This is a genomic window from Bacillus sp. SD088, assembly GCF_017355205.1.
Lineage (GTDB): Bacteria > Bacillota > Bacilli > Bacillales > Bacillaceae_C > Lederbergia.
The window spans coordinates 1-57671 of the sequence record NZ_JADIJK010000029.1 but is presented as its reverse complement, the minus strand read 5'-3'; the positions used below and the strand labels follow the sequence as shown (position 1 = coordinate 57671).

General features: G+C 38.4%; 47 protein-coding genes, 1 pseudogene and 1 other annotated feature (1 of these 49 running past the window's edge). Of the genes and pseudogenes, 10 read left to right on the top strand and 38 right to left on the bottom strand.

Features of this window, described 5'->3' with window-relative positions; all coding sequences use genetic code 11:
- Window positions 1–823 carry the 3' portion of a CynX/NimT family MFS transporter gene (locus IPU53_RS20695; protein ID WP_207452902.1) on the top strand. The gene continues 410 nt to the left of window position 1, outside the view, so 823 of the gene's 1233 nt are visible here — the last part of the coding sequence; its start codon lies off the left edge, out of view; the stop codon is at window positions 821–823.
- A 110-nt stretch (window positions 824–933) separates the two neighbouring features.
- Here IPU53_RS20695 and IPU53_RS20690 read toward each other — a convergent pair whose 3' ends face one another.
- Both IPU53_RS20690 and IPU53_RS20685 read right to left on the bottom strand, forming a co-directional pair.
- Complete coding sequence (locus tag IPU53_RS20690; protein WP_207452901.1) at window positions 934–2172, bottom strand: MFS transporter; 1239 nt, start codon at window positions 2170–2172, stop codon at window positions 934–936.
- Between the two features lie 185 nt (window positions 2173–2357).
- Complete coding sequence (locus IPU53_RS20685; protein ID WP_207452900.1) at window positions 2358–2813, bottom strand: CBS domain-containing protein; 456 nt, start codon at window positions 2811–2813, stop codon at window positions 2358–2360.
- A 136-nt stretch (window positions 2814–2949) separates the two neighbouring features.
- Here IPU53_RS20685 and IPU53_RS20680 point away from each other — a divergent pair, with 136 nt between their 5' ends.
- From IPU53_RS20680 to IPU53_RS20660, 5 genes are all read left to right on the top strand, one after another.
- Window positions 2950–3381, top strand: a complete 432-nt coding sequence (locus IPU53_RS20680; protein WP_207452899.1) for a MarR family winged helix-turn-helix transcriptional regulator — start codon at window positions 2950–2952, stop codon at window positions 3379–3381.
- 502 nt (window positions 3382–3883) lie between these two features.
- Window positions 3884–4645, top strand: coding sequence for a polyphosphate polymerase domain-containing protein (locus IPU53_RS20675; RefSeq protein ID WP_207452898.1), 762 nt, complete (start codon window positions 3884–3886; stop codon window positions 4643–4645).
- Window positions 4646–4675: 30 nt separating this feature from the next.
- Window positions 4676–5356, top strand: a complete 681-nt coding sequence (locus tag IPU53_RS20670; protein ID WP_207452897.1) for a DUF4956 domain-containing protein — start codon at window positions 4676–4678, stop codon at window positions 5354–5356.
- A 357-nt stretch (window positions 5357–5713) separates the two neighbouring features.
- Window positions 5714–7174 (top strand): sulfatase family protein, encoded by a 1461-nt coding sequence (locus tag IPU53_RS20665; RefSeq protein ID WP_207452896.1) that lies wholly within the window; start codon window positions 5714–5716, stop codon window positions 7172–7174.
- A 493-nt stretch (window positions 7175–7667) separates the two neighbouring features.
- Entirely contained in the window at window positions 7668–9398 is a 1731-nt protein-coding gene (locus tag IPU53_RS20660) for a methyl-accepting chemotaxis protein (RefSeq protein ID WP_207452895.1), read from the top strand.
- 110 nt (window positions 9399–9508) lie between these two features.
- On the opposite strand, the gene proS is transcribed toward IPU53_RS20660, so the two are convergent.
- The 6 genes from proS to IPU53_RS20630 form a co-directional block, all read right to left on the bottom strand.
- Window positions 9509–10948 (bottom strand): proline--tRNA ligase, encoded by a 1440-nt coding sequence (gene proS, locus IPU53_RS20655; RefSeq protein WP_207452894.1) that lies wholly within the window; start codon window positions 10946–10948, stop codon window positions 9509–9511.
- Window positions 10949–10996: 48 nt separating this feature from the next.
- Window positions 10997–11194 (bottom strand) — a binding site (T-box leader).
- Window positions 11195–11524: 330 nt separating this feature from the next.
- Entirely contained in the window at window positions 11525–12895 is a 1371-nt protein-coding gene (locus IPU53_RS20650; RefSeq protein ID WP_207452893.1) for an extracellular solute-binding protein, read from the bottom strand.
- 56 nt (window positions 12896–12951) lie between these two features.
- Window positions 12952–13830, bottom strand: coding sequence for a carbohydrate ABC transporter permease (locus IPU53_RS20645; protein ID WP_207452909.1), 879 nt, complete (start codon window positions 13828–13830; stop codon window positions 12952–12954).
- 33 nt (window positions 13831–13863) lie between these two features.
- On the bottom strand, window positions 13864–14808 hold the full coding sequence (locus tag IPU53_RS20640; RefSeq protein WP_242698471.1) for a carbohydrate ABC transporter permease: 945 nt from the start codon (window positions 14806–14808) through the stop codon (window positions 13864–13866).
- Between the two features lie 167 nt (window positions 14809–14975).
- Window positions 14976–16001, bottom strand: coding sequence for a Gfo/Idh/MocA family protein (locus IPU53_RS20635; RefSeq protein ID WP_207452892.1), 1026 nt, complete (start codon window positions 15999–16001; stop codon window positions 14976–14978).
- Window positions 16002–16013: 12 nt separating this feature from the next.
- Complete coding sequence (locus IPU53_RS20630) at window positions 16014–16835, bottom strand: sugar phosphate isomerase/epimerase family protein (RefSeq protein WP_207452891.1); 822 nt, start codon at window positions 16833–16835, stop codon at window positions 16014–16016.
- Window positions 16836–17197: 362 nt separating this feature from the next.
- Here IPU53_RS20630 and IPU53_RS20625 point away from each other — a divergent pair, with 362 nt between their 5' ends.
- Window positions 17198–17506: a helix-turn-helix domain-containing protein gene (locus IPU53_RS20625; RefSeq protein ID WP_207452890.1), complete on the top strand. Its 309-nt coding sequence runs from the start codon at window positions 17198–17200 to the stop codon at window positions 17504–17506.
- 675 nt (window positions 17507–18181) lie between these two features.
- Here the strand turns inward: IPU53_RS20625 and IPU53_RS20620 are convergent.
- The 26 genes from IPU53_RS20620 to IPU53_RS20495 form a co-directional block, all read right to left on the bottom strand.
- Entirely contained in the window at window positions 18182–18721 is a 540-nt protein-coding gene (locus tag IPU53_RS20620; protein ID WP_207452889.1) for a chromate transporter, read from the bottom strand.
- Between the two features lie 13 nt (window positions 18722–18734).
- Window positions 18735–19346 (bottom strand): chromate transporter, encoded by a 612-nt coding sequence (locus IPU53_RS20615; RefSeq protein WP_207452888.1) that lies wholly within the window; start codon window positions 19344–19346, stop codon window positions 18735–18737.
- Window positions 19347–19481: 135 nt separating this feature from the next.
- Entirely contained in the window at window positions 19482–20621 is a 1140-nt protein-coding gene (locus IPU53_RS20610) for an ROK family transcriptional regulator (protein ID WP_207452887.1), read from the bottom strand.
- A gap of 229 nt (window positions 20622–20850) precedes the next feature.
- On the bottom strand, window positions 20851–21795 hold the full coding sequence (locus IPU53_RS20605; RefSeq protein WP_207452886.1) for a formylglycine-generating enzyme family protein: 945 nt from the start codon (window positions 21793–21795) through the stop codon (window positions 20851–20853).
- 417 nt (window positions 21796–22212) lie between these two features.
- The gene (locus IPU53_RS20600) at window positions 22213–22938 is read right to left on the bottom strand and encodes a GntR family transcriptional regulator (RefSeq protein WP_207452885.1); all 726 of its coding nucleotides are present in this window, start codon (window positions 22936–22938) and stop codon (window positions 22213–22215) included.
- Between the two features lie 15 nt (window positions 22939–22953).
- Window positions 22954–23709 (bottom strand): 2-dehydro-3-deoxy-phosphogluconate aldolase, encoded by a 756-nt coding sequence (dagF, locus tag IPU53_RS20595; RefSeq protein WP_207452884.1) that lies wholly within the window; start codon window positions 23707–23709, stop codon window positions 22954–22956.
- A 1-nt stretch (window position 23710) separates the two neighbouring features.
- Window positions 23711–24814 (bottom strand): DgaE family pyridoxal phosphate-dependent ammonia lyase, encoded by a 1104-nt coding sequence (locus IPU53_RS20590; RefSeq protein WP_207452883.1) that lies wholly within the window; start codon window positions 24812–24814, stop codon window positions 23711–23713.
- Window positions 24792–25922: an amidohydrolase/deacetylase family metallohydrolase gene (locus tag IPU53_RS20585; RefSeq protein WP_396019968.1), complete on the bottom strand. Its 1131-nt coding sequence runs from the start codon at window positions 25920–25922 to the stop codon at window positions 24792–24794. The genes IPU53_RS20590 and IPU53_RS20585 overlap by 23 nt, the downstream gene beginning before the upstream one ends.
- Window positions 25923–26001: 79 nt before the next feature.
- Window positions 26002–27003: a zinc-dependent alcohol dehydrogenase family protein gene (locus tag IPU53_RS20580; RefSeq protein WP_207452881.1), complete on the bottom strand. Its 1002-nt coding sequence runs from the start codon at window positions 27001–27003 to the stop codon at window positions 26002–26004.
- Window positions 27004–27182: 179 nt separating this feature from the next.
- Window positions 27183–28328 (bottom strand): oligogalacturonate lyase family protein, encoded by a 1146-nt coding sequence (locus IPU53_RS20575; protein ID WP_207452880.1) that lies wholly within the window; start codon window positions 28326–28328, stop codon window positions 27183–27185.
- A gap of 51 nt (window positions 28329–28379) precedes the next feature.
- Window positions 28380–29744 carry a sulfatase-like hydrolase/transferase gene (locus IPU53_RS20570; protein ID WP_396019967.1) on the bottom strand — a complete coding sequence of 455 codons (1365 nt, stop codon included), beginning with the start codon at window positions 29742–29744 and terminating at the stop codon, window positions 28380–28382.
- Complete coding sequence (locus IPU53_RS20565) at window positions 29716–32979, bottom strand: glycosyl hydrolase (RefSeq protein WP_207452878.1); 3264 nt, start codon at window positions 32977–32979, stop codon at window positions 29716–29718. The genes IPU53_RS20570 and IPU53_RS20565 overlap by 29 nt, the downstream gene beginning before the upstream one ends.
- A gap of 86 nt (window positions 32980–33065) precedes the next feature.
- The gene (locus tag IPU53_RS20560; protein ID WP_207452877.1) at window positions 33066–35414 is read right to left on the bottom strand and encodes a helix-turn-helix transcriptional regulator; all 2349 of its coding nucleotides are present in this window, start codon (window positions 35412–35414) and stop codon (window positions 33066–33068) included.
- Between the two features lie 243 nt (window positions 35415–35657).
- Window positions 35658–37184 carry an extracellular solute-binding protein gene (locus tag IPU53_RS20555; protein ID WP_242698469.1) on the bottom strand — a complete coding sequence of 509 codons (1527 nt, stop codon included), beginning with the start codon at window positions 37182–37184 and terminating at the stop codon, window positions 35658–35660.
- 74 nt (window positions 37185–37258) lie between these two features.
- Entirely contained in the window at window positions 37259–38128 is an 870-nt protein-coding gene (locus IPU53_RS20550) for a carbohydrate ABC transporter permease (protein WP_207452875.1), read from the bottom strand.
- A 16-nt stretch (window positions 38129–38144) separates the two neighbouring features.
- Window positions 38145–39125 (bottom strand): ABC transporter permease, encoded by a 981-nt coding sequence (locus IPU53_RS20545; protein ID WP_242698468.1) that lies wholly within the window; start codon window positions 39123–39125, stop codon window positions 38145–38147.
- A 318-nt stretch (window positions 39126–39443) separates the two neighbouring features.
- Window positions 39444–40457: a sugar kinase gene (locus IPU53_RS20540; RefSeq protein ID WP_207452873.1), complete on the bottom strand. Its 1014-nt coding sequence runs from the start codon at window positions 40455–40457 to the stop codon at window positions 39444–39446.
- Window positions 40454–41107, bottom strand: a complete 654-nt coding sequence (locus IPU53_RS20535; protein ID WP_207452872.1) for a bifunctional 4-hydroxy-2-oxoglutarate aldolase/2-dehydro-3-deoxy-phosphogluconate aldolase — start codon at window positions 41105–41107, stop codon at window positions 40454–40456. Before IPU53_RS20535 ends, IPU53_RS20540 begins: the two co-directional genes overlap by 4 nt.
- Window positions 41108–41286: 179 nt before the next feature.
- Entirely contained in the window at window positions 41287–41925 is a 639-nt protein-coding gene (locus tag IPU53_RS20530) for a YesL family protein (RefSeq protein WP_207452871.1), read from the bottom strand.
- A gap of 67 nt (window positions 41926–41992) precedes the next feature.
- Entirely contained in the window at window positions 41993–42865 is an 873-nt protein-coding gene (locus tag IPU53_RS20525) for a carbohydrate ABC transporter permease (RefSeq protein WP_207452870.1), read from the bottom strand.
- Between the two features lie 3 nt (window positions 42866–42868).
- Window positions 42869–43780, bottom strand: coding sequence for a carbohydrate ABC transporter permease (locus IPU53_RS20520; protein ID WP_207452869.1), 912 nt, complete (start codon window positions 43778–43780; stop codon window positions 42869–42871).
- A 42-nt stretch (window positions 43781–43822) separates the two neighbouring features.
- On the bottom strand, window positions 43823–45085 hold the full coding sequence (locus IPU53_RS20515) for an ABC transporter substrate-binding protein (RefSeq protein WP_207452868.1): 1263 nt from the start codon (window positions 45083–45085) through the stop codon (window positions 43823–43825).
- Window positions 45086–45817: 732 nt separating this feature from the next.
- Window positions 45818–46972: a Gfo/Idh/MocA family protein gene (locus IPU53_RS20510; protein ID WP_207452867.1), complete on the bottom strand. Its 1155-nt coding sequence runs from the start codon at window positions 46970–46972 to the stop codon at window positions 45818–45820.
- A gap of 50 nt (window positions 46973–47022) precedes the next feature.
- Entirely contained in the window at window positions 47023–47868 is an 846-nt protein-coding gene (locus IPU53_RS20505; protein ID WP_207452866.1) for an SDR family oxidoreductase, read from the bottom strand.
- Window positions 47869–47924: 56 nt separating this feature from the next.
- The gene (gene uxuA / locus IPU53_RS20500) at window positions 47925–49019 is read right to left on the bottom strand and encodes a mannonate dehydratase (RefSeq protein WP_207452865.1); all 1095 of its coding nucleotides are present in this window, start codon (window positions 49017–49019) and stop codon (window positions 47925–47927) included.
- Between the two features lie 76 nt (window positions 49020–49095).
- Entirely contained in the window at window positions 49096–49782 is a 687-nt protein-coding gene (locus IPU53_RS20495) for a GntR family transcriptional regulator (protein WP_313886541.1), read from the bottom strand.
- A 671-nt stretch (window positions 49783–50453) separates the two neighbouring features.
- Between IPU53_RS20495 and IPU53_RS25695 the strand changes: the two are divergent.
- Together IPU53_RS25695 and IPU53_RS25690 are read left to right on the top strand one after the other, a co-directional pair.
- Window positions 50454–51299 (top strand): annotated as a pseudogene (locus IPU53_RS25695) (sensor histidine kinase); the annotation flags it as partial.
- Entirely contained in the window at window positions 51294–52241 is a 948-nt protein-coding gene (locus IPU53_RS25690; RefSeq protein WP_396019969.1) for a methyl-accepting chemotaxis protein, read from the top strand. The pseudogene IPU53_RS25695 and the gene IPU53_RS25690, both read left to right, overlap by 6 nt.
- A 204-nt stretch (window positions 52242–52445) precedes the next feature.
- Here the strand turns inward: IPU53_RS25690 and IPU53_RS20485 are convergent, their stop codons facing one another.
- Window positions 52446–52904 carry an OsmC family protein gene (locus IPU53_RS20485; protein WP_207452863.1) on the bottom strand — a complete coding sequence of 153 codons (459 nt, stop codon included), beginning with the start codon at window positions 52902–52904 and terminating at the stop codon, window positions 52446–52448.
- Between the two features lie 485 nt (window positions 52905–53389).
- On the opposite strand from IPU53_RS20485, the gene IPU53_RS20480 reads away from it, so the two are divergent.
- Complete coding sequence (locus IPU53_RS20480; RefSeq protein WP_207452862.1) at window positions 53390–53692, top strand: hypothetical protein; 303 nt, start codon at window positions 53390–53392, stop codon at window positions 53690–53692.
- Window positions 53693–53825: 133 nt separating this feature from the next.
- Here IPU53_RS20480 and mgrA read toward each other — a convergent pair whose 3' ends face one another.
- The 3 genes from mgrA to IPU53_RS20465 all read right to left on the bottom strand — a co-directional run bounded on the left by mgrA (window position 53826) and on the right by IPU53_RS20465 (window position 56942).
- Window positions 53826–54818, bottom strand: a complete 993-nt coding sequence (gene mgrA / locus IPU53_RS20475) for an L-glyceraldehyde 3-phosphate reductase (protein WP_207452861.1) — start codon at window positions 54816–54818, stop codon at window positions 53826–53828.
- Between the two features lie 117 nt (window positions 54819–54935).
- Entirely contained in the window at window positions 54936–55811 is an 876-nt protein-coding gene (locus tag IPU53_RS20470; protein WP_207452860.1) for an SMP-30/gluconolactonase/LRE family protein, read from the bottom strand.
- Window positions 55812–55928: 117 nt separating this feature from the next.
- On the bottom strand, window positions 55929–56942 hold the full coding sequence (locus tag IPU53_RS20465) for a zinc-binding alcohol dehydrogenase family protein (protein WP_207452859.1): 1014 nt from the start codon (window positions 56940–56942) through the stop codon (window positions 55929–55931).
- Window positions 56943–57671: the final 729 nt, after the last annotated feature.

Here is a 57671-nt window from a genome sequence, read left to right as displayed (position 1 = left end):
AAAAATTGGCTTTGTCACTGGTATATATGCCGTTTTCATGAACTTATTTGGTGCCTTCGGTTCAGGTTTAAGTGTACCGATTGCTTCCATTAAAGGAGTGGGTTGGAAAGGATCACTGGCTTTTTGGACCATCCTTGCGATTATTGCCCTACTCTTTTGGATTCCACAACTCCGAAAACCTAGTGAATCCGTAAAAGTCGTCAAGGCCTCTGAACAAAAAGGCAAAAGCATTTGGCACTCTCCATTAGCTTGGCATATTACCATCTTTATGGGATTACAGTCATTGATTTTTTATACATTTATTACATGGTTGCCTGAAATCCTTCAAACACATGGATATAGTTCAAGTGCGTCTGGTTGGATGCTCTTCCTTATGCAATTCGCGCTTATTCCTGTTACCTTTATTATTCCGGTCGTAGCCGAAAAAATGAAAGACCAAAAAGTCATATCCGGAATCACTGCGTTTTTCTTTATGGCTGGCATCGTCGGTTTATTCCTGGGTAGCAAGCTACTCATCCCCCTATCGGTTATCCTGATCGGGATTGCAGCCGGAAGCGCCTTTAGTCTAGCAATGATGTTTTTCAGCTTACGTACTTCGAGTGGACAAGAAGCTGCCGAAATGTCGGGAATGGCGCAGTCTCTCGGCTATCTTTTGGCTGCTGTTGGCCCGATGTTATTTGGTGGTTTACATGATTTATTTCATAGTTGGAAAATCCCCCTACTTTTGCTATTTTTGCTAGCAATGGTCATCTTTATTACCGGAGTAAATGCTGGGAAAAGCAAAGTCATCTCAGATTCCACTACACCAAGGAAATTAGCTTGATAAGAAAAACCGAAGTCAGATCCTGTCTGACTTCGGTTTTTCAACTTTCTTTATTGGTATCCCCTTGATAAAACTTTAACACTTTAACAAAGCGGGGGACTGTCCCCGAATTAGTGTCCTGTTTCTACATCATCAACATGTTTTACATGGATGTGGTTGGCCCATACGACTAATACTGAGATGAAGACGAAGATGGCGCCGACGATGAAGGGGGTGCTAGGGTTAAAGATTTCCGATAATTTTCCTGCCAAGAATGGAGCGATCGCGGCTCCGATGAATCGAAGAAAGCTATATGCGGCAGAGGCAGTGGAGCGTTCGACTGTTGTGGCGTTCATAACTGCTGTTGTAATTAGTGTATTATTATTTCCAAGTAGTGCGCCTGAGATTACAACGGCTGAGATTACTAGCCATTGGTGGGAAGTCCAAAGTCCCATGGCTAGAAGGACGATTCCAAATAAGCCTAGCATTAAACACATGGATTTAATTGTGCCAAACCATTGCTGGATTTTTGGTGCCATAAAGACTGACGTAATAGCTAGTAGTAGTCCCCAACCTAGAAAGACAAAACCTAAGCCATGTTCATCTAATCCTAATACAAATGGGGCATACGCTAGTAAGGTAAAAAAGCCAAAGTTATATAGGGCTGCTGTAATCCCAAAGACTAATAAAGAACGATGTTTCAACGCCCGAAATGGATCCAATATAGAAGTCTTTGGTTTAGCACCCTTCGTTGTCCCACTTGCTTTAGGCATTAAAATCGATAATCCTATAAAAGCGATGACCATTAAAACAGCTACCCCAAGAAAGGGACCTCTCCATGACATCGCCCCTAGCCATCCTCCTAGTAATGGACCAACAGAAATTCCTAATCCAATTGCGGCTTCATATAATATAATTGCTTTTGCATTTCCACCTGTAGCTAATGTGACAATCGCCGTTAATGCCGTAGCGACAAATAAGGCATTCCCAAGTCCCCAGCCACCTCTTAAGGCTACAAGTGACCAAATATCGTTCGATACTCCACATAATCCAGCAAATAAAGCAATGATGACAATCCCACTAAGTAGTGTGCCTTTCATCCCTAGCTTTGAAGATATAGTGCCTGTTACAAGCATAGCAACCGCCATGACCGCATTATAGCTTGTAAAAAGCAGCGTTGTCTCACTTTGTGATGCATCCAATTGGTTTGCAATGGCCGGTAATATTGGATCAACCAAACCTAATCCCATAAAAGCAATAATACTCGCAAAAAAGACAGCCCATACTGCTTTCGGCTGCTTCAAGATACTTCCCTCTTCCTGTATCGACTGATTCACTACTTTCGCAGCAGTTGTAACATCTTGTGACATACATCTTCTCCATTCTATTTTTTTAATACTCTAAGATCATTTAGATATCTTTATGACCGCTAATGATTCTTCTTATGATCGTGCAGATTTTGAAATTTCCATTCCGCTTGCGGAAGTTCACCACCCCAATTCTCGATGCATGTGCTCAAACTTTTGCACATTACCCAAGTACGGTGATATTCAAATCAGAGAAAATTTTTAAATGTATGGCGAATTACATCTCCACGGCTGACGATCCCAACCAATTTTCCATCTTTTTCGACGGGGAGCTTTTTTATTTTTCTTTTCCCTAGAATAGTGGCTATATTTTCGACTTCTTCATCCCATGCTACTTTAATTACCTTTTTCTTCGCAATATTGAGAACCGGTAAATCCAGTACCTGTTCCGCTTTTTCCAAAAATCCTTCTTTGTCGCCTTCCACAACATTCACGAAATATAAGGAATCAACGACAATGTCCTTATGTTTTCCAATATATCGCATAATATCGCCGTCGCTTATATAGGCAATTAATTCTTTCTGATCATTTACTACAGGTAACCCACTAATTTCATGGGTAATAAATTGTTGAATCACTGTACGAATAGAATCCGTTTCTGTCACATGATAAACATCGTGTATCATGACGTCTTGAGCTTTCATTTCTCATTCCCACCCATCATTGATAAATTTAAAAACAATTTAGTTGATTGTACCATACAACTAAATATTTGTCTAAAAAATTTCGGAACTTGCACAAGCTTGAGTTTGTCGCTAGGATAATAGTGAGGTGTCAAAAATGGATAAAGATGCGATCAAAATAATAGAAGAAGAAGTCAGTTTATTTATTCGCCGCATTGTCATAACCGAAAAGCGCAATGGCATGCTTGAGCGCTCTGCCTATGTCTTATTAAGGCAATTATCTGTCGCTGGTCCGGTTGGAGTAAAATCTTTATCAGAACAGCTAAAGTTAGATATTTCCACCATTAGCAGACAGGCAGCAGCCCTTGAACAAAAAGAATATATCGAGAAAATGCCAAACCCTAAAGATGGGCGCTCCTACTTTTACGGGATTACCAATCTAGGCATTAAGGAATTAGATGATAATAAAGAAAGAAGATATGATCGACTATCTGAGGTGTTATCGGATTGGTCAGAAGAGGACAAACTAACTTTTGGCCATTTATTGAAAAAGTATAATCAAACGATCATTGAAAAAGACAAACCATAAAACGATAACCTATTTTTGCATAAAGCAGGTGTTAGTGTCCGTTATCCCCTACTTAGTTATTGTTGTGAATCAGGGCCTTACGGATCGGATCAAAAATCGTCACATCAAGTAATCGATGTGGCGATTTTTTTACGGTTTGGAAATCATAAAATCGTAGCTTAAGAATCATTCGCATGATTGGGTGCCATATCTAGCTCCAGGCGCCATCGACTTGAGGCTCGCTGAAGCGGTTGCTACAGAATTACTCGCGCAGTCGAAGATAGGACACGAGGGTTGAGTCTGCCGCCAGGATGGCGCGAACATAGCCGATGTTCTGCATAATAAGCTGATCCAAAGAACGCCCTTCTTTGGATCAGCTTATTTACTTGTCGAAGGTAGCGGACACCTTGCGCTTTTCTTATTGAGACTATTTTTTCTTTCTCATACAATTCTAATCTAGCTTCAATTATATTTTAAGATTCATTGAGTACTATACAAGTATTGACATGAAGGAGATGACAACATGGCCATTGAAATTTTTAGAAGGAGAGAACAGAAATATTTGATCACTCACGATCAATATCAGGAATTGGTGAAACGAATGATGCCTTTTATGCGACCAGATCGGAATGGTAGTGCAGGCCAATATACGATTACTACATTATATTTCGAAAGCCCTGATAACAGGATTTATTTTGAGACAAAAAACAAATTAAGATTTCGCCAAAAGCTTCGGTTACGGATTTATGATGATACTAATTTAGATGGAAATGCTTTTTTTGAGATTAAACAAAAACATAAAAAGGTAGTAAATAAACGAAGAATGGTCCTGCCTTTATCAGAAGCTTATCGATATTTATCTGGAGAAACACCCGAGTCCTTAGAAGATTACATGACATCAAACTTACAAGTTTTTCGAGAAATTGATCATTATCGAACATTATACGAACTCCGCCCAGAAATGGTTGTAAGCTATGACCGGCATGCTTTACATCATATCGAGGATCCCGATTTACGCGTGACGTTTGATTTAAATTTACGTTGTCGTAATCATGATTTACAGATTGAACATGGCCCCTTTGGAGAACATTTTATTGCTCAAAACTTAGTAGTCCTAGAGGTAAAGGTAAGCCACAGTATTCCTCTATGGCTTACGCGTATTTTGCAAGATTTAAAATGTGAACAGCGCAGTGCTTCCAAGTTTTGCACAAGCTTAGAATGTTTAAAAGGTGAAGAGTTACCAAATGGGATTGAACAGGAGAAAATTCTCGTTGGTGCAATATAAAGAAAAAGGAAAAAAGTGGAGGAATATACAATGGATTTTATAGAGAATTTATTTACGTTGGAAAATTTAGGAGAAACAAATATTTGGATGAGTTTGGTTGCAATGGCACTTGCCCTTATACTCAGTTTATTAATTACCAAGGTTTATCAAATCACCTTTACAGGTGAAAGGTATTCGCAATCATTCGTTCATACAATTATCATGATGAGTGTTGTCGTGTCTGTCGTCATGAATGTTGTGAGTGGAAATGCTGGTGTTGCCTTTGGCCTATTTGCGGTCTTTTCATTGATACGCTTCCGTAGTGCTGTAACAGATGCAAAGGATATCGCTTATATCTTTTTTGGCCTTTGTGTCGGCATGACAGCAGGTCTCTTCCAATTCGGTTTAGCAATTATGCTTACCCTTTTTGCTAGTTTCATCTTTTACTTGCTTTATAAAATGCAATATGGAAAAGGAAAAGATACACAGATTTTAAAAGTCACCGTCCCGGAAAACTTAAATCATGAAAACTTACTCGTTGATATTTTTCAACAATATACACTGAGTCATACACTCAGACAAGTAGAAACAACCAATCTCGGAACCATGATTTTATACACCTACGCTATTCGCAGCAAAGACACAACCAATGACAAAGAGCTCCTTGACCGAATTCGCGAAAAAAATGCTAACCTGAAAGTTTCGATCACTTATTTAGAAAGTGCAAATTAATAAAGCGGAGTGTTAGCGTCCGTTACCTCCACTTAGACTTCTTTGCAATCTCTTAGTGGCTTACGGACGGTTGCACCGGGATAAAAGTGCCTGGTACCGCTTGAATAATGTCGAATTAAAAGCTTCTCGTGAGCTAATTCAGTAAGATTTGGATGGGGCCTAGCAGGCCCTCCCCCATATAAATTCACAAAAAAACCCTCGTAAACAGTCCAATATTCTACTATAAATCAGAGAATTATACATGGACCCCCTTCCGTTGATCATCCTATAATACATAGAAAGAGGTGAAGTGTAATCGCCTTCTTTTACAAGCAGTATGTAGCTTTTTTTAATATTAAATAGTAAGGAGAGTCTTTCATGAAAGTATTATTATTAGATTTAGATTCTACTAATCCAGCACATTTAGGTTGTTATGGCTATCACCGTCATACTTCACCAAACATTGATAAGATTGCAGCTGAAGGAGTTCGATTTACCAATTATTATACATCTGATGCTCCTTGTTTTCCTTCACGAACCGCTTTGATGACTGGCCGTTTTGGAATTCATAATGGTGTCGTAAACCATGGGGGTGCAGCTGCAGATGTGCGTCATGATGGAGAGGAACGCGGATTTCGTGATAAACTCTCTTTCGAAAATTTCCCTAATGTGTTTCGACGCAAAGGGATGAAAACATCGTTAATTAGCCCCTTTGCGGAAAGACATTCTTCCTATACTTTCTATGCTGGCTTTAATGAGATGTATAATACGGGAAAAGGTGGAATGGAATCAGCTGAAGAAGTGACACCTGTTGTATTGGATTGGTTGGAGCGAAATGGAGAAAATGAAGACTGGTTTTTATACGTTAATTATTGGGATCCTCACACTCCATATAGAGCACCTGAATCATTTGGAAATCCGTTCAAGGATGAGCCACTTCCTGCCTGGATTACCGATGAAGTTTTAGAAAAGCAAAAGGAAAAAATTGGGCCTCATAGTGTTCATGAAATCAATATGTTCAACAATAACACAGATCCAGAATATCCTCGTTATCCTGGTGAAATAAAAAATATGGATGATATGCGGAAAATGATTGATGGTTATGATTGCGGAGTAAAGTATCTCGATGACCATGTCGGGATGATTTTTGAACAATTAGAGAAACAAGGTGTTATGGAAGAAGTGATTATAATCATCACAGCGGATCATGGCGAAAATATGGGAGAATTGGGCATCTATGGGGAACATGGAACAGCTGATCAAGGCACATGCCGTATTCCTATGATCATTCGTTGGCCAGGTCTAAAAGCGGGGCATGTGGATAATGATTTCCATTACCATCTTGATCTTCCGCCAACGATTGCAGAATTAATTGATGTCGAGCCTGCTGAAAGATGGGATGGACAAAGCTATGCTGCTGCTCTAAAAAATGGAGAATCAGCTGGTCGCGATTATTTAGTAGTGTCGCAATGTGCACATGTATGTCAGAGGTCTGTTAGATTCGGAGACTGGTTATACATTCGCTCCTATCATGACGGGTATCATCTATTCCCTAAAGAAATGCTATACAACCTGAAAGAAGATCCTTTCGAACAGCATGATGTAGCATCTGAAAATCCTGATCTTTGTCGAGAAGCTGTTTACTATCTAAACGAATGGCATGATGACATGATGAGTACAATGGATCATGATGTTGACCCACTATGGACAGTCATGAAGGAAGGCGGACCCCTTCATGCAAAAGGCAATCTGAAACATTACGTAAAGAGATTAGAAGCAACCGGAAGAGGACATGCAATTCCAGAACTAAAAAAACGCCATCCACATGAATTCGAATAAAAAGGAGTGCCTGGTACGACCCTGAACATATCATGTTTCGCCGAATAAACCATTCGGCATAAACAGACAAGAATCGGGTGGTGCCAGGCACCTTCCTATTGTCCTAGACACCCATAGGTTAAAAGTATATAATTAACAAGACCTATAATTAAATATTATTGACTGCAATATCCTAATGGAAGCTAGTAGTACACCGACCTATTCAATCTAGCGTCGGTATTTTTGGCCTATACGGATATTTTTTAAAATTGAAGATAAGAGAAGCCTTTTCATAATGACTTATTCTGCAAAAACGAGCTTTCATAAAAAATAGATTTACTGATCAGTTCATGATAGGAGCTAATTTTACGGGCTGAAGTAGAGGCGGCATCTCCTGCTATATCTATACTTAGCAAGGAAAAAGATTGAGATCTGCTAATAGTACCTATTGTTTTGAAAGCTCAAACTTAAAGCTCTAAATAAAAAAATGCACATAGTGGAGGAAGAGCAAACAATGAAGCTTTTCACAAAAAAAACAAAAACATGGGAAGAATATCTCAATCATTCTAATCAAACTGATATTGCCGGCGTAGGGAAGCGAATAAAGGAGCGACTGACTTTTATGAATATCAAACAAGAAAATTTAGTCGCTATTCGTGAGGCGTCTTCCGTCCTTTCTCCCTATAAAAACGAAATAGTTAATCAATTTTACGACCGGATTACGTCTGTTGATCATTTGCAAGGCATCATTATCCAACATTCAACCGTTGAGCGTTTAAGAAAAACGATGGGGAAATATTTAGATCAATTTTTAGATGCAGAGGTAAATAAAGAGTATATCGAGACAAGAATTGTAATTGGTCAAGTACATAGTCGCATTCATTTGACTGCTGAGCATTTTATTTCTGCCCACCATCTGTTAATACAAATTATGACTTCTATTCTGATGGAAAAATTGTACAGTCAGCCAAATCAGATGATGAATACTGTCCTTTCCATTCAAAAATTAGCAGCATTTGATCAGCAACTCATCGTGGAAGTTTATATGGAAGAAACGTTTAAATCCTTTTTGTTTGGCATTTCCGATACATTAAACTACACCACGCAGCTAGATACTTCAAAACAATTAATCGCAGAGATGGATAATATGAATGAGGAAAGCTATAGTGTTTCAAGTGCAACAGAAGAAGTCAGTGCTTCTATTCTAGAAGTCGCCAATCATTCAACCAAGGTGGCGGAAGGAACAGATGAAGCCGTTCAATTTGCAGAACAAGGCAAACAAAATGTTCATGAAACGATGGTAGATATTGAACAAGTGGGGCACGTCTATAATCAGGTTGTACATCAAGTCGATCAGCTTAACCACGAGATTGAGAAAACTCATGAAATTGTTGAAGTTATCAAGCAAATCACAGATCAAACCAACTTGCTTGCCTTAAATGCAAGTATCGAGGCTGCACGGGCAGGAGAACATGGAAAAGGATTTGCTGTAGTAGCGAATGAAGTAAGGAAGTTAGCAGAGCATACAAAGGAACAAACATTACAAATAGCGGAGCATATGCAATCATTACAACATGTCTCAATCCTCGTAACAAAACAAATGAACAATACAGAAGCATTGATCAAGAAAAGCGTAACGGGTGCCAAAGTTGCTGATGAAGCACTAAACAAGATCGTGTTCGCCATGCAAGGAATTAATCAAGCGACATCACAAATCGCTGCAATGTCAGAGGAACAGACATCAGCTGTTGATGAAATTGCACAACGCAACTCAATTATTTTTGATTTAAGCAAGAGTTCACAAGCCATTGCGAATCAGACAGCTAAAGTTATTTTTGATTTAAGTAGGCAAATGGAAGAATATCGAAATACTTTTTTTACGACAAATATTCATTTAAATTCAAAAGACGTCATTAAAGTTGCAAAAACAGATCATCTTCTTTGGAAATGGAAAATCTATAATATGCTGCTAGGATTAGAAACACTTAATTCCCAGCAAGTGACATCACACGAAACATGTCGACTTGGCCAATGGTACTATGGAGATTTATCTTCAAAAGTGAAGGAAATGCCTGCCTTTAAGCAATTAGAAAAGCCTCATAAAGCCGTCCACCATTATGCCAAACAAGCTGTTTCATTGTATGAACAGGATGACCAATCAGCATCGCAAGAAGCATTTGAGCAAGTCCTAAACTATTCAGAGCTTGTGCTTACATTGTTAACGCAATTAGAATCCGAGATTTGAGAAAAGCTTACCAACAGCGAAAAGATGAAGTGGAAACCTCTCACTTCATCTTTTTGTTGTTGAAGTCCCAATACTAGTGTTCTTTTGTCATTAAAAAGCTACTAAATCCTTTAATATGCTTTCGCCCAATAGACCATTTCTTTTGCTTCTTTCCCACAGCATATACAACTATCCGCCACTTTCTCTTGTTCAAAAGGGATACACCTTGATGTAGCCTGGGTTTCTTCTTTTATTCTCTCTTCACAATCGCGATCTCCACACCACATCGCTTTAATGAAACCAGGATTTTTTTCAAGAATATGTTTAAATTCCTCCATTGTCGTGGCAATGGAGGTTTTCTCCTCACGAAGGAGAAGTGCACGATTAAAGAGGTTCTCTTGGATCTCCTCCATTAAGATCGGTAAACGAGCTTCTAAATCATCTAAATTGACAAATTCCTTTTCTCCCGTATCGCGCCGAACAAGGACAACTTGATTTTTTTCAATATCTTTCGGTCCCATTTCAATTCGGACGGGAATTCCCTTCATTTCACATTCATTAAATTTCCATCCTGGTGACTTGTCACTTGCATCTATTCCTACGCGAACAAAATCTTTTAATTGATCACGCAAGGCATAAGCTTGATCTAGAACTCCTTCTTTATGTTGAGCAATAGGAATAATAATCGCTTGTATTGGAGCAATTTTTGGCGGTAAAACCAAACCGCGATTATCGCCATGAACCATGATTAGTGCACCAATCAAACGGGTAGTAATCCCCCAAGAGGTTTGATAGACAAATTGGCTTTCCCCCTTTTCATCCAAATAAGTGATATCAAAGGCTTTAGCAAAACCTGAGCCAAAATGATGAGAAGTACCCGATTGCAAGGCTTTCCCATCATGCATCATACTTTCAATCGTGAGTGTATAATCAGCACCAGCAAACTTTTCCTTTTCAGTTTTTCGACCACGGAGAACGGGAATGGCTAGATAGTTTTCAAGCACATCTGTATAAACATTCAACATTCTTGTTGTTTCTTCCGCGGCCTCCTCATACGTTGCATGTGCTGTGTGCCCTTCCTGCCATAAAAATTCCAATGACCGCAAAAAGGGACGTGTCGTTTTTTCCCAGCGCACCACATTACTCCATTGATTATAGAGCATAGGCAAATCACGATAAGAATGGATATTTTTTGAATAATATTCACAAAACAGAGCCTCAGAGGTTGGGCGCACAACCAATCGTTCACTTAATTCATTTTCACCACCATGTGTAACCCAGGCCACTTCAGGCGCAAATCCTTCTACATGATCTTTTTCCTTTTGCAGCAGGCTCTCTGGAATAAATGAAGGAAAAGAAACATTTGCATGACCCGTCGCTTTTATTTGCCTGTCTAATTCATCACGGATACGTTCCCATATCGCAAATCCATCTGGTTTAATGATCATCGTTCCACGAACTGGCCCATAATCAATTAAATTTGCCTGTTTCACAACATCTGTATACCATTGTGCAAAATCCTCTTCCATCGCTGTAATTTTTTCTACAAATTGCTTATTCTTTTTTCCCATCTTCTACACCTCTAATTTTTTTGTAAAACCACAAAGAGGCCCCCATCCGAAAAGGACCGGGGACCGGTGGTACCACCTTTATTTACATTGATCAACAAAACATGCACACTCAATTGGATAACGGCCAAAACCGCGCACATCTGCGAACTCCAAGGCAGGTTCTAATTTGCATCTTGGAAATTCGCACCACCCATTCCCTCTCTAAAAAAGATAACAAATTATACTAATCCTTATCTCTGTTTTTTATCGTATATAAATGAATATATTATAACAGATAACCTAAATTTACTGAACTACAGAATAATAAATTTAAATGGCTTTTCCAGACCAAGAGTTCAAATACAAAAAATGGGCCTGTCCCAAAAGTCGAAAATCGCCAAAAAGGCTCCTTTGCCGTGGGCATCGCTTCTGCTTCCTCACAAATTCGTGAGCTATGGGGTCAGACATGTCATCATTTTTGGCGATTTTCTTAACGTTTATTCATAAAAAGAAAGAGAATTCTTCATTCTTTTCGTCGTTGAAGACTTATTGGAAAGCCCCATCCTTTCGTTTTGATTCAATCTTTAGCGAATTTTGTTATTGATTGGCCGACCATTTTTCTGCACGTTTTTGTAAATCACTTAGAAACTTTTCAATATCCGGTGTTTTTCCATTGGCTGCATTACTGATAAATCCGTTTACAGCGGGAACAATCTCACTACTAAAGAATGGGTTCGCTTCATCCATCAGAACTGAAGGTGAAACGTCTGCAATCTCCATCGCCTTTTGCGAAAACTTATCTTCTTTGGGAACAAAGTCAGCATCAGCTAATGTTGGGGTTGCTGAATAGTTATCATAATTCCATTTTTGGGTTTCATACCCAGTTAGAAACTTCATTACTTCCCAAGCTGCTTCTACATCTTGTGCATCTTTAGCCATAACAAATGGATCCATCGCTACCCATCCTTCCCCATTCGGGCCTAAATTCAATACTGCTTCATAACGGTCTAATATTTCTTTATTATCATTTGCCAAGTATTCTCCCATTATTGGGCCACCAGCATCATCAAGGGCGATGCCTATATTATTCATTTCTGTTCCGAAATTTTCATTTCCTTTTTCATTTAAAAAATCAATTGGGGGATATTGGGAAGCTTCAGCAAGCCATTCCATTACTTTCACCATTTCGGGTGTATCCAATTTCCATTCGATGTTTTTTAAATCATCTAAGGATCCCTTTGCACCTTCAGCTCCAAAGGCATGTGTGAGTGCTACAAAGGTAGAGGCATTTAAGGATTTTCCACTAAAATACAGCCCATAATTTCTTTCGCCGGTTACTGGATTCTCCCCTGTCATTTGTTGTGCCTTCTCCAATATTTCCTCTGGAGATGGATTTTCCGATAATGGTTCCACTCCCCACTCTTCAAATAGTTGTTTATCATATACAGTAACGCGTTTTCCTAATACAGATGGAAGACCAAAACGTTCTCCATCATAACTAACTGTACTATAGGAATTTTCCCATATTCCTGCAAGGTAGATACTTTCATCAAATTCGGAATCATCTTCAATTAAATCTTCAATCCCTCTAAGTAAACCTTGCTCCATCCATTGGGCCGCAAAGGCTCCTCCTGAATAAATAAGGTCCACATCTTTCGATTGTAACATAGCTGTTTGTTTGGCTTGGGCATTATCCCAAGGGACTTGGTATATTTCCAATTCGATATTAGGGTATCTTGGTTCAAATTCATTTTTCAAATATTCTTCAAAGCCGATTGTTTCTTTCCCAGTAATAGGATCAATTCCATCTTCAAGCGGCCATCCAGCCACTGATACGCGGACTGTTCCTTTCATATCGGAAACTACTTCAATATTACTTGTATCCTTTCCTCCGTCAGTCGAGGAAGAACAGGCGGCTAAAGCAGCAACTAACAGGGTAGTGATTAATATTGAAAAGATTTTCTTCATTTAGAAGACCTCCCATTTTAATATACTTTTTGGCTAAACGAATCACATCATTTCATTTATTGCTTTACACCAGACAAGGCGATGCTTTCTACGATATAGCGTTGAAGAAATAAATATAATGTCACAACAGGAATTAAACTAACGGTTGTTGCCGCCATGATGATGGACGGCAATGGCGCTGTTTTATTAACACGGAACATAGCTAAACCAAGCTGAATAGTATATTTATCCGGTGTTTTTAAGGCAAGTAATGGCCATAGTAAATCATTCCATACAGCTAAAAATTGCAGGATCGCCATGGTAGCCACAATCGGAATACATAATGGAAGAAAAACACTAAAAAATACTTTGAATTCTCCTGCCCCGTCTATAATCGCCGCTTCTCGTAAACTAGAAGGGGTTTGATCAATAAAAGCCTTCGCTAAAAAAGTACCGAATGCATAGTTAAGAGCCGGTAAGAAAAAAGCCCAATACGTATCTAATAAGTGAATTTTTGCAAAAAGTAAATATTGAGGAATCATTGTCATTTCAAATGGAATCATCATGGTACTTAACGCTAATACAAGCACTACCATCGATCCTTTAAATTTTAGCTTGGAGATGGCATAACCTGATAAAAGCGCTGACATTAAACTAACAAAAATGACTCCAATTGAAATGATCAAAGAGTTAATCATATATTTGATCATTGGCATATTTGTAAAAGCAAGTTGGTACGTTTTAAATGAGAATTCCTTTGGCCAAAATCTGGGTGGGTAGGGAATACTTAATCTGGCTCCCCAATCAAAGCTGGTCAATAGCATCCAGACAAACGGGATAATCATTATAACGGACCCTATTAGAAGAATACTTGAAATGATTATATTACTTACTAGTTTCGTCCTTTTCTTTGAGTTGTAATTAAAGTTTTGATCTCCAACATGTACATTGGGCATACCAACTGGATTACTCAAAACCTCCACCCCTCTCTATTCAAAATTATTCTTCCGATTCAAATACAACATGATGACAGTCAAAATAAGAATAAACATAAACAAGATATAGGATGCGGCTGTTGCAATTCCCATTTGACTAGCTGAGAAGGCGTTACGATAAATATATAAAACGACTGTCATTAAAGAGCCGGCAGGGTTTCCTCCCGTACCACCAATCAACCATACTTCCGTAAACCTTTTCATCGCACCTATTGTACTCATAATGACCATGAAAAGAATGATAGGTTTTAAGTAAGGTATCGTAATGTAATACCATTTTTTAAACCAATTGGCCCCATCTACTTCAGCGGCTTCGTATAGATCTCTTGGAACACTTGTTAATGCCGCTAAGAAAATAATAGTGTTATAGCCAAGCATTCCCCATAATGTCATTAACACAATACTAAATCTCGAAACACTTGGATTAGTAAACCATCCAACTGATTCCACTCCAATAAATCCTAAAGCATAGTTTAACAATCCTTCACTGCCCGAATTGAATAAAAACTGAAACAATATACTAGTTGCAACAAGAGACACCACATTGGGTAGAAAATAAACCCCTTTAAAGAAATTCCTCCATCTTATCCATGGAACATTATAGATCAATGTTGCCAGAATAAAGGATAGAGATACGCCTAGAATGACAGATAATACGCCCATATACAGAGTATTATATAAGGATTTCCAAAATATCGAGTCTGTGAAAACGCTCTTATAATTAGCTAAGCCAACCCAGTCCCCACCAAAGCTGGTAGACGATTTTTGAAAACTTAATATTAAAGCACCTACCATAGGATAAATCGCAAATACCAAAACCCCTATTGCTAGTGGTGCAGAAAATACATATCCAGCCAAATCTTTAGAAGTAAAAAATTTTTTCTTTGTTTGCCTTGTTTGAAAATTTTTATTAGTCGGAGCTTCTGAATGAATAGCCAATTCGATGTCACCTCTTTCAAAAATAATGGCGAACTATGAACTTGAGTTACAAAACAATCTACCCCTTATAAAGTGAAACTTCAATCAGTGGGGTTTTCCTTCCCCCCCACTGATTGTTAGTTGAACAAATCGGGCTTTTACTGGCTGTTGATCCCCCACTTACAATTCTAGGTTTTTCCACGAATTCTTGAAGTCGGGGTTTTACAGCCAGTTAATGCGGGATAAAACTCTTCCATTGTAACGATACTTCCTTGTTCATTCGCAACATTTGCCGCAAGACTTTTGCTTAAAGTTTCTACACCGTCCTGGTAAGAAGCAAGAACGAGTTCCTGATTGTTTGTTTGTATCGCTTTAATAAATTCACGATCTTGTACCTCATAAAAATCAACCGTTGATGTAAACGTAGTCGTTCTCTCTTTTTCATAAATAGATAAGCTAGTCCCATCTATCTCAAGTCGGAAATTACGTCCCAAAATTTCTAGGCCCATTCTATGATCATGTTGAGTAATGGAACTATCTAAGTGACCAACTGCACCAGTTTCAAAGCGAACATTAACGGATGTCACATCTGGTATATCCATTTTTTCAATATCATTCATAACTTGCAAGGACATATGTGCTTGTATTTGTTTTATATCACCACACAGATAACTCATTAGATCAAGAATATGAGTCGCTTGCTCAACCAATTGCCCGCCCGACTTATTCTTGAGTCGATACCAAGGTGTCGGAACCAACGAGGTTAAGTAATGTCCACGCACCATAGCGACTTGCTTATCCTGTAAATAATCTTTCGCAATCTTCACAGTATCTAGATAGCGGAGACAATATCCAGATGCGTTTATCACACCTGACTGGGCAATGATTTCTGCCTTTTCTTTTGCCCTATTAAAATCCAATTCTACCGGTTTTTCTACTAATAAATGAATCCCTTTTCGTGCTGCTTTTTCCTCAATATCTCCATGTGCAAATGGTGGGACGCAAATAAATAAGGCATCTATATTTTCCTTTTCCAACATTTGATCAATATCTGTATAGGCTATGGCTTTATATTTTTCGCCTTGCCTGATAGCTGCTTCTTCCGCAATATCACAAACCGCAACAATTTCAGCATCTTCATTTTGAAAAATATTATTTAAATGAGCATTAGCAATACCGCCAACTCCTACAAATCCAACACGAACTTTTGCCATTTCAAATGCGCCTCACTTTTTTAAAATAATATCTAAATGCCGTGCTGTATCTTCTGCTAATGTATGGGGACAGAACGAATAGGGAGATAATTCAGCAGTTAAGGTATCCTCATATCCCAATTTCCTCAATGCAGCTATTACTGCTTCCCAATTGACGTCACCAGCTAATAAAGGAACAAATCCTGCTCCATTCCCTACAGCTATATTAAAATCCTTCACATGCACCTTGAATACCCGCCTCCCAAGTATGCGTATCCATTGTTCCGGATAACCAAACTGTAAAACATTCCCAACGTCAAAATAGGCCCCAACATAATCTGATTCGAAATCATCTATATATCTGGCCATTTCAAGTGGAGATAATAGGAATTTATTCCACACATTTTCTATGCCTATTTTCACACCATATTTTTCAGCAGTTGGGATGATCTCCCTAATGGAGACTTGACTTCTTTTGTAGCATTCTTCATAGGAAACCTGCTCAGAAACTGCGCCGGGGACCACGAGAATCGTATCCATTCCTATATAACCCGCAATTTCAAGCATCTTTTCTACTACTCTTATACCTTGCTGCCGAATTTGCTTATCAGGCGAACAAAGAGGCATTTTCCATAGTAATGACGTCGATAAGCTTCTAAGCTCTATTTCGTATTTCTCTGCAATCGCTTTAATTTTTAACGCTTCTTCCTTCGTTGTCTCTACAGTTAGTCCGATTCCATCAGCTTCATAAAGGTTTAGTTCCACAGCATGAAAACCAGCATCTCTGCTATATTCGAACACTTTCTCTAATGATGTCTGTTCTGGATAACACCATTGATTAATCCCCTTTAGCATTCTCTTCCTCCTAACCAAGTTTTCTTAACAACGCAACATGCCGATTTTCCTACTCCATGTCACTTTAGTTTATGCTTCACCTCCTTCAACGCTGATTGGTACATCATGTTGTCATTACCAGTAATCTAGAGAGATCTTCTTTTAATTTAGGGTTTTCTCAGCTCATTCCTCTATCCCAGTAAAAAAATCAACTTTTAGTATTCAATATTAATCAAACTCTGTAGCTATCCCGATTTAACCTCTATTATATAACTATTAGCTATAAAGTCAATATTTTTATAGCTAATTACTATTTTTTACCCTTATTGTTTCTCTCTTTCCATACAACCCAGATTATATAATTAGGATAGGTGATAATTACTATGAATATTGGAAAACGAATTCGAAATTTACGGGAATCAAAAAAACTCAAAGCAACGGAGCTAGCAAGAAAAGCATTTATTTCACAACCTTATTTATCTGATATTGAAAAAGGAAAAACTCAACCTTCAATTGACACACTGAAAGCCATTTGCAATGCTCTCGAGATTAGCATAGGTGACTTTTTTGGAGATCTATCTGAATTATCTCCACATACCATCCAATTAATGAACGATGCTAAAAAGCTAACAAATGAAGAAGTAAAATTATTAGGAGCCTTTATAGCAACCTTTGTTAAAGAAAGGGAATAATACTCAATTGTGGTAATGGGGGATCATATATTGGAACAATAAGGGGACGATAAAGGAAAGCGCATCCAAAACGAGTTTTTCACAAGATGTTAGTCTATATTATATGACTGTTCTCGGCCGACATCTTTGCTACATCAAACAAGACTAGAAAAAGGGACGTGATTTTATTTAATAATTGTTAATTTTCCGTTTTATGACAACAATTATATGCATCAGTTATTTATTCCCTTATGTAAAGATAGATTAGAGGATTAGCTCGTTACATATTCTTGAAATGATAGGTTGTAGTGCCTTGGAATACTGAGGAGGATGGTGTTTAACCCTATTTTATTGAATTTATAAAATACGAGGCTGGGACAAAACTAAAAAAGTCGAGTTCTAAAACCAAACAATGTATTACCTTAGCGGAGGAAATATACGTGGACTCCAGCGGGAGGTCGGCTAGGGACGGTCACGACCTGTGACCAACGCCGACACTAGAACATCGTGTTCGTCGAAAAGGCATCGGTGAGATCCCGGAGTGCGTAGCACGAGGAAGCTCACCAGCCGCCCGCGGAAAGCGAAGTATATTTCCGGAGCGGGTATATGAACACTAGTAACTCGTTTTTGGGGAAATGCTTTTACCCCAGCTTCGCTTTAAAATTAGTTTAGAAGCTTTCCCTTTTAATCATCTTACTAAAACACCACGACCCCAATAATTCCCGCAAAAATAATAACCACAGTTGGATGGATTTTAAAATATGCCAAGGCAACTAAAGAAGCGATGAAAATTAGGAACAAGGTCACCATATGCCATGATATCTGTAATCCGATCACACCATTCGATATTGCAAAATGGATAGCTGCATAGATAATTAGGCTCGTCACAATAGGGCGCAAACCATAGAAAGCAGATTGGACCCACTTGTTTTGATTTAATTTATAAAAAAATAGCGCAATGATTAGAACAATTAGCACGGAAGGCAGAGTAATCGCAATAGAAGAGACAATTGCACCTGGCAATCCCGCAACCTGATAGCCAACTGCAGTGGCACTATTGGAGGCAATCGATCCTGGTGTCATGCCTGCAAGTGCCACAATATCTGTATATTCCGCGGTTGTCAGCCATCCCCTGTTTGTGACCTCTGTTCCAATCACTGGAATCATCGCATAACCGCCACCAAATGAAACTGCGCCAATTACAAGAAAAACAAGAAATAATTCTAGTATCACCATATTCTTTCTCCCCTTATGAGCTCATTTTTTCATTATGTTTTTTAATAGGGGGTCTATTATTATGGCGAGGTCGCATATGAAGTACTTCCTTAATCTTTACGATTAGAATACCCAGTAAGGCACCACTAACAATGACAAGGACCGGATGCCAATGAAAAACAAGCATCATCACAACCATGAAAGCCATTAGAATAAAAGTTGATACATCCAGAATAGAAGTCCTAGCAATTTTAATCGCTGCATAAGCAATTAAGGCCACAACCGCTGCTCGAATTCCTTGAAAAGCTGCGTCAACATGTGGGTTCCCCTTTATCGAGAGAAAAATTAAATTTAACAGCAACACAATTAGAAAGGTTGGCAAAAGCACACCGATCATCGCAACAATTGCCCCAAGCACTCCAGCAATTTTATGTCCAATAAAAGTCGCCGCATTTACTGCAATTGCTCCAGGAGCCGTCCCTGCTAGTGCAAACATATCGGAGACTTCTTCCATTTTCACCCATCTTCTTTTATCAACCACTTCACGTTCAATCATGGGAATCATCGCATAACCGCCACCAAAAGTAATCGGTCCTATTTTAAGAAAAGTCCAAAATAATTGTAAAAGTAATCTCCAATTCTTCAAATTTCCCCCAGCTTTCTGTATTTCTTGTATGTTATATATATTGTAACACACTTTATACCAAAATGGTCTAAAGTGGTTAAAAAATAAAAAGTAAGACCCAATAGTCCTACTTTTTTAAAAAATAGTGATACTTGTTCATTCAAAAAAATGATCAAATACCTGAATAGCCGCGCCAATGCTTGTAGCATTTTCACCAAGTACTCCTTTACGAATCGTGATGCCATGAAGACGGGAACCAATATGCTTTTGTATGGATTGAAGAACTTTATCATAGTACTTTGCATCATGGTACATTAATGTCCCGTGTAATACCACGGTGTCCGGGTGTAAGACCTGGATCATATTAGCAATGCCAATACCGTAATAATGAGCGGATTCCATGATGATTTCTCTCACTAATGGTTCTTTATTGTTGAACAAATCATCGATTGTTGAAGGTCTACCTTTAGATGCCAAATGGTTCAGCATTGCTTCGAAAGAAACATAAGCTTTTAAACACCCTTTACTTCCACAAGTGCAGTCCCTGCCATCTGCTTCAATGATAATATGTTCGTAGGAAGTGGCATCCCCTTGCTTCTGATTAAATAAGCGGCCTTCTTGAATATAGCCACAACGAATACCATAACCGCTGATGCAATATAAAATATTTTCTTCATGATCATTGCGGATATAATATTCTGCTAAGACCCCCGTATTGGCCCCATTATTTAAAATAACAGGAACCGAAAATCTTTTATGTAAAATTTCTCCAATCTGGACATCTTTCCATCCTTCAGCTGGAAAGGATTCAGGGTTCAAGATGACACCATTTTCTCTATCAATTGGTCCGACAGCACCAATCCCAATCCCTAATAGAGAGGAAATTTGGTGACGGTTCATAAGGGAATCAATCATATCGATAATGCTTGCAATTGTCACTTGAGGAGTATGCAGCTTCAAGAATGGAAAACGGTCCTTCCCTATAATTTCATAATGAAGGTTTAGGAGCATCACCCTTACATCCGTACGAGCAATTTCTACACCGATCAAATAGGCTGCATTTGGAACGCTTTCATATAATACTGGCGGCCTTCCCCCAGTTGGTTGTCCAAATCCTGCTTGGTGAATTAAATTCCGATCCGTCAATTCCGCCAACATCCGCGTCATCGTTGTATTCGGGACATGAAATTCCTTTAGTAACTCAGCCTTTGATGTTCTTCCTTGTCTATGAATATACTTATACAGAACCTTTTTCAATTGATTTTTTTCACTTTTATCGCTTAAAAAATCCCGCATCTCCCTTTCCCCCTCCTCATCTAAAACCGTGTAAACCAATTCATTTTATATGCTATTAACATGATAGTACTTTATATTTGAGGAGTGTCAAGTTTTACCCATACAAGATCGTACCTTAACCCAACATAAGTTTCGTGACGAGTAGCTTTCTCAACACAACGAACCTTCAGAATCAGTGCTTGCTCAAACACATTTTCTGAAGGTTCATTTTTAAATATCCACAGCAAAGTTAGTTTACGTCTCCTACGCATCGGAAACCGATATTTCCAGTGGAGCTGTCAGGAGTGTTAGAGCTCCTGGCAGCGACTCTATAACGATTGCAATAGGACTTATGACAAAGGTAAGAACCGCCGCGCATTGATTTATTGCTTCCCTTTTCAGGCCCTGTGGGATTATTTGAACTATGTTTTAAATGGTAGGTAGGGCTAAACCAATCATCACACCATTCCCACACATTTCCAACCATATTATATAATCCATAACCATTCGGAGAAAAACTATCAACAGGGCAAGTCCCTATATATCCATCTGCTTTGGTGTTTTTCACAGGAAATTTCCCTTGCCAGATATTACATTGATGCTTGCCATTGAGGATTAGTTCATCTCCCCATGGATATTTCTTTTGAGTGAGTCCACCACGGGCCGCGTATTCCCATTCCGCTTCTGTTGGTAGTCGTTTTCCGCTCCATTTGCAGTAGGCTTCAGCATCATTCCATGAAATATGGGAAACAGGGTGATTCACCCGATCTTGAATAGTCGAATCTGCCCCCTCTGGATGCCGCCAGTAAGCCCCTTCTACAGGAACCCACCATGGAACTCCTACAGGCCGTTGAGATATTTGATGTAATGTTTCTTCTGATAAAAATAAATGAAAAACGAATGACCAGCCAAATTGCTCAGCCTCTGTCACATACCCCGTTTCGTCTACAAATTGTTCAAACTGCTCATTTGTTACAGCATATTGGTCCATATAAAATGGATCAAGCTGAACCTTTCTTATCGGCCCTTCACCATCAGCTGGAAAACCTTCTTTATCTTCCGTCCCCATTAAAAATTCTCCACCCTCAATAAGGACCATATTTTCTTTAAAAAAGTCAATTTTTTCTTTTATCTCCGTATTGGTCGAATGTACTTTTTCACCATTACGGTCTTGGACTTGACAACAGGATTTCATCCCCTGCACCTCCAACCAATAGATTTACTTTTACAGCGCTATCAAAATAGTATTCCGATTTATTATAACATGATTTAATAGACTGCAAAGTAATCATCTCTACTAAATATCTTAAAATTTATCTTTTCACAATAATTTCGGTGCACCAGCAGTCTCGCTTTACTGCCATTTTACCCCAGAATACTTTTTAAATCCTTGTATGCTTTTCACAATAGCCTCTATCTCACTTAAGTTAGTATGGTCTTGTTCCAAAATAATGTATAAAGGGTTAATCAATGTTGACTTACGCAAGCAGAAACCGTAAATTTGCTAGACGCTGGAACTAGATTAGGGCAGTGTATCCCCCTCACCTACGCTCCTCCGTATTCCCTAAATCCTTGAGGTGGGGGGATTACTGCCTGTTAATGCGTGACAAACTTATCCATCATAATTCACAATATAATGATGCTCCCCAGTGTTATAATAACCTACACTGTATTCGATCAGATTTCCTTGATCATCAAATGAATAGCGCATTCTCTTTAATAAAAAAGTTCCTTTTTCTACACCTAAATGTTTCTCCACATACTCAGGGGCAGGGGCAACAGCAAATTGATCTTGGAATTTAGTTAAATACATCCCTTGTTCTGTAATAAGTTGATATAGAGAATGATCATAAACTTCGGATAGTTCCAGTTTCTTAAGTTGATTCGATAAGTAATGACTAAAATGAATATAAGGAGCACCATCTAGCTGGTATAGCCGCTCAATATAAAGACATGAATCCCCTAATTGTTTTGCAATCTCTTGCTCCTGAAGATTGTGTTCAAGCTCTGTTTTTAATACTTTCTTATGAATTTTATAGCCTTCTTCAACTAGAAATTCTGTAAATCGTTTGCCAGTTGATAATTTGGATGCTAGTGTATTCCGAATCACTTTGGTGCCCTTCCCACTTTTCTTTTCAAGAAATCCCTCTTGAACAAGCTCTTCGATTGCTTTGCGGATCGTAATTTTACTTACAGCAAATTCATTTTCCAATTCCGTTTCTGAAGGAATGTTCATTTGCTTCGGGTAAACACCATGTAAGATTCGATCTCTCATAGTATCACGGATTTGTAAATATAACGGTCCCTTTTTTCGGGATATATTCACGGATGAAAACACGACCTTTCCTTCTACTTATGCTCTAGTATCCACCAATCCTTTAACAATTGCTAATAACTCACGAACATCGGCAATTTTTGTTTCGCCTGTATTTTTATCGATAATTGAAGAATACACATGCGGAATGACAATCGGAACATCGGCTTCAAGCGCAATCCGCAAAATCGCTGCAAAATTCGCTTTGTCAATTCCCCCCGTAGGCTCTAATGCAAATTGTTCTTCTCCACAAGCTTTGGCGACAGCACGGTATTCTTCCTCACAGCTTAACCCTTTCATCGGAAAATATTTCAAAGCATTCCCGCCCATGTCACGAACAAGTGCAATCGCTGCTTTAACGGGTACAATCGCATTTTCTACCGCCTCACCACTAATCGGTCCAGTTGAAATATTGACATAGCCAACTTTTCCTGTCGGAGAAACCAAACTATTAATCCAGCTATCTTTCTCACCAAGATTCGCTCGAGTCGCACCCACACTTGGAAAGACTTGATTAATATGTGTCCCGGGATAATGCTTGGCAATTTCAGCCACAACAGAAGATTGGCGGCTATCACCAGCCCCTAGACCAATGGAGACAGCATCTTCAATTTCTTCCCCATATTTTTTCATTGCCGTTACCGCTTCTCCAACGCTTGGATAGTCTTTGGAGAGCACTCCAATCAGCGCATAGCCTTCTGCCGCTGTAAAAATCTCTTTCGCATTTCCTACACTATTTGCAAGGACATTTAATCCTACGCGTCCTTTATAGAGTCGTTTTGTCATATTGGTCATATTATTTCCCTCCTATAATAGTACGTAATTGCTGCTCGATTACATCAATATCATCACCCTGCAAAGGACGTGGATCAATATCAAAGAAGCCTTGTTTCACACCATAATCCCGCGTATAAATCGCGATCTCTCCTTCTTTCAGAGCAACGTTTACTTCTTCCGCACTTTTGTTTGTTTGTTTTTCATCAATATGAATACGAGCACGAAAGATTGCTCTTCCCGCTTCATCTTGAACAATTGTCACATTGACACCATCTATTTCGGTCAAGGACATTAATACTTGTAAAACTTCTCTTTCTTGTTCACTTGTATCTTTCTTCTCCCCATATTCATCTAAGGCTTGCAGTAAGCCAAAGCTCGCTTCTTTTCCCACTTTCATACTGCGGCCAATACAATGTAATTGTACTTTCAACCATTCAATATATTCTCTCCTTCCCCCCACGATTCCTGAAGTGGGTCCTTCTATTGCCTTAGAGCCACTATAAATCGCAAGGTCAGAATAGCGAATATATTTCTGTAAATCTTCCTCTGCTGCAGCATCGACAATCAGTGGAATTTGATTTCGCTGGGCCACTTCCCATGCTTCCTCAACAGAGATCATATTTTTCTGAACGGCATGATGGGATTTTACATAGAGGATAGCTGCCGTATTTTCTCCGATTGCCGATTCAATATGTTCAGCTTTCCCCTCATTGGCATAGCCCACTTCCACAAGCTTTCCTCCACCTAAATAAACCATTGTTTCAACAGGTGCTCCATATTGCACATTATGGCCTTTTAACATAATCACTTCACTTTGAGCGATCGGATCTTGATGGAGTCGTTCACTTTTTCGGCGATTGCCTTTCGTGACGAGTGCTGCAACAGAAAGTGCGATCCCACTGGATGCAGAATTGACAATTACAGCTGCCTCTGAACCCAGGATATCAGCAATATAATCACCGGCTTTATTTACTAAATCATCGATTTCTACATAGTTTTGACCACCTTTTTTCATTGCCTCCATAACGGTATCGGTTGGTGCAGAAACGCCAAGAATACTCATTCTTCCACTTGCATTAATAACGCGTTTTAAACCATATTTAACATTTAATGAATTCGTCACGTATTACCACTCCTTTTGCATTGATTTTCTTTTCACCGGTACGTTTTTCTCCTTGGGAATCTATCAATTCTATTGATCCGCCCTCGACTGTAAAAATTGTCAAGTTAGCCGTATCCCCTACTTGGATTCGCCCCAGCTCTGGTCTCTTTAACCAATCGGCCGCATGACTTGTTACAGATGCGATCACCTCTTCTAATGTATAGCCTAAATAAAGAAATTTAGATAATATATGGGCCATACTAAAAACAGGACCATTGATTCGATTTCCTCGATAGATATCTGTGCTAATCGTATGCAGGCCGATATGATGGCGCTTCGCAGCCTCTGCCACATTAAAGGAAAAACTAGCTGTTCCATGGCCGACATCAAGATGGATGCCACGTTGGATAGCATCCAAAAATTCAGGAAGTGGCTCTCCATTTTCATAAAAAAGATTATTCGACTTTCCGTTCAAATAATGAGTAAGCACATCTCCCTTTTTTAAAAGGGCGAGTACCTCTTCAATTTTTGGTGGAGCAGATCCGATATGAACCATCAATGGCAGTGATGTTTCGCTTGATAGCTGCCTAGCAATATGGAGAGGTTCTATCCCGCTCTCTCCCACAACACTACTACTGATACGTGCCTTTAATCCAACAATCTTATCCGCATACTGCTGAATGGCTTGCATCACTTTATCATGATCAATCCATTCAAGCCGGGATAACTCGTCCACCCTCTCTAAGCCAATCCTAGATATATTTAAGAAGGCAAGTAAGTTTGTCTCATTTCTTTCACCATCAGCCAATAAATCGGCAATGCGATCTGCACCACAACTCCCCGCATCGACGATCGTTGTCACGCCTTGCTTAACCCCGATTTCATCAATCTGATCCCCATATGGATCAAATTCTGGAAAAGCATGGACATGTAAATCAATCCAGCCACTAGACACATAATGCCCTGTTAGATCGATGACCTTTTCGCCTTGTCCTTTCCCTGGCGCAGTTACATGGGAAATTTTTCCTTCCCGTAAAACGATATCTCCTTCTTCTTCATTCACAAATTTAAGATTTTGTAATACGAGCTGCCGTTCCAAGAAAATCCCTCCTCTAACTAGTCCTTTCATAACATTATAATGTTATTATAGCAAAAAAAAGCTGTCTAGCGTAAAAAATCTAGACAGCCTTTAAATGAAATTACATAATTTAAATCTTAATTTGCACTTTTAATAAATCTGGCTCTCGTGGACCTTCCAATAATGAGATCGTTTCATCTAACGAAATCGTTTTAGAAATAAGTGGTTGGACATCAATCCGCTTTTCCTTCAACCAGTTAAAAGCAGGGATAAACGTATGATTAATCGCCATTGTCCCAATTAGGGTCCAGTCTTTATGATAGAGATCAAATGGGTTCACCTTTATCGAGGCATCTGCTGGCGTCACACCAAATTGAAGATATTTGCCAACAGGTCCTGTAAAGGGAATAGCCTGCTCAATAACAGCTGGAATCCCTGTCGCATCGACAACAATATCAAATCCCCTTGGCTGCAATTCTCGAACCTGATCAAGTTCTTCACTCGTAAATGTATGGGTTGCTCCCCATTCTTTCGCCATTTTTAGCTTTTCTTCAGATAAGTCTACAACAGCAAGCATGGATGCCCCGGCTGCTTTCAATGATTGAATGAGTTGTTGTCCCATTGCACCTGCACCAAATAATAAAACCTGATCTCCTACCTTTAACTGGAGGCGATGCATAGCATAGACAACACAAGCAAGTGGTTCGATAAAAGCCCCTTCCTCAAAAGTCATCTCATCTGGCAATCGTACCAGGTTTTCATAGGGTACCTTTACATATTCAGCCATACTGCCATTGACTGTATTTCCCACAGCTCCCCAATTTTCACAGTGATTACCTCTATTTGTTAAACAATAAGAACATTTTCCACAAAACAGCGATGGATCTGCCGCTACTCTCTCTCCAGTTGAAAATCCTGGTACATCTTCTCCAAGCTCATGAATAATCCCTGAAAACTCATGCCCAGGTATAATCGGGTATGGGGATAAAAATTCCCCCTTATAAATATGTACATCCGTGCCACAAATCCCAACCTGCTTTACTTCGATCGTAACTTCTCCTCGGCCAGGTTTGGGATAAGGAACATCCTTGATTACAGCTTGTCCCGGCTTCTCAACGACTAACGCCTTCATCTTTTCACCTCATTATTTTTGATCAGTTCATCTTCAAGATACTTTACACTCTTTATTCTTGAAAAAAGCGATTCTTCCTGCTTAATATTAAAATATGTTTCTTAATCAAAGTGAAAGACCCTAAAAAGTTAAACAGCTAGCTTTTTAGAATCAATAACACTTATAAGAAGATTACTATTTCACTCCTCCGTAACATAATCAGGCAGTGAATGAAAATTCTTCGGCAAATCAACCAAATACAAATTTCCATAACCATTTTTATCGCTTGTAAAGAGCAGCTTATTACCATCTGGCCTAAATCGCGGATGGGCATGGACCTTTTGCACATGGAAACTACAACGGTGTTCACATAACACTTTAGGATTCGTAAATTTCCCGTTCACTTGACTCCATACAATTAGTTTATTCAGTGGGGACCTGCCATCGACAACGATTTTGGAAAAGTCATTAGATTGGGCATGCCAATTACGAAAAGGAAATTCCACTTCTTCCATTTGCTGATTATCATAGCTTATTTTGCCAAAAAAAGCCGTTCCATTGGCCCGAAATCCATGATAACCAATCGTCTCCCCATCTGTATGCCAGTATTCATGGCCCACCATTTCCCTCTCTTCTTTTCGCTCGCGAATTTTCCATACTTCGCCTGTCTTCAGGTCCAATCCCCAAATACGATGGTCGACCAATTGCCATGGCCCTTCATGGCAAAAAGTGATTAGGTTCTTTTTTGTTGGAGAAGTATTGATATGTGTAATAAAGTTCTCTTCCTCGAAAACGACCTTAGCTTTTTGATCCACAATAGAAATCTGCAGTATTTGTGATTTGGGCTTGGCTTCCATTAGTTCACGATGACCGATATAACCATTCTTCAGATCGATTTGAATCTGATTTGAAAAATCTTCCCTCATACATGTAATCAAATATTTCCCATCTGCTGTACAATTAAGATTTCCACCAATCAGATCTTCTGGTCCTTCGTAAATCATTTTTTCTTTCAATGTCTGGAGATCAATCTCCATTATCTTATTTTTCCTGCGAAAATAAGCCTTCGTCTCATCAGGATGCAAACAAGCAGACATATCATAAGTAGTGTCATAATCAGTTAGCTGAATCATCTTCCCAGTCTGTAAATCAATCTGAAATAAATTGGTTTTATTCTCTCGATCTGAGCAAAACAATAACTTTTGTCCATCTTCATACCAACCATTTTCTGTAAAATATAAATGATGACTATGTCCTAAATAATCTGTTAATTGTGTGACCTGAACACCGGTAAATCGATCCTTATATTGCGACCATTCAGGTGACCAAATTTTTCCCTTTCCCATTTCTTAGCCTCCTATTGAAATTCCTTTTTATCATTTTCGTACAAACATAGTCTATAGAGTAATCTCTCGTTCATTCACTTTCCGCTGGCCACTTCCTCTAATAGGCGCTGGCTTAATCGTCGGATGTTCAGATTCGACTTCTGCAATCCGACGAAGTAAACGTTCTCTTAATTTGCTTGTTACCTCTTGATGTGATTTGAGTCCAATCAGATTCGTTAATTCATAGGGATCCGCTTCTAAGTCATAAAGAAACTCTTCAACATAATGATCGGATTGAGCATCATGCACGGGATCTTTTGTTGGATCAGAGACACTATATTTCCACTTTTTGGTACGGATCGCTCTTCCTACCTGTGCCTCACTAATCTGGATAAAGACTTCCTCCTGCCATTTTTCGTTATATCCGCGAACAAGAGGTAAAATCGAATGTCCCATCATTTCTTTGGGAACTTCCAGTCCAGCCGCATCAATTAAGGTTGGCGGGAAATCGATTAAGCTGACTAGTTCCTTTTTTTGTCCTCCTTGTCGGAATCCGGGCCCTGTAATCGCTGTTGGAATACGAATAGAGCTTTCATGACAGGAACGCTTATATTCCTTATTCCTTGTTTTAAAATGACAGCCATGATCTGAAGTAAATAAGATAATTGTATTTTCATATAAATGTAGACTTTTCAATGCATCCATTAGTCTCCCAAATGCTTCATCTAAACGTTTTACCATTCCATAATACCCGGCTAAATGCTGTGGAGCCGTGCCACCAAGGGCAGCAAGATCAGGCGGTGTCCACTTCGATGTATATCTTTCGCGATATCCGTCAGGAGCCGGATAATCATCAATATTATTTTGATGATGTGGTTCAAGATAAGAAATAAAAAGAAAAAACGGATCATTTTGATGTTGATCAATATAACGAATAGCCGCATCTGTCAGCGCGTCAACTCGATAGCCTGGCAACTCCACAGGTTCACAATCATTGTTATAAAGAGTAGTTTGATAAGCTTCAGATGTGTGTTCCAGAGCATTCGAAGCTAACCAATAATCATACCCTCCCCTTCTCGCTGCACTCACTGGTTCCTCAGCAGCAAGGTGCCATTTGCCGATATAGCCTGTTTGATAACTAGCCTTCTTAAATTGCTGAGCTAATGTTGCTGTATCAGGGGGTAAAGGGACCCCATTATGATAACATCCTGTTTGTGTTGGATAATGTCCAGACTGAAAGGCAGAACGAGCGGGTCCACAAACAGGCTGGCAGGTAAAGCTATTATAAAGATGTGTTCCTTCCTGAGCCATCTGATCAAAGTTAGGTGTTAGATCAAGCGGATTGCCATGAACACCTGTTGTATCCCAACGTTGCTGATCTGTGAAAAACACGACGACATTTGGTCGATTATTTCTTTGTTTGCTCAATTGTTTCACTTCCTTTATTGAAATTCCTCGTTTTTCGTACATCTTTCAGTGTATGTGTCTCGTCATCAAAGTATTTGCCTTCTAATAGGCCAACAAGTGTATTCGTCACTTTCACATCAATCACATTTTCTCCTTCTGACAGAATACTTGTTTTTCCCTCCCATCTGTATGGTGACCATGCTTTGACTCCAAGTGAATGACCATTTACCACGACTTCGGCACATTCATGGAAATGCTCAAACTCGGAAAATTGCAATGCAAAGTCAGCTGTTGCTGGAAGGCTATTAAGATGAATTTTTCTTTGGAAATGCACTTTACCCGCATAATAAGGTAATCCTTTATATGGTCCAATTAGCGCTGGGGAGTTTCTAGGTAATTCTGTCAAGATTGGCTGGAGAGCATTAGTAAACTCAACTCCAAAGTCTCCTTTTATATAAAGTGGGTCGACAACTCCCTGCCAATCATGATGAATCTTTCCTTTTATTTCGATTGTATTTGTCCCCTTTTTAATCAACGAGCAAATATCGCAAACGGCATTATGATGATCGTAAACAAATTCTCGTTGGAAACGATCCTGCTCCAGAAGGGATCCATTAATAAAAATAGCCAATTCCCCTTGAATTGCATGAGTATCCATTACCAATGAACAGTAAGTAGGAAACTCCTCGACTTCAAAGGTAGACTGATAGCAAACATCGATTGGATAAGCCATCTTTACCTTCATTGGTGTTCCAAATGTTTGCTTAAACTTTACCGGTAATGCTTGTTTCTCGGCTAAGTCCTCACATTGATCAATAAATGTCTTTGCCTGAATAGGAGAATGAGCTATTCCTTGTCCGGGCAAATGGAGAGTAAATTCCGCCAATCTAAGCATATTCTCCTGTAGTGGGCTCACAATCCAATCATCAGCAGCATTTATTTCCAAAATATCTGATTCATTCTCAACGAGCGAGTTTTCGATTGCTACCTTGTTTTGCATTTGAATAACATAAGATTGATAAGGAGAAAATTCCAAATCTACTTTCCAATGATCTTCCATCCATTTAGCCGGTATTTGTTCACTTTGCCCGGTTTCCAGATTTAATTTCGAAAAGCTACTATAATTGCGTTTGACAAAGAGTTCGGCTTGATGCGTATCCCCTTCTTGATTACTTATAAATATCATTTCTGATTCATCGTCAAATTGGCGGTGCTGCAATAAAAAGCACTTCGTATCATTTTGTACCTTGAACTGGACATCAGTTTGTAAAGATGAATCAAGAATTTTAAATAAAGCCTGTATTCTTTTTTGTAAAGATTGATTCACTGTGCAAGGAATGAAGAATGCATTGTTCTCTCCCTTCGTGTAATAGCTGAGCAGATCTTTCTCTTCCCCATTCCAAAAGTTAATCATTGCTTTAGGTGCTAGCCCAAAGGTTTGCTTAATTTCCGCAAACATCTCTTCATCTTCATCAATACTTTCATAAGGAAGAAGCCCATTAGCAATCACCACTCCACCTTCATCGATAAATTGCTTGATTTTCCTCCAAGCATCCGCTTCCACATTTGAAATGGGCGGAATAACTAAAACCTTATATCTTGCTTTTCCAACCATCATCTCTCCATTAGAAATCTCAGCTCTCGCAAGTAGTTCTGGATCAAGATGATCATAATCCTTATAATGGGTCGTTAATTCAATACACAGGTCTGCCCAATGACTCTTCAAATATTCAAGTTGCTCTTTTTCCGTTTCATCCTTTCCTGTATACGCAAAGGATGAAAATGGATTTCCCATATGTGTCCACAAGCTTGTGGTTGGGTCTAGCACAGCAATTGAGCGTACGGGAGTTCCTTCACTCATAAGATAACTCATTCTTGCTGTATAATCTCCTAGCATTCGATAATGCTGCCAATATGGGTTTTGCAAGAATTGAGACGGTGGCGCATCATGCTTCACCATCGCATCCACTGTATAAAAGAAAGCATGAAAATTAAAAAAGTTAACCCCAAATGCAGCTAAACGATCAATCATCCATTTCGCATCCTGTAGAGTCATTGACCAGCCGACACTATGGAAGCTTTCAATTAATGCTCGGTCCCTTCCAAGTTGCAGACTTAGAGAACTAATCATTTTAGGATTCGCTCGTAAACTATAAAAATATCGCTTTAAAATCCAGTCTAGTGATCGCCCTAGCTTTTCATGAGCACTATCGCCACCTGGAATATGGCTATAAGTTTGCGTTGCCATCCTGACAGACGGAACTTCCGCCACATAATCTAAGTCGTACTGTTCACACCAATCATGTACTTGCTTATGATAGGCTTCCCTGAAAAGAAGATGGTTGGCTTGGAAATAGTGATAGCGGATTTTCGGGGCTAAATCTCTATCTTGATAAAGAAGTAAATATAAATATTCCCGAATATCATAGCCATATTTTTCCTGTATAAATGAGACAAAACGCGGAGACCAAGGATAACGGCCTAACAAATGAATCTCATCAGTAAACATTCCTTTTATCGTTTTTCCAAAGTGCTTTTTCAATTTCTGTGCGTAGCGCTCATGAGTCAATTCTATAAAAGTCGTCATGGCCTCATGATGACAAGGATCTACAAAAGTCCCATAATATTTAAAATCATTGATTTCCCCTTCAAGAAAACAATGGAATTCCCACTCTCCACTAGGAGCAGTCCAATTCAACATTTTCTTGGGATTATAGGTAAAGAAACGCTTTTGATTATAAGCCGTGAGCCCTGTCTTTTGGTAGACTGGCTCCACCTGTATATTTCCGATGTGTTCTTTCACATTGATTGCCTCATGCCAAATAGGAGCTTTTGTCTGAGGATCTACTGGTACCGCCTTAGCAAACAACACTTTTCCCCACGGTAATTCGACTTCTACTTTTTCCCCGCCTCCTATTTTCTCCACAACATGTTGCAAAACAGACTGCTTAGCATCTGGATGTTCTAATGTCACTTCCCCACCAGCCATTCCACTTGGATACGGATATTCATCATATAGCCAAACATCAAGATGATATTTAGCCGCTACTTCAACGGCAAATTCCACTTTTCGAAACCATTCATCAGATAAATAAGGCACACTCATCCCTTGCCTAGCACATAAGAAAAAACCCGTCACTCGTTTTTCTGCCATCTCTGTTATTTGCTTTTCAATTTCCGAATCCGTTATTTCGCCATTCCAGAACCAGAATGGGTGAATTCCGTATTTGGAATCAGGATTTTGAAAAGTTGCCATATCTAGCATTTTGTCACCTCAAATGTTTTATAGTGTTTCATTCCCTTTCTCTATCGCCAATAATTCACATTGAAATCACCTTGTATCGCTTACTCCTACGAAATAAAACTCCCCTTTCTCTGATTTACTTTTCTGAATTCACTAGGCGTTACCCCTTCGCTTTTTTTGAAAAGTCGGTTAAAGTAGCTTGGCTTATATCCAATATGATCGGCAATTTGATTGATCTTAGCATCCGTTTTAATGAGAAGCTCTTTTGCTTTCATAAGCCGGATATTAGTAAGAAAGTCGATAAAGTTCCAGCCTGATACTTCCTTAAATACACGACTTAAAATAGTCGGATGCAAGTGAACCTGATCAGCACAATAGTCTAGGGAAATATCTTTCATATAATTCTCTTGCATAAAATGAACAACTTTTTCTACTACTATTCTCATTCTTTGATCTTGCTTTTGTGAGAGTTCCTGTATGATGACTCGTACAACCTTTTCTTCAAACCACCACCCCATTTCAATGGGATCATTTAAGTCAAAAAGCTGCTTATATAGTTGAACACCCTTATTCATAATACTTTCATCCATTAATCCAGCCTGTAAAGCGATCTGATGAATACTACTCAAGAGTTGAAGAGCACTTTGTTTGATTATAGCCGTACTAACGTTTCTCTCAGATAATGTCTGAAAAAATGATCTTAATCGCTTAATGGCTTCCTTTTCATTTCTCAGTCTGATCGCTTGTGTAATCTCTTTTTCTATATCAAATGGAAACTCAAATGGATTTTGTTGTAAAAACAATTGATCCATTTTCTCAATTTCAATAATTTGATTATAATCTTTCCATTTGCGAAGACTTAGGGAGTTTTTGGTTTCTTCGAAAATAGGGTGGATCTCTTTGATAGAATTCGTCATCCTACTAATTCCGATCACGACATCCATATGACAAATTTCATTTATGGATGTGATCATAGACTTACTAAGCTGATGAATTTTTGCTTCAACCTCCTCCTTTGCTTCTGCTTGTGGGATCGTAATAAATAAACCAAGGGAGAGATCGTGAAAATTAATGATTTGTCCAGAAACATCCACTTGATGCATTAACTCCTTTGTTACGTTTCCAGCTAAAAAGGTAACAAGTCCCTCGTCTCCCTCTAAAAATTTCCCTTGTAACTTAGATAAGCCAAACAATTGTACAAAAAGCAGCAAATACTTTTGCTCTTTTTTCCAACCAAAATGGTGAAAACGTTCCTGTAATTCCTTTTCTGTAAATGGAAATAAGTAGCCTTGAAAAAGCTGCATTAGAAAACCTTCTTTTAAATCAGGCAGCTGTCTTTCCAAACGGCTTCGTAAATCTTCACTCTCACTCGAAAGATGATTCCACTGATTTTCAATAAAATCAAACTCATTTTTCGTTGTATTTCCCCCATCATTTATTTTTTTTAGCAACGCTTCAATCGGAATGTATAATTTCTTAGAGGCAAATAAAGAAAGGAAAATAGCCGCCAATAATAAGGCTGAACAGAGAATAATGAATAGCTTCGATATAAATACAACTGGCGCTGTAATCGTTGTAAGCGGCGCTATCGAAACATAGTACCATTGATCACCAAGCCTGGAAAATGAATCATAGGTTACGGTGTATTCCATCTTGTCCAAATGGAATAAAAAGGGTTCCTTTTTTCCCGATTTTTCTTGTATTTCATTATAAACAGCCTTTTCCAACTTGCTTGGCTTCACTTGATTGGGATCAGTGAACATCCAATGGCTTTGATTACTGATTAGAAAAACTGAACCCGCCTCATACGGGGATTTAAGTAATTCAGCTAGCTTATCCTTATCCATGTAGACTAGGATGGATCCGTAAGAAGTGAATCTTGTATTTGTTATCTTATGGACTAACCCAAGCGATGCATATCGTCCTTTGTAATCCTGCTCCACTTCCAATAGTATTGGACTCCAAAATAAGCTATTATCACGAGATAAAAATTGCCGATAGGCAGGTAATTTTGAATCATTTATAAAACGATAACCACTTTTTGAGAAAACAATCGGTTCCTCTTGATCGATGAATAGCTCAACATGTCCGATAAATGGATTGGAATTTTCAATGTATAGGAGTGTTTTATATATTTGACGTACTTTCTTATAATCATTCTTTAAATCTATCTGTTCATAGTCTTCACCAAAGTTAACATCTGTAGCCCAATTAGCGAGTAGAAATTCCACATAGGAGAACTGCTCTTGGATAGAATCGATCGTTTTATATAGATGATTTTGATGAACTGTATGTAATTCTTTTTCCATCTGTGATTTACTAACGAAAAATAATATTACACCGATTAGAATGCCTGGAAGACTTGTGATCAAGAGGAATAAGATTAGGTTTCTTCGGTAGTGACCGTTAAATTGCAAACAATAGCTTGCAAACCTTTTACCAAATACATTTCTCAATTATTCCACCTCTTATTGTAAGCACTTTCAAATATATTACCATACTTTCAAGGAATATTTTAGAGGCGTTTTCCGACCATTTAAAAATCTCCATCGTTATACTTGCAAGTTTTTCAAAAAAAGTCTTGAGGCTGAGACAAAAGTGTTTTCACACAAGACCAAACCGAATTACTAGGTTCATATACCCCGCTCTGGAAGTATACTTCGCATTTTAGTTATGTCTCAGTCTCAAGATTGAGTATATTAACTTTCCCTCGCTTGATAAGATTCATTGATCTCTTCTGTCAGTGTTTTCATATCAGCATCATCCTTTAACTGTTCTACTAAATCATCCCATGCAGTAATAGGCTCTTTGCCTAAAATGATTTTCGTTTTTAGATCTTGAACTTTCTTTCTAAACTCTGGCAAATACGTGTTGCCTTTTTCTGAATAAAGCCCCATCCCAATATTTGGGACACTTGTTTTAGCCCTTTCGTCTTGGATTTCTTCATATAATTTCTGGGCATCTTCAGGGAAAGTCGGTTTCGTTGAGCTGGCATATGGATCGGAAACATAGACAATTTGATTGAAACTTCCAATTGAGTCCTTCTCCATCTTTTCCGTATCAATGACAACTTCGCCATCCTCCACCTGATGATGGATTCCCTCAATGCCTTGTTTATGCAAGATAAAGACATCATCTTCCATCCAACGATCAATCATCGCTAATATTTCTTTCATTTTCTCTTCAGATACAGATTTTGGAATGGCATTTCCCCCAGCAAACCCTGGGCCTTGCGGATTAAAGCCATTTATATTTGTAATTGGCAAAAGATCCGTGAACTCCAACTCCGGTTCGATTTGGATAATTTGTTCATAATAATCTTGCAATGCCCCCGCCTTCTCATTGATAATTCCTGCTTTTCCTGCTTTAAACATATCCTTCGCTTGACTATTCTGCAAAGATGCAAAATCCTCTGCTAGTAGTCCATCATTATAAGCATTCGCTAAATATTCAAGCGCATCGCGGGTTTCAGGAAGAAACACTGTATGAGTCAATTGACCATTCTCTTCTTTCCACTCCCCATTTACACCTGTAAAGATTCCTTCAAAGTTCCCCATTGCTCCCATATCTTCATCGCCAATATCACCAATAAATCCAAAAGTGTCATCCTTGCCATTATTATCAGGGTCTTTTTCTTTAAAAGCCTTCATTACTTCGTATAGTTCATCTGTATTTGTTGGCACTTCCATGTCAACCCGATCTAACCAATCCTTCCGAATAATAAAGAAAGTTTCCCCTTCAGCCGGTCTTGGTCGCGGGATAACATAATTGGCCCCATTCATTTTGGTTAAATCCCAAGCAATCTCTTCAATTCCATTTTTAATATTGGGATAATCGTCAATATAAGGTGAGACATCCCAAAAGGCTCCTTGATCTGCTGCCTGCCTGAAAACAGGACTAAATGGATCTGGGACTAACATCAATTCTGGCAGCTCTCCTGACGCCAATGTAACATTGAAACGGTCTCCATAGTTATTAGCTGACACCCAATCAATCTCTAATTTTGTATTGGTTGCTTTTTCGATCTCTTCTTTCACAGGAGCATCTTTGCTTGGTGGTGTTGGAGTAAAAAAGTGACTCATAATATGAATGTTAGTCGGTTCATCTGCTCCATTGTTGTTCTCCGTATTTTCGTCTTTCTTAGTCGTTGTTTTTTCGCCACCTCCACTACAGGCTGCCAATAGCATTATGAATAAAACGCTCAATAATATAAATCCCTTTTTCATCAAACCTCTCCCCCGTTTACATAAAGCTTATTTTTTTAACTATTATTATAGAAACAATCAAATAAGCAACATACTTATTCTTTGATCGATCCAATCATCACCCCCTTCGCAAAATGCTTTTGTAAGAATGGATAGACAAGTAGAATCGGCACAATGGCAATCACGACAGCAGCCATTTTCAAGGTTTCAGAAGGAGGTGGTTTAATGAGTGGATCCACATCCCCTAAACTACTGCCTGACGCGTCAATTAACATATTCTGCAATAAAACCTGAATGGGCCATTTACTTGCATCATTCAAATACAACAGGGCATTAAAGTATTGATTCCAATAGGCCACAGCAAAGAATAAACCAAAGGCTGCAATGGATGGCAAGGACAATGGAAGAATAATTTTCACCCATGCGGTAATATCATTACATCCATCAATGGTCGCTGCTTCAACTAAAGAATCAGGGATACTGTCATAAAATCCTTTCATCAAAATAACAAACCAACCATTGGAAAGGGAAACAAGGATGACAGACCAAAGGCTATTGAGTAAACCTAGTTCTTTAACAAGTAAATAATTAGGAATAATACCGGGACTAAATAAAATCGTAAATAGTATTAATAATAAGAGAACTCGTCTCCCTTTAAACTTCTTCCGCGATAAAGCATAGGCAAGAGAAGAAGTGATGAGTAAACTACAAAAAGTCCCCACTATCGTTAAAAACGTACTCACACCAAGTGATTGTACAAAAGCATCTGCTGATAATAGATATTTATAGGAAGCCAATGACCATTTCTCCGGAAATAACACGAAAGTCTTTTGCAGATATTCTGTTGGTTCTGTAAAAGAAACGACAAATACATAATAAATCGGAAAAAGCGTGATCGCCGCAATGATGCCCAAAATAAAAATATTAAAGACATTAAAAACCCGATCTCCAATACTCACTTTCATCCCCCATCACCCCTATCTAATAAATTCCTTCCTCACCAAACTTTTTGGACATTCGATTAGCAATGACGACTAAGATAAGTCCTACAAATGATTTAAATAGGCCGACTGCTGTGCTATAACTAAATTGTCCTTGTTGAATCCCTACGCGATACACATATGTATCGAATACTTCGGCAACTTCTGAAACAGCGCCATTATACATGAGGAACACTTGCTCAAAGCCGACCTCCATGATATCTCCAAGACGTAAAATCAATAAAATTACAATCACGTTGCGAATGGCGGGTAAAGTTACATGCCAAATCTGGCGGAATCGATTGGCCCCATCTATCCTTGCTGCTTCATAGAGATCTGTATTAACACCAGCGATGGCTGCTAAAAAGATAATTGTCCCCCAGCCACATTCCTTCCAAATCGATTGACCTGTTAATAAAAACCAAAAAGTATTGGGATTCGTTAAAAAATCAAATTTTTCAAATCCAAAATAGTCAATTAAAAGATTAATCACACCGCCAGATTTAGATAAAAGCATAAAGGATAAGCTTGCGATGATCACCCATGATAAAAAATGGGGAAGATAAATAATTGATTGAACCGCACGTTTATAACTCTGACTTCTTAGCTCGTTTAACAATAGAGAAAGTATAATGGGCAGTGGAAAGAAAAAAATCAAATTTAAAAAGCTAATCGCTAATGTATTTCGCAAAATCATCAAGAAATCGGAATGTGTAAATAATCTTGCAAAGTGTTTCCACCCAACCCAAGGGCTATCTGCATATCCTAAAAAAGGCGAGAAGTCTTTAAAAGCAATCGTGATCCCCCACATAGGCAAATACTTGAACATTAAAAAATAGATTATACCGGGCAATGCTAATAAATATAGATACCGGTCCCTAACCATTTGTCTTCCAAACCTTCTAATCTTCAACTGAAAATTTTCTTTTTCTTTGTATACGTTTTCATTTTTTACTTTTTGAACCTGAATCTTACTCGCCAATCTTTCCTCACTCCTTTCCATTCCTTTAAAAATGAAACAAGCACCATTTTCATATTTTCAAACTACTAGTTTCTTTGATTTCCTGCAATAAGACTCTTTTTACTTAGACAAATAAAGGGATAGCATTTTTTTTATATAATTGATTTATTTTTATATAAGGAGAATGCTCAAATTTAAAATCCATTTACTGTCTTCTCTTGAACGAAAAAAATCTCCCTAAGAATCATTCTTAAAGAGATTTTTTATGATAATAATATTTATTTCTGTATAAAAATCTTCCTATTTCCGAACATTCAATACCTTCATTCAATCCTTCCCTCATCGAACAATCTTTCCAGGCTCTTGTTCAGCAAAAGCGATAATTTCATCTTTTGAGAAAGTATTGCCATCTCCTTGAATGGTATGCTTTAAGGAAGAAGCTGCAGTGGCAAAGGAAACCGTTTGTTCCGGTGGCATATCCATTATCAGTCCATATAGAATCCCTGCTGTAAAAGCATCTCCTCCTCCGACTCTATCAACGATATGATCGATGTGAAAGACTTTCGATTGATGGAGCTTTCCGGCAACATAATAATTTCCTTGCAAAGTATTGGTAGAAGCAGAAATCACTTCTCGAAAAGTTGAACTGAAATATTTTATATTTGGGTATTGAGCTTGGAGCCTTTTATAGTAATTATAAAGTCTTTCCGTCTGGTCCCTTCCTTCCTCCGCTCTCGGAAGTCCAAGTAAATAAAGCATATCTAACTCTCCACAGGAACACAGATCAACAAAGGGCAAAAATTCCTTGATGGCTGCTCCCGCTTCTTCTTGAGACCACAGCTTTGCACGATAGTTAAAATCGAAGCTTGTAAGTATCCCTTGTTCCCTAGCCTTTTTTAAGGCAACGCCTGTTAATTTTTTCATCATGGGAGAGACTGCAGGTGTAATGCCTGATATATGAAAAAGGGAAGCGTCCTTAAAAATATCGGCAAAATCTATTTCATCCAGCTTCATTTGCGCAAAGCTAGAACCCTTTCGGTCATACGTAACTTGTGTACTTCTTCCACCCACTCCTGCTTCAATATAATAGGTACCTAGTCGCTCTCCCCCTGTTTTTACATAGTCTGTATGTACTCCGTTCGCTTTTAAATGCCTTTTTACCCCTCGTCCAAGCGGATTATCTGGAACTTTACTAACAAAATAAACCTCTAATCCAAGATTAGCCAATGATACACCCACATTAGCCTCTGCTCCTCCATAATGCATTAGCAGTTGAGTGGATTGTTGAATCCTCTCACCAACAAGAGTCGAAAGACGTAATAATATCTCACCCAATGTAACAATTTTTTTCATAGGATCTTTCCTCTTGCTTCCTCAAGCTTTTTCATATAGAGACGAGCATTTTCCGTAATTTTTTCATATTCACCATTCTTAGCAGACGCAATCAGTTGTCCGCCAACCCCTACTGCTACACAGCCACTTTTTATCCATTGATCGAGATTATCCAAACTTACGCCCCCCGTTGGCATGATATTCACCTGTGGAAGGGGCGCTTTAATTGCCTTGATATAGTCCGGACCAAAAGCAGAACCTGGGAAAAGCTTAATTATGTCCACACCAAATTCTAAAGCTTGTTTGATTTCTGTGACCGTCATACATCCTGGCATATAAGGAATTTGATACAGATTGCAAAGTTTAGCTGTTTCTGCATCAAAACAAGGGCTCACGATAAACTCCGCTCCTGATAACAACGCCATTCTTGCTGTGACAACATCTAATACCGTTCCTGCGCCAACCACAATATTAGCGTCATCCTTATATTGTATCGATAACTCCTCTATCACCTTGTCTGCTTCAGGAGTCGTAAAAGTAACTTCAATGCCTTTGATTCCTCCTTGTATACAGGCCTTAGAGACCTCTACAGCTTCTTCCTTTGAATCTGCCCTAATGACAGCTACGACACCAGCCTCTCCAATCTTAGCAAGCAATTGAACCCTTTTCATTTTGCACCTCTTTTTTCGGTTAAGATCAAAAGTATTAAACTTCAAGTTTATTGTTTTTCCATTTCCCCATAATACTCCCAAAATGGGAACCAGATTCATTTTATCATAGATGAAAGCGCGTATATAATTATATAGTAAGTATAATATAAAAATAAAGTTAGAGATCATCGAGCAGTTTTTTAAACACGAGTTGTCATTGCCTGTTGTTCATATTCAATTTTCTTAAACGATCGATAACCAAACCACATAAGATTTAAACTAAATAAACTCACACAAAGCAACGGAATGAGTCCGGAAAAATACCAATATAAACAGAAAATAACGATACAACCGAGCATCATCATAATTGTGGATGAAAGCTGAGAGATCCCAATCAACAAAGCATATTTAATATACGAAAAAAAGGAAATTTCATAGTGAACATACACAGGGAAAAAGTTCAATATAGTAATAAAATATAGTACTCCTAAGCAAAACATAACAATAAGAAGTGCTTGAAATACGAAATGAGGAGAAGTTTTAAGATAAATAATATCGATTCTTAATATATAGCCGACTACTAAAAATAACAAACCAAACAAATTGGATTTTAAAAATTCTTGTCTAAAACTATTCCAATAGATTTGCAAGGCAGATTCTTTTTCATTTCCCATAATCCACTGACGCAAAAGAGTAAATAAACCGACCGTTGCTGGCATAAATCCAAAAATCCCTAGCCCTAATATAGTGAAAAACATCCATAATAGATTGGCATAGACAAGCTTGATCACCCATTCTCCCGCTTGATAAATCACCTTCATGAGGCCATTTAGTTGCATGAATTGATCACTCTCCCTTGTCAGGAACTTGACAATAATTTTGCCAAGTTCCCTCATTTTCTCTCAATTAGCCCTTTACTGCTCCAATCGCTACACTACCAATAATTCGCTTGGAAAATATTGCGAAAACAATAATAATCGGTAGAACGGACAGTGCGACACCTAAATATTGAACGCCATAATTGGTACCATAGTACCCTTGAAGAAGTTGAACCAATAAAGGCAGTGGATATTTTTGATTGGAAAAAAGTAAGACCAATGGTCCGATAAAGTTATTCCACGAACCGATAAAGGTAAAAATACCTAATGCGGCCAATGCTGGTAATAACATCGGCAAAATAATGCGGTTAAATGTTTTAAACTCTCCAGCTCCATCGACCCTTGCCGATTCCATAATTTCGTCTGGAATGGTCCCATCAATAAATTGTTTGACAAAGAAAACAGCAAAGGCATTAGCAGCGGCTGGTAAAATTAAGGCTGCGTATGTGTCCAATAGGTTCAAAATATACATAATCCGGAAAGTCCCTACAAGTCCGAGCTGCTGGGGAACCATCATCGTTGCTAATACAAACCAGAACAACACTTTATTCCCTTTAAACTTATATTTAGCAAACCCATAGGCATTTAAAGCCCCAAAATAAAGTGTCAACGCGGTTGAAAATGTAGAGATAATTAAACTATTCAAAAAACCACGCCATATATTGATATTCTCATTCATCGATTGGTAATTTTCGATTAATGCGTGTCCAGGTAGAAAGATGAATTTGGAGGCAATATCCGCATTTGTATGTGTCCCATAAATAATCATAATATAGAAGGGAACGATACAAATGATGGCCAAACATAAGAGCAAAACATGAATGATAATATGGCTCGGTTTCATCTTTTTAGGCTTCCGAATTGATCGGCTGATTCGCATTTGCACCATCTTCTGTGCCATCTTTTATGACCTCCCTTGAATATTTTCAGTATTTGTTCTCCGGTTTGTAATCACAAAGGAAAGGATTGAAAAGATCACAATCACGATAAACAACCCGAATGCGATCGCTGAACCGTAACCATACTGATATCTTGTAAAGGCGGTCTCATATAAATACATCACACTCGTTAATGTGGCTTTGTCCGGCTCCCCTGAACCGTCTGTTAAGGTATATGGCTGATCAAATATTTGCATCCCCCCAATAATTGAAGTTATAACTTGGAAGATAATGATTGGTTTTAAAAGTGGTAAAGTAATATGAAAAAACACTTTCACTTTGGAAGCGCCATCAATTTCGGCAGCTTCTAATAAATCTTTTGAAATCCCCTGAAGACCAGCAATATAGATGATCATGGAATAGCCAAAATACTGCCAAAAGAGAATGGAAGAAACTAGTATTCTCATAAACATCGGTCTATCCGCCCAATGAATCGGATCCTGAATAAAACCGAGACTCATTAATAATTGGTTAAAACTTCCCGTTTGCCAACTAAAAATCAACCCAACTAAAAGTCCTAACGATGCTGCTGTCACAATATTCGGAAAGAAAAACACAGCCCGAAAAATGCTTTTTCCTTTGACAAACTTTTCATGTAGGACTACAGCAAGTACTAGACTTACAGTTAACTGAGGTATAACCGAAACGCCCCAAATAAGTAGTGTATTAAACAATGATTTATAAAAGAAAAAATCGCCAAAGAGTCGTTGATAATTCTGAAAGCCAACTATAACCGGAGTACCAAAACCATCCCAATTGGTAAAACTCAAATAGAAGGAATATACAATTGGATATAATCCAAAAACAAGAAAAATGATAAAAAATGGGGCGATAAAAACATACCCATAGTGATCTTTTCGTAAAAGTTTTGAAAACATATTCAGTCCTCCTTTTCCGGTATATAAACTTCAGCTGTATGGCTAGTCCACATCAATTTCAGGAAAGTTATGCCCAACTTCTGTTTTGAATGACTCAATCATTTCTTCTTTTGTTTTGTACCTTCCATTCAAGTAATTATTCACTTTGTCACTCCACAATCCATTGATATCATTGTCATATTTTGTTTGTGGTGCTGAAGGAACCTGCTCCCCTGCCTCTACGAAAAACTCAAAGTATTTTTGCCCACCTAAGAATTCGGACGTTAATTTGGGAGCCAATTCAGAATCAATATCTTTATTACTTAGAAAATACTGTTGGCTCTTAGCTAGTTCCTTTGAAAATTCCGGGTCAGACGTATAAAACTTCATAAATTCCCAAGCTAGGTCTTTATTTTTACTGTTGTTATACATAGCTAAAAATGTGCCCCCACCACTAAATGTTTTCGGTCCATGAGCTAATCCCCATGTTCCTGAAGTCTCGGGGGCATTTTTTTCAAAAATATGTGGCAATCCCCATGTTGGCTCTGCATAAAACATAACAGACCCTTTTTGCATCGAAGCTGTCCATGCCGGTCCCCATGACTCATATTTTGCCTCCACATTTTTTTCCCTTGCTTCCTTTGCTAAATCCAATTCATTAAGGCGGACAGAATCAATCACTAGGTTTCCATCCACGACCCAGGGTTCTTTAACATTTGAGCTTTCTACAATGTTAATATCACTCCAACTTGATAAGGCGTGAACCTCTTCATTACTCTCTTCATAAACCCTCTCGCCAATTTCCATAATTTTATCCCAACTATTAATCATTTCGCTTACTTCATCAGGATCATCCGTACCCAAGTATTCATTTGCTAGGTCTCTCCGATAATAAAAAGCTCCTGGAGTTCCTTGATACCCTAACCCCCTGACAACCCCAGCTTCATCTTTTTCGATATCTTGAATATATTGAAACTGCTGTTCAAGTATTTCCTCAGCATGATAAGGCGCCTGCGATAAATCTTCTAGGCGTGGTATTTCTTTTATTTGTGGCCAATACGTATTCTCTACAAAGAAAATATCTGGTACATTTTTCTCCACCTGCAAAACAGAAATTAATTTTTGTACATAATTATCATTGGTAATAAAGAGAAGGTTTACATCAATGTCAGGATTTCTTTCCTCAAATTTCTCAACAGCATATTTTGCCTCATCCGTAAAAGTCCAAATGGTCAATTCATTCTTCTTTTCATTAGATGCAGAGAATGAACATCCAAAAAGAATAAGAAGCAAACATAGAAAAACAAATACTAACTTTCCTTGCATTTTTCAACACCACCCTTTTATTTATTGGAGAAACAAAGAAAAAGCTATATAATATACCACCTCCTTAAATCTATTTACGTTTCCTATAGTGGTGGTCTTTGATGAAAGAACAATGTTTATATCCTTGGCAATGAATGTGCTATCAAAAGGAGAAAAGCTTCACTGATTTATTAAAAAACTTTTTATTAGGTATTTCCTAGTAAATCCAATCAGTCTCTTTTTTAGGAGATTTTTTGAATAAGGTTGTAACCTTCCGTAGAATCAATTACTAAATTTTGGGCATTATTATAACAATGCCTCCATTAGTTTGTCCATTGAATATACAAAGTTTTCGGATTTCCGTCTATATAACTCTTTTCCTCATTAATCAAAAATAAAGCTTTATATACTTATTAAAATTCACACAAATAGGTACTTATGAAATCATTCCTAAGACTATAATTCCTTCTGTTCGTTCTTGGTAAAATTCTATTGTAAATCTACTTTTAAAATGCAAACATTCCTTCTTCATGTTTGTTTGCATCTGTAAATTTCCTAATTTGTTAAAACCCCTTTTTGGTGGTAAGTTCAGAATTTTTTTCGAGATAACGACTATAAAATAAAGGAAGTGGAAGACCGAGGCCGCTTATACAACAAGTCAGGCTTCGGGTTTCCTACTTGAAAAGTGAGTATCATCTGTTTTCAAGGACTCCAAAAGACCTTTTAAAAAACTCTTTTCAGAGTACATCCGTTTTATTCATATTTACCGCCTGTAGTGATGTCATTGCTATTGAAATTTTCAATTGCTGTCGTTTTTTCATAAAAATGCGTAGCATTCTTTAAGATTCCTACTCTTGTATAGAATGGGCTATCTTCTTCCAGTGGAAGTTGTATTGTTTTTGCCAGACTAGAAGATTGATAAATGGCTGTTATCAGTTCTAATGTTTGGCGCCCTTGCTCTCCATCAATTAAAACTGCTTTATTTTCTTCAATTGCTGTCAATACATTGTCAATCTGACCAATATGTCCCTCATATTTTAACTTTGGAAGTTGTTCGTACACTTTTTGAATCTCCGCTTCTAAGGTTTTATCGTCTTCAGGGAAGCCATTTTCTTTTGAACGAGAAGCTTTAAGCTTCCATGGTGCTGATACACGTGCATTTTGCCCTTGAAAAATCAACTGCTGTTCCTCTCCATGATGAACAACCGAACTCGTAATTTGCGCCAGACTGCCATTTTCATATTTGCCAATCGCGATCGAGATATCTTCTACTTCAGCATTATCATGAGAGGTATTGCTTGTAATCGCTGTTATTTCTGCTGGCATCCCATTCATCCATTGGAATAGATCAATATGGTGGACGGCATGATTTAATGTACAGCCTCCGCCTTCTTTCTCCCACGTGCCTCGCCACCATAAATCATAATAGCTATGACCTCGCCACCAGTAGGAGTCAACTTGGGTATGAACGATTGGTCCCATTAATTTAGTGTCCAGCACTTTTTTCAGCTTCATCATCGGGGTTGTAAAACGGTTCTGCGCAACAACTGATAAAATCCTCTGATGCTTGTGGGCCGCTTGATTCATCGCATCGCATTCTTCAAGCGAGGAAGCCATTGGTTTTTCTACTAAAACATGTTTGCCTGCCTGCAAGAAATCAATGGCAATCTCTGCATGCGTATAAGGCGGGGTACAAACAGAGACAAGATCAATATCTGTCCGATCTAATAGAGCTTTGTGATTGTCGACAACATCTACTGAAAGCTGAAATTGTTCCTTTAGTTTTTTAGCTTTTTCAGGAAATACATCGCATAAAGCAACAATATTACATCGTTCGGAAAAATTTAAATAGGCATTCATATGAGCGGTCGCAATCGCCCCTGTACCAATAATCGCAATATTTAACATTAGTAGCAATCTCTCCCTTTTGATTATTTGAGCTTTAAAAGACGAATCTCTTACACACCTGAATATGCCATAAATCCTCCATCCACTGGGACACAAATTCCTGTTACAAACCCGCTCGCTTGCTCATCTACTAACCAAAGTAATGTGCCTAATAAATCCTCTGGACTGCCTAATTTTCTCATCGGTGTATGGGCGATTATCTTTTCCATTCTTGGAGTTGGGGAGCCATCTTCATTCGTAAGCAAGGAGCGATTTTGATCGGTTAAAAAGAAACCAGGCGCAATCGCATTGACGCGAATATCTGCTGATGCCATATGGACAGATAGCCATTGAGTAAAATTATTAATTGCTGCTTTTGCTGCACTATAGGCTGGTACCTTTGTCATTGGACTCGGAGCACTCATCGATGAAATATTAATAATCGATCCCTGATTTTCGATCATTCGCTTCGAAAAAATTTGTGAAGGAATTAATGTACCAATGAAATTCAAATGAAAAACAGATTCAAACCCTTTAGTAGATAAATCAAAGAATGATTGAATATCTTTGTCATCTATATCTGCCAGCTGAAAGATTTCATTTGTTGTACTTGCCTGTGGATGGTTTCCTCCTGCACCATTTATTAATATTTCACAGTTCCCGTACCTTTCAAACACCAATTCATCTGCTTTTTTAACACTTTCCTGTTCTAAAACGTCACATTGAACAGGAAATGCCTCTCCTCCCGCCGCTCTGATCTCATCAGCTACTTTCACTGCCTTTTCGTATGTGCGGTTTAAAATCGCTACTTTCATCCCTTGTCTAGCAAGTTCTCTCGCCATACAACCACATAAAACTCCTCCACCACCTGTTATGACGGCTACTTTCCCATCTAAATTAGGATTTTTTGCAAGCAAAATGTCCCCTCCTCTTTCAGATTCGGTATTTCTAAACAAACGTTATACAATCGTTACTAGGACATCGTTTTCGAATAGACCCTTTTTTTCTTTTTGCTATTCTCTAACGAGTCCCATATTCCCCAAAGATACATAATCCCTAAAGCACGATCATATAGACCATATCCTGGCCGGCATTCTTCATCCCAAATATGCCTGCCATGATCTGGGCGGACATAACCAGTAAAACCACAATCGTGATACGCCTTGACAATCTCATACAGATTAAGAGACCCATCTTTGCTTCGATGCGATGTTTCAATAAAATCGCCATTTTCATAGATTCTTACATTTCTAATATGAGCAAATGGAATGCGATCAGCAAATGCTCTTATTATCGCTGGGATATCATTTTGGGGATTAGCACCCAAAGAGCCGCTGCATAAAGTAATACCATTATATGGATTATCGACAAGCTGAAGAAATCTTCGAATATTGTCCTGTGAAATCATTAATCTTGGTAAACCAAATATCTCCCACGGTGGGTCATCTGGGTGAAGCGCCATTTTAATATCGTGTAATTCAGCCACTGGAATAATCTCTTCTAAAAAGTACTTCAAATTATTCCATAATTGCTCTGTCGACACATTGCTGTAGGCAATAAAAAGCTCCTTCAACGACTTTAAACGTTCTGGTTCCCAACCTGGCATCGTAAAACCAGGGGTATTAGCAATTTTCTCTACTAATTCTATAGGATCCATTCCATCCACTTTCGCCTTTTCATAAAATAAGGCAGTTGAACCATCTTCCAACGGTTTAGCTAAATCGGTTCTTGCCCAATCAAATACAGGCATAAAATTATAACAAATAACTTTTACACCAACCTTAGCTAAATTCTTGATCGTCTTTTTGTAATTCTCAATATACGTATCCCTAGAAGGTAGGCCAAGCTTAATATCATCGTGAATATTAACACTTTCCACAACTTCCATGTGAAACCCATATCCATCTGCTTGCTGCTTTACTTCAAGAATGCGCTCCAACGGCCACTCTTCACCTGCTGGAATATCATGAAGCGCCCAAACAAGCCCCTCCACTCCGGGAATTTGTTTAATATGACGTAAGCTTACGCTGTCATTCCCTTCCCCAAACCATCGAAATACCATCTTCATGCCTTATTCCTCCAATTCCTCCTAGTTCTGAAAACGCTTTCCTACACATGCTAAATAGGGCGATATCCGTTAGGACTTATTTAAAGTAATCCGGATAACGCGATTTAAGTTCATCTTTTTCAAAGTTAACTAGTTTTAAATGCTGTGCCATCATATCTTCTGCGAGATCTGGTTTATTTTCTGCAATATATTGGTAGATCGCTTTATGCTGGTCAAAAAGGAGAGACCAATTCAAACTGGAAACGATACTTAACATCCGTACTCGATCAAAATGACTATTCATATGTCTGATCATTTTAAAGGAGCGAATTTTTTTACATCCTTCAAATAATAAAAGATGGAATGACTCGTCAAGCTCAAACAAGTCAGAAATCAGTCCTTTTTCTAAACATAATTCTTGCATCACTAAGTTTTTCTCTAATTTCATCAGCTGATCATCATCAAAGGTACCACAGGCTTCTCTCACAATTGCCTTTTCAATATTTTCTCGAATAAATCGTCCTTCTTCTACCAAGTCTAAATCAATTTTCGTGATGAAAGTCCCACTTTGTGGATAGATCCCTAATAATTCTTCTTCCGCTAATGTCAAAAACGCTTCTCTCACAGGAGTTCTGCTTACGTTAAGTTTAGTCGCTATTTCATTTTCGGATATTTTTGTTTCAGGTTCCAACTCACAATGAATGATTTGTTTTTTTATCGTTTCATACACATAATCTCTCGTAGAGCCATTCGTTCTTGTCCGCGCATTATTAATGTCTCTCACCCCAGCTTATAATCATAAACAATTTTATAATAACATCTTCCGCAATATTTGTATACTAGTATGGTAGTAATATATTTTGATGTTCTTCGCCATAACACCAGTGTTTTTAATAGGTCTTTTTGACCTTATTCCTTTAAATTTTTACGAGATTTTTCCTTTTTTCTGCATTTTATTGTCAATTGTTCTAGTTCGAATGGTATAATCGAGCTAGTTGAAAATGTCAAAAAGGATAAAATAACCAGGATAAAAGAAAGGGGATTCATATTTAGACTTTTCTCAAATTTCATGAGTAGCATTACTGACAACATGTTTAATTTTGAACATTAAGGGAGGAAGGAACATTGGGGCAGCTAAGTAAGTGGCTGAATAAGACCAAAGGATTAGGTAAAAAACTTATCCGAAAAATATCTTTAAAAAACAGAAAATTACATACAAAGAAACAAAAAACAGGATCGATAAAGACGAAAAAATCCATTAGCACAAAAATTTTATACAATTTTATTGTGACTGTTTTAATATTCGTTTCTGTTGTGGGTATTTCTTCTTATGTCATTTCTAATCAGATCATTAAATCAAAAGTGAAGGATGCATCTGAACAAACGATTATTCAAGCTGGAGATAAATTAGACTTTGTTTTTAGTAATTATAAAAACCGTATTACTGAACTGATCATGAAAAAGAGTTTTACAAGTAACCTAAGCTCTTTACATGATATGGCTGGAGAGACGAATGACTATCAATATTTTCAATTAAAAAAAGAGGTTGAAGAAGATTTAACAGGTGTGGCTTTGGTAGATAATTATTTAAATATACATTTATTTGATGTGGAAAAATCTGAAGTCCTTTCATCTACAAGCATTCCAGATAGTACGCAAATTATAGAATCCGATTGGTATAAAAATGCACTGGATGCTAAAAATGGAGCCATATGGATCGGAGGAAATCAAGCAGGACTTAACGGTGATAGTACTTATCCAACGATTAGTTTTGGACAGAAGGTTAATATCGGTAGCAGCGACTACTTTATTATCCTTGAAGTAGATAATGATTTACTTAAAGAATCACTAGAAGGCGTTCGGTTTGGAGAAACGGGCTTAGCTAAACTGATAGATCAAAACAATCGCATCGTATTTTCGTTTGATGATGATGAAATCAATAAGGAAAATTCCTTTTCTATTTCAACAGATTCAGATGCAAATGTATTTGAATCAGGAAAGCAATTGATTTTTCAAACCAAACCTGAAAGCACGGAATGGTACTTAGCAGGGGCTGTATCTTCTTCTGAATTAACCAAGGATACGAAAATTATCTTTTATGTCACAGTTTTGATGATTATTTTATCGATTGTCGTTTCTTTAGTTATTGGAAGGCGAATTGTCAATATGGTCGGTATTCCTTTAGGGAAAATAACGGAATTAATGGCTGTGGCACAGAATGGAGATTTAACGACACGATCTGATCTTACAAACCGTAAAGATGAGATCGGACTTGTAGCGAACAGCTTTAACAAAATGTTAGAAAACATATCAGAAATGATGTTGAAAACAAGAGATTCCGCGAATAAAGTTTTACAAGCAGCGATTGAATTAAGTGAAATATCGAAGGTTCAATCAGAATCGGCTAGAGAGGTTGCCGTGGCATCTGAAGAAATTTCTAGTGGGGCAGCTAATTTAACTCATGAAGCTGAAAATGGCAACAGTTTAGCCATGAACATTAATGTAGAAGTAGAGAATGTATACAGTAATAATACAGAGATGGAAAACTATGCTAAAGAAGTTTTAGCAGGTAGTAATGAAGGGATTAGCAAAATGAATGAGCTCGTGACTCAGACGAAGCACGGCGAGCAGATGACGAGCGCTCTGATTAGCAAAACTGATACATTAAAAGCAAGTACAAATCAAATCAGTGAGGTTATGGAGATTTTAACGAATATTGCTCAACAAACTAATTTGCTCTCATTAAATGCGGCCATTGAAGCAGCTCGAGCTGGTGAAGCGGGAAAAGGATTTGCCGTTGTAGCCGATGAAATCAGAAAGTTATCTGCCCAATCAAAAGAATCGATTGATACAGTGGGGAATATCACCCTTGCCATTATTAATGAAGTAAATGGTACGCTACAAGTATTAGAGGAAGCAAATCCTGTTTTTAAAGAACAAGTCGTAAAAGCGCAGGAAACAGATGTGATTTTAAATAAAGTGGGCACACATATGAATGAATTTATGGGCAAAATTGAGCATGTGTCCAATTCAATCCGACAATTACAAGAGTCACAGGATGTCTTGTCGTCTACTGTTCAGCAAGTGAGTGCAACGGCAGAAGAGTCCTCTGCTATTAGTGAAGAAGTCTCAGCCTCTACAGAAGAACAATTAAAAGTGAGTGATTCACTTGTCACCACTTCAAATGAATTAAAACGATTATCGGAAGAATTGCAGGAGATTTTGGGGAATTTTAAAGTGTAATATAAGAAAAGCGCAAGGCGCCCGCCTATCGGCGACAAGCAAATGTTCTGAGACAAAGAAAGGCGTTTTTTGCCTTTCATTGGCTCAGGTTATTTAACCTCGAGCCGATGGCGCCTGGAGCTGGATCAAGCATTAGCCGAAACTTATACTTACTTACCTTTTAAAACGAGATCGTTGCCAAGACATGGTAATGGTCTCGTCGTATTATTCTGCCCTTTTCCAAGTGGATTGTACTGGAACACCTGCATCAAGAAGTAAGTTCATCACAGGACAGCGCTTCTCTACTTCTTTCTTCAAAGCTTGAAGTCTCTCATCATTTTCATTCGTTTTGACAATGACATCAAAAGTGACAGATTGGAAGTGTGGTGATACTCCTGCTACTCCTTTTAATCCTTGAAGATCAATTTCTCCAATATTTTTAAAGTCTACCCCATCAAATGAAAAATTCTGTTCTTTAGCAATCAAGGCAATCATTACAGATGTACATCCCGATAATCCAGCAAGCACAAATTCAACTGGATTTGCCCCTTCATCTGTTCCACCTAAAGAAGTTGGTTCATCAATAACAAACGAGTCAAAGTCGCGAATTTGTATGCTCGTTTTCACTCCGCTCTCCCATTTTCCAGCTGTTTCTACTTTTAGTAATGTTTTCGTTGACGTCATTTCTCTCACTCATTCCTCAGTAAAATTATAGGTTTTATTAACTATAAGATAGTCTGGTAAAAACTGCAAGGGAAAATGGGCTTATTCTTTATCAAGATTCAATCGTCCTTAAAACCTCGCTGACGTTAGTTGAAGATGGAATGAAGGGATTATCACAGACATATTTCGGGGAAATCTAAATACAATAATAAAACATACTGCTATGGGAGGAAAAAGTGAGTGGCAAACAATTAAGAATGCAGTGCCTATAAAGCTTAAAATTATCCAAATGTACTATTTTTTAGTACACTGGATCGAACAAAACCAATAAAGTGAAACTTCAATCAGTGGGGGTTTTCCTTCATCCCCCACTGATTGTTAGTTGAACCAATCGGGCTTTTACGGGCAGTGTATCCCCCACCTATACTTTTCCGTATTTTCTAAAGCCTTGAGGTGGGGGTATTACTGCCCGTTAATGCGGGATAATAACAGCTAGGAGGTTGAAAATGCTACCAGTACCTAAGGACGGCGGCACATTTTGGAGCCAGTATAATGATTTAAGAATTCGAATCTCATACGAAATTTATGATACACATATCTCCGTATCTGCCAGTTATTATATCTGGGGAGATGAAAGCCTTGTTGGCTTTTGCAAACATACTAATCTGCGTATGGCACTAAAAGGAGCAATTAAAGGCTTATTAGATGAAATGGAAGAATGGGGTATGGATATTTGGGTCACTACACGACCTGCAACCAATCAAAAAGCTAAATTTATCTTTTTTCAACCTGAAGAAGATCTCGAATAAAAATTCCTTTCTCTTTCAGTGAGAATATCTCAATAGCCATTATCAAAGAACGAAAAGCCAAACTCTCCTTGATCGTTTAAGGCAGAGTCTGGCTTTTGCTGCTAGATGTATATCCTGTCAAAGTGTTCCACCATTAATCTGCAAGAATACTTTCGATTTTTGCCAATTCTTCTTTTGAAAAAGTAAGATTGTTTAATGCTTCTACGTTTTCTTCTACTTGACTGACTTTACTTGCTCCAATTAATGCGGAGGTCACATGTCCTTCTCGCAAAACCCAGGCTAGAGCCATTTGTGCGAGGCTTTGTCCTCGATTGGCTGCAAGATTATTTAGTTGCTTAACACGATTCACTACCTTGTCAGTCACTTGATCTTTTTGCAAGAAGGTATTCTGCTTTGCCGCCCGTGAATCCTCGGGAATCCCGTGTATATACTTATTTGTTAATAATCCTTGTGCTAATGGAGAGAAAGCAATCGATCCTACTCCATTTTCTTGCAATACATCTTGCAAACCGTCCTCAATCCAACGATTAAACAGCGAATAAGAAGGCTGATGAATCAGTAAAGGTGTTCCCAAATCATTCAAAATTTGGACTGCTTTCGTCGTTTGTTCTGCGGAATAATTGGATATCCCTACATACAAAGCCTTTCCTTGGCGAACAACCGTATCCAATGCTTGCATGGTTTCTTCAAGCGGTGTATGAGGATCAGGTCTATGCGAGTAGAAAATATCTACATAATCAAGTCCCATTCGTTTTAAACTCTGATCCAGACTGGAAATTAAATACTTTCTTGAACCCCAATCTCCATATGGACCAGGCCACATGTAATAACCCGCTTTTGTAGAGATCACCATTTCATCACGATAAGGTGCAAAATCTGTTTTGACCATTTTGCCAAACATCTCTTCTGCCGATCCAGCCGGCGGACCATAGTTATTGGCTAGATCAAAATGTGTAATCCCAAGATCAAATGCACGACGCAAAATGGCACGACCATTTTCAAATGAATCAACTCCACCAAAATTATGCCATAATCCTAGGGTTAAGGCAGGTAATAATAGACCTGATTGACCAGAACGATTATATTTCATTGTTTCATAGCGCTGCTCGTTTGCTCGATAGACCATTCATAAACCTTCTTCCTGTATATAGTTTTGGATTGAATCCCCTTTCAAAATTGTAGCTTGAAACTTCCTGAATAGCTAGAATCCTGCATTTATATTTTGCTAGAGAGCATTAATAGATCATTCAAACCGAGAGCCCTTCATTCCTTTTACATCTGTTTTTACTTTAAACAATCCCCCTGATTTTGGATACTCCAATAATTCGCTCTCAATTAAACCATCTCTGGCGGTCGTGATATATAACTCATCTAAATTCTTCCCACCAAAAGCGCACGAGGTCACATTTTTTGCTGGGACTTGCACTTGATCGAGAAGTTTTCCCGTTGATGGATTCCAGCGTGTTACGCGAGCCCCGCCCCAATGAGCCACCCAAATCATCCCTTCTTGATCAATCGTCATCCCGTCTGGACTTCCCATCCCATCCGGAAACTTTACAGCAATTTTTTGAAAAGAAATATCTCCATGCTCATTATTATAATCAAAAGTGGCAACCTCTTTTGTGGGTGTATCAATAAAATACATTTGCTTGTTATCAGGACTCCAGGCTAAACCATTGGATGTACTCACATTGGCTAGCATTTGAGTGATCTTTTTCTTTTCATCTAAGCGATACAAACTTCCTTGTTCAAGTTTTCCATCCATTGCCATCGTGCCTGCCCAAAACCGTCCTGCTGGATCGCACTTTCCATCATTGAAACGGTTATGAGGAAGACTATCTTCAGGATTCGTAATGAAGGTCAAATTATTTTGATGAATATCATATTGGTAAATGCCATGCTCCATCGCCAGTAGAAAACGGCCGGCTTTTCCTGGTACAACCGCACTGACATACTGATCAAATTGAAATGTATTATTTTCTTCTGTCTTCGCATCAAAGGCATGTAATTTCTTACCTAATATATCAACCCAATATAAAATTTCTAGACTTTCATCCCAATGTGGTCCTTCACCCAGAGCAGCTTGCAAATCTAATACTAATTCCGCCTGATACGTCATACTGAATCACTCTCCCTACTATCTGTTTTATTTTTAAAAAACCTTGGATTTCTCTTTTACACTCTCTCATTTTATCTATAATGAATAAGGAGCTGATCTATTAATCTCTCCATCATTTTACAACTCAATCATAGCCTTAATAACTTTAGATTCAGGTAATAACCAATGACCAAATTGATTCAAGACTTCATTAAATGAGCAATGGTGAGTAATATAGTCCCTACTTTTAATAACACCTGTTTGCAAATTCTTTAAAACATAGTCAAAGTCTTCAGATGTGGCGTTCCGACTACCTAATAACGCTAGTTCCTTTTTGTGAAAATCAGGATCAAAGAAGCGAATCTTATTTTCTACTAAACCAACATAGATTAATTTTCCACCATGAGCTACATACTGAAAGGCAGCTTCCATAGAATGGACATTTCCCGTTGCATCAAATACAATCGTAGGCAAATCTCCGCTTATTTGCTCTTCTAGTATTGAAACAGACTGTTCACCTGCCTGAATCGTTGCAGCTACTTGTGCCCATGCTTTACAAAACTGCAATCTTTCTTCGTTTACATCCATTGCTATCACCCTTGCCCCTTGTTGCTTAGCAAAAGCCATAACACCAAGCCCGATGGGACCCGCACCAATGACAAGCACAGTTTCCCCTTCCCTTACTGCTGATCGTCTAACAGCATGAGCGCCAATAGCAAGTGGTTCCATAATGGCAGCCTGATCCAGCGTAATCCCTTCTGCCTTTACTAAATTTTGAACTGGGACAGATAATACCTCGCACATGCCACCATCTTGATGAACGCCGATCACACTCAAACTTGTACAACAATTTGTTTTTCCATTGCGACAAGCGATGCAGCTACCACAATGTAGATACGGAATAACAGAAACTGAATCACCAACCTCTAATCCCGCATCATTTTGATCAATTTCGATAATCAAACCACTTAACTCATGACCCAAAATGCGGGGATACGTAAAATAAGGCTGATTTCCTTTGTAAGCATGTAGATCAGTTCCACAAACCCCTATTCTTTTAATACGAATAAGCGCCTCCCCCACCTTCTTTGTAGGAAAAGGAATCTCTTTCATCCTTAATCTATGGGGCTCTTCACAAACGATACTTTTCATCTAATCCCTCCACTGTGATCAAACCTTCAGAACAAAAGTGCAAGCGCCCGTTTAGCGACGTACAAACTTTTTAAGCTTCTGACGAGATAAAGGATACACGGCGAAGAATGAGCCGATGTTGGCTTACGCAAACAGAAGCTGAAAGTTTGCTAGTCGTTGGGCGCTGGAGCTGGATGTCAAGCTGCAAAAATAAACAGTTATCCACAAGCCAAGAATTTTATAGTTTCCTTAACAATAAGAAAAACGCAAGGCGCCCGCTACCTTCGACAAGCAAATGTTCCGAGACAAAGAAAGGCGTTTTTTGCCTTTCATTGGCTCAGGTTATTATGCAGAGCATCGGCTAAATTCACGACGTCCTGGCGGCAGACTCTAACGCGACGTCGTGTCGCTTCGTCTGCACTAGTACATCCTGTACGTCACAACGCCGATGGACTCTCTCCTGCGAGCCTCGAGCCAATGGCGCCTGGAGCTGGACAACAACTGCCCAGCCTTAAAGCAATCTTTAAAAAACTTTATACTTTCCTATCTTTTAAAAAAAGACAGAATTGTTTTCGCTTACATAATATAGTAAAACGGATTACTGTTTATATTACCATCATAGTTTCTATTTTACTACTAGAGCATTCTCTCCATACTTGTCTGTTCCGCGCCCCGTATCTAAAACCTTGAGTTTGGGGGGCTGTTCTTAGTGCGAGATAAAAAGAAGTCTTTCTTATAAGGAAAGCGCAA

Excerpts from the sequence above, each read along its gene's own strand:
- IPU53_RS20660 (WP_207452895.1), top strand. The coding sequence starts at position 7,668 with ATGAAGCTTTTCACAAAAAAAACAAAAACATGGGAAGAATATCTCAAT.
- IPU53_RS20620 (WP_207452889.1), bottom strand. The coding sequence starts at position 18,721 with ATGGTGATACTAGAATTATTTCTTGTTTTTCTTGTAATTGGCGCAGTT.
- IPU53_RS20605 (WP_207452886.1), bottom strand. The coding sequence starts at position 21,795 with ATGAAATCCTGTTGTCAAGTCCAAGACCGTAATGGTGAAAAAGTACAT.
- IPU53_RS20650 (WP_207452893.1), bottom strand. The coding sequence starts at position 12,895 with ATGAAGAAAATCTTTTCAATATTAATCACTACCCTGTTAGTTGCTGCT.
- IPU53_RS20520 (WP_207452869.1), bottom strand. The coding sequence starts at position 43,780 with ATGTTTTCAAAACTTTTACGAAAAGATCACTATGGGTATGTTTTTATC.
- IPU53_RS20540 (WP_207452873.1), bottom strand. The coding sequence starts at position 40,457 with ATGAAAAAAATTGTTACATTGGGTGAGATATTATTACGTCTTTCGACT.
- IPU53_RS20470 (WP_207452860.1), bottom strand. The coding sequence starts at position 55,811 with ATGACGTATCAGGCGGAATTAGTATTAGATTTGCAAGCTGCTCTGGGT.
- IPU53_RS20680 (WP_207452899.1), top strand. The coding sequence starts at position 2,950 with ATGGATAAAGATGCGATCAAAATAATAGAAGAAGAAGTCAGTTTATTT.
- IPU53_RS20610 (WP_207452887.1), bottom strand. The coding sequence starts at position 20,621 with ATGCGGGATTTTTTAAGCGATAAAAGTGAAAAAAATCAATTGAAAAAG.
- dagF (WP_207452884.1), bottom strand. The coding sequence starts at position 23,709 with ATGACCAATATGACAAAACGACTCTATAAAGGACGCGTAGGATTAAAT.
- IPU53_RS20635 (WP_207452892.1), bottom strand. The coding sequence starts at position 16,001 with ATGGCAAAAGTTCGTGTTGGATTTGTAGGAGTTGGCGGTATTGCTAAT.
- IPU53_RS20555 (WP_242698469.1), bottom strand. The coding sequence starts at position 37,184 with ATGAAAAAGGGATTTATATTATTGAGCGTTTTATTCATAATGCTATTG.
- IPU53_RS20670 (WP_207452897.1), top strand. The coding sequence starts at position 4,676 with ATGGATTTTATAGAGAATTTATTTACGTTGGAAAATTTAGGAGAAACA.
- IPU53_RS20525 (WP_207452870.1), bottom strand. The coding sequence starts at position 42,865 with ATGGCACAGAAGATGGTGCAAATGCGAATCAGCCGATCAATTCGGAAG.
- mgrA (WP_207452861.1), bottom strand. The coding sequence starts at position 54,818 with ATGGTCTATCGAGCAAACGAGCAGCGCTATGAAACAATGAAATATAAT.
- IPU53_RS20665 (WP_207452896.1), top strand. The coding sequence starts at position 5,714 with ATGAAAGTATTATTATTAGATTTAGATTCTACTAATCCAGCACATTTA.
- IPU53_RS20535 (WP_207452872.1), bottom strand. The coding sequence starts at position 41,107 with ATGAAAAGGGTTCAATTGCTTGCTAAGATTGGAGAGGCTGGTGTCGTA.
- IPU53_RS20480 (WP_207452862.1), top strand. The coding sequence starts at position 53,390 with ATGCTACCAGTACCTAAGGACGGCGGCACATTTTGGAGCCAGTATAAT.
- IPU53_RS20550 (WP_207452875.1), bottom strand. The coding sequence starts at position 38,128 with ATGAAAGTGAGTATTGGAGATCGGGTTTTTAATGTCTTTAATATTTTT.
- IPU53_RS20645 (WP_207452909.1), bottom strand. The coding sequence starts at position 13,830 with ATGCCCAATGTACATGTTGGAGATCAAAACTTTAATTACAACTCAAAG.
- IPU53_RS20685 (WP_207452900.1), bottom strand. The coding sequence starts at position 2,813 with ATGAAAGCTCAAGACGTCATGATACACGATGTTTATCATGTGACAGAA.
- IPU53_RS20675 (WP_207452898.1), top strand. The coding sequence starts at position 3,884 with ATGGCCATTGAAATTTTTAGAAGGAGAGAACAGAAATATTTGATCACT.
- proS (WP_207452894.1), bottom strand. The coding sequence starts at position 10,948 with ATGGGAAAAAAGAATAAGCAATTTGTAGAAAAAATTACAGCGATGGAA.
- IPU53_RS20485 (WP_207452863.1), bottom strand. The coding sequence starts at position 52,904 with ATGACGTCAACGAAAACATTACTAAAAGTAGAAACAGCTGGAAAATGG.
- IPU53_RS20565 (WP_207452878.1), bottom strand. The coding sequence starts at position 32,979 with ATGCTAGATATGGCAACTTTTCAAAATCCTGATTCCAAATACGGAATT.
- IPU53_RS20580 (WP_207452881.1), bottom strand. The coding sequence starts at position 27,003 with ATGAAGGCGTTAGTCGTTGAGAAGCCGGGACAAGCTGTAATCAAGGAT.
- IPU53_RS20625 (WP_207452890.1), top strand. The coding sequence starts at position 17,198 with ATGAATATTGGAAAACGAATTCGAAATTTACGGGAATCAAAAAAACTC.
- IPU53_RS20585 (WP_396019968.1), bottom strand. The coding sequence starts at position 25,922 with ATGAAAGGACTAGTTAGAGGAGGGATTTTCTTGGAACGGCAGCTCGTA.
- IPU53_RS20690 (WP_207452901.1), bottom strand. The coding sequence starts at position 2,172 with ATGTCACAAGATGTTACAACTGCTGCGAAAGTAGTGAATCAGTCGATA.
- IPU53_RS20630 (WP_207452891.1), bottom strand. The coding sequence starts at position 16,835 with ATGCTAAAGGGGATTAATCAATGGTGTTATCCAGAACAGACATCATTA.
- IPU53_RS20515 (WP_207452868.1), bottom strand. The coding sequence starts at position 45,085 with ATGCAAGGAAAGTTAGTATTTGTTTTTCTATGTTTGCTTCTTATTCTT.
- IPU53_RS20530 (WP_207452871.1), bottom strand. The coding sequence starts at position 41,925 with ATGCAACTAAATGGCCTCATGAAGGTGATTTATCAAGCGGGAGAATGG.
- IPU53_RS25690 (WP_396019969.1), top strand. The coding sequence starts at position 51,294 with ATGTTAGAAAACATATCAGAAATGATGTTGAAAACAAGAGATTCCGCG.
- IPU53_RS20510 (WP_207452867.1), bottom strand. The coding sequence starts at position 46,972 with ATGTTAAATATTGCGATTATTGGTACAGGGGCGATTGCGACCGCTCAT.
- IPU53_RS20575 (WP_207452880.1), bottom strand. The coding sequence starts at position 28,328 with ATGGGAAAGGGAAAAATTTGGTCACCTGAATGGTCGCAATATAAGGAT.
- IPU53_RS20465 (WP_207452859.1), bottom strand. The coding sequence starts at position 56,942 with ATGAAAAGTATCGTTTGTGAAGAGCCCCATAGATTAAGGATGAAAGAG.
- uxuA (WP_207452865.1), bottom strand. The coding sequence starts at position 49,019 with ATGAAGATGGTATTTCGATGGTTTGGGGAAGGGAATGACAGCGTAAGC.